The organism is Vreelandella andesensis (genome assembly GCF_003989795.1).
Taxonomy (GTDB): Bacteria; Pseudomonadota; Gammaproteobacteria; order Pseudomonadales; family Halomonadaceae; genus Vreelandella; species Vreelandella andesensis.
In genome coordinates, this window is sequence record NZ_RZHG01000002.1 from 1 (window position 1) to 57,037 (window position 57,037).

55 protein-coding genes and 1 rRNA gene (1 of these 56 cut by a window edge) are annotated in these 57,037 nt (G+C 48.8%); 44 read left to right on the plus strand and 12 right to left on the minus strand.

The window, feature by feature from the left end; translation table 11 throughout:
- Positions 1-30: 30 nt before the first annotated feature.
- Positions 31-146 (plus strand): 5S ribosomal RNA (rrf, locus tag ELY33_RS00630).
- 116 nt (positions 147-262) lie between these two features.
- Here the strand turns inward: rrf and guaD are convergent.
- Genes guaD through xdhA form a run of 4 tightly spaced genes read right to left on the minus strand, consistent with a single transcriptional unit; the run spans position 263 to position 6,314 of the window.
- The gene (gene guaD, locus ELY33_RS00635; RefSeq protein ID WP_126942416.1) at positions 263-1,579 is read right to left on the minus strand and encodes a guanine deaminase; all 1,317 of its coding nucleotides are present in this window, start codon (positions 1,577-1,579) and stop codon (positions 263-265) included.
- Position 1,580: 1 nt separating this feature from the next.
- The gene (gene xdhC / locus ELY33_RS00640) at positions 1,581-2,453 is read right to left on the minus strand and encodes a xanthine dehydrogenase accessory protein XdhC (RefSeq protein WP_126942419.1); all 873 of its coding nucleotides are present in this window, start codon (positions 2,451-2,453) and stop codon (positions 1,581-1,583) included.
- Positions 2,450-4,873 carry a xanthine dehydrogenase molybdopterin binding subunit gene (xdhB, locus tag ELY33_RS00645; protein WP_126942422.1) on the minus strand — a complete coding sequence of 808 codons (2,424 nt, stop codon included), beginning with the start codon at positions 4,871-4,873 and terminating at the stop codon, positions 2,450-2,452. The genes xdhC and xdhB overlap by 4 nt, the downstream gene beginning before the upstream one ends.
- Positions 4,857-6,314, minus strand: a complete 1,458-nt coding sequence (gene xdhA / locus ELY33_RS00650) for a xanthine dehydrogenase small subunit (RefSeq protein ID WP_126942425.1) — start codon at positions 6,312-6,314, stop codon at positions 4,857-4,859. Before xdhA ends, xdhB begins: the two co-directional genes overlap by 17 nt.
- Positions 6,315-6,529: 215 nt before the next feature.
- Here xdhA and ELY33_RS00655 point away from each other — a divergent pair, with 215 nt between their 5' ends.
- Together ELY33_RS00655 and hrpB are read left to right on the plus strand one after the other, a co-directional pair.
- Entirely contained in the window at positions 6,530-7,189 is a 660-nt protein-coding gene (locus ELY33_RS00655) for a TetR family transcriptional regulator C-terminal domain-containing protein (protein ID WP_126942428.1), read from the plus strand.
- A 5-nt stretch (positions 7,190-7,194) separates the two neighbouring features.
- Complete coding sequence (hrpB, locus tag ELY33_RS00660; RefSeq protein WP_126942431.1) at positions 7,195-9,645, plus strand: ATP-dependent helicase HrpB; 2,451 nt, start codon at positions 7,195-7,197, stop codon at positions 9,643-9,645.
- Positions 9,646-9,687: 42 nt separating this feature from the next.
- Here hrpB and ELY33_RS00665 read toward each other — a convergent pair whose 3' ends face one another.
- Both ELY33_RS00665 and ELY33_RS00670 read right to left on the minus strand, forming a co-directional pair.
- Positions 9,688-9,903, minus strand: coding sequence for a hypothetical protein (locus ELY33_RS00665; RefSeq protein WP_126942434.1), 216 nt, complete (start codon positions 9,901-9,903; stop codon positions 9,688-9,690).
- A gap of 92 nt (positions 9,904-9,995) precedes the next feature.
- Positions 9,996-10,355: a hypothetical protein gene (locus tag ELY33_RS00670; protein WP_126942437.1), complete on the minus strand. Its 360-nt coding sequence runs from the start codon at positions 10,353-10,355 to the stop codon at positions 9,996-9,998.
- A 132-nt stretch (positions 10,356-10,487) separates the two neighbouring features.
- Between ELY33_RS00670 and ELY33_RS00675 the strand changes: the two genes are divergently transcribed.
- From ELY33_RS00675 to ELY33_RS00695, 5 genes are all read left to right on the plus strand, one after another.
- Positions 10,488-10,661, plus strand: a complete 174-nt coding sequence (locus ELY33_RS00675; RefSeq protein WP_126942440.1) for a DUF2970 domain-containing protein — start codon at positions 10,488-10,490, stop codon at positions 10,659-10,661.
- A 116-nt stretch (positions 10,662-10,777) separates the two neighbouring features.
- Positions 10,778-11,893 carry a cytochrome c oxidase subunit II gene (gene coxB, locus ELY33_RS00680; RefSeq protein WP_126942443.1) on the plus strand — a complete coding sequence of 372 codons (1,116 nt, stop codon included), beginning with the start codon at positions 10,778-10,780 and terminating at the stop codon, positions 11,891-11,893.
- 53 nt (positions 11,894-11,946) lie between these two features.
- Positions 11,947-13,590, plus strand: a complete 1,644-nt coding sequence (gene ctaD / locus ELY33_RS00685; RefSeq protein WP_208644179.1) for a cytochrome c oxidase subunit I — start codon at positions 11,947-11,949, stop codon at positions 13,588-13,590.
- 35 nt (positions 13,591-13,625) lie between these two features.
- A complete protein-coding gene (locus tag ELY33_RS00690) occupies positions 13,626-14,216 on the plus strand; it encodes a cytochrome c oxidase assembly protein (protein WP_126942446.1) in 591 nt (196 codons plus the stop codon).
- Positions 14,213-15,070, plus strand: coding sequence for a cytochrome c oxidase subunit 3 (locus ELY33_RS00695; RefSeq protein WP_126942449.1), 858 nt, complete (start codon positions 14,213-14,215; stop codon positions 15,068-15,070). Before ELY33_RS00690 ends, ELY33_RS00695 begins: the two co-directional genes overlap by 4 nt.
- A 4-nt stretch (positions 15,071-15,074) precedes the next feature.
- Here ELY33_RS00695 and ELY33_RS00700 read toward each other — a convergent pair whose 3' ends face one another.
- Positions 15,075-15,266 (minus strand): DUF2909 domain-containing protein, encoded by a 192-nt coding sequence (locus ELY33_RS00700; protein WP_126942452.1) that lies wholly within the window; start codon positions 15,264-15,266, stop codon positions 15,075-15,077.
- Between ELY33_RS00700 and ELY33_RS00705 the strand changes: the two genes are divergently transcribed.
- The 12 genes from ELY33_RS00705 (at position 15,265) to ELY33_RS00760 (ending at position 26,831) form a co-directional block, all read left to right on the plus strand.
- Positions 15,265-15,960: an SURF1 family protein gene (locus ELY33_RS00705; RefSeq protein ID WP_126942455.1), complete on the plus strand. Its 696-nt coding sequence runs from the start codon at positions 15,265-15,267 to the stop codon at positions 15,958-15,960. The genes ELY33_RS00700 and ELY33_RS00705 overlap by 2 nt on opposite strands.
- A gap of 10 nt (positions 15,961-15,970) precedes the next feature.
- The gene (locus tag ELY33_RS00710) at positions 15,971-16,477 is read left to right on the plus strand and encodes a hypothetical protein (protein WP_126942458.1); all 507 of its coding nucleotides are present in this window, start codon (positions 15,971-15,973) and stop codon (positions 16,475-16,477) included.
- Between the two features lie 54 nt (positions 16,478-16,531).
- Complete coding sequence (locus ELY33_RS00715; protein ID WP_126942461.1) at positions 16,532-17,686, plus strand: COX15/CtaA family protein; 1,155 nt, start codon at positions 16,532-16,534, stop codon at positions 17,684-17,686.
- A 174-nt stretch (positions 17,687-17,860) separates the two neighbouring features.
- Entirely contained in the window at positions 17,861-18,328 is a 468-nt protein-coding gene (locus tag ELY33_RS00720) for a DUF2489 domain-containing protein (protein WP_126942464.1), read from the plus strand.
- A gap of 290 nt (positions 18,329-18,618) precedes the next feature.
- Complete coding sequence (locus ELY33_RS00725; RefSeq protein WP_126942467.1) at positions 18,619-19,488, plus strand: OmpA family protein; 870 nt, start codon at positions 18,619-18,621, stop codon at positions 19,486-19,488.
- 213 nt (positions 19,489-19,701) lie between these two features.
- A complete protein-coding gene (gene thrS / locus ELY33_RS00730; protein ID WP_126942470.1) occupies positions 19,702-21,624 on the plus strand; it encodes a threonine--tRNA ligase in 1,923 nt (640 codons plus the stop codon).
- A gap of 12 nt (positions 21,625-21,636) precedes the next feature.
- On the plus strand, positions 21,637-22,176 hold the full coding sequence (infC, locus tag ELY33_RS00735; RefSeq protein ID WP_083003855.1) for a translation initiation factor IF-3: 540 nt from the start codon (positions 21,637-21,639) through the stop codon (positions 22,174-22,176).
- A gap of 81 nt (positions 22,177-22,257) precedes the next feature.
- Positions 22,258-22,452 carry a 50S ribosomal protein L35 gene (rpmI, locus tag ELY33_RS00740; protein WP_009724291.1) on the plus strand — a complete coding sequence of 65 codons (195 nt, stop codon included), beginning with the start codon at positions 22,258-22,260 and terminating at the stop codon, positions 22,450-22,452.
- A gap of 57 nt (positions 22,453-22,509) precedes the next feature.
- Positions 22,510-22,863 carry a 50S ribosomal protein L20 gene (rplT, locus tag ELY33_RS00745; protein WP_009097607.1) on the plus strand — a complete coding sequence of 118 codons (354 nt, stop codon included), beginning with the start codon at positions 22,510-22,512 and terminating at the stop codon, positions 22,861-22,863.
- Between the two features lie 157 nt (positions 22,864-23,020).
- A complete protein-coding gene (gene pheS / locus ELY33_RS00750) occupies positions 23,021-24,040 on the plus strand; it encodes a phenylalanine--tRNA ligase subunit alpha (RefSeq protein ID WP_126942473.1) in 1,020 nt (339 codons plus the stop codon).
- Between the two features lie 26 nt (positions 24,041-24,066).
- The gene (gene pheT, locus ELY33_RS00755; protein ID WP_126942476.1) at positions 24,067-26,448 is read left to right on the plus strand and encodes a phenylalanine--tRNA ligase subunit beta; all 2,382 of its coding nucleotides are present in this window, start codon (positions 24,067-24,069) and stop codon (positions 26,446-26,448) included.
- A gap of 68 nt (positions 26,449-26,516) precedes the next feature.
- Positions 26,517-26,831, plus strand: coding sequence for an integration host factor subunit alpha (locus tag ELY33_RS00760; protein WP_126942479.1), 315 nt, complete (start codon positions 26,517-26,519; stop codon positions 26,829-26,831).
- 105 nt (positions 26,832-26,936) lie between these two features.
- Here the strand turns inward: ELY33_RS00760 and ELY33_RS00765 are convergent, their stop codons facing one another.
- A complete protein-coding gene (locus tag ELY33_RS00765; RefSeq protein WP_038483925.1) occupies positions 26,937-27,143 on the minus strand; it encodes a DUF2788 domain-containing protein in 207 nt (68 codons plus the stop codon).
- 144 nt (positions 27,144-27,287) lie between these two features.
- Here ELY33_RS00765 and ELY33_RS00770 point away from each other — a divergent pair, with 144 nt between their 5' ends.
- The 8 genes from ELY33_RS00770 (at position 27,288) to ELY33_RS00805 (ending at position 36,795) form a co-directional block, all read left to right on the plus strand.
- Entirely contained in the window at positions 27,288-27,749 is a 462-nt protein-coding gene (locus ELY33_RS00770; protein WP_126942482.1) for a flavodoxin domain-containing protein, read from the plus strand.
- A gap of 2 nt (positions 27,750-27,751) precedes the next feature.
- Positions 27,752-28,120 carry a hypothetical protein gene (locus tag ELY33_RS00775; protein WP_126942485.1) on the plus strand — a complete coding sequence of 123 codons (369 nt, stop codon included), beginning with the start codon at positions 27,752-27,754 and terminating at the stop codon, positions 28,118-28,120.
- Positions 28,121-28,369: 249 nt separating this feature from the next.
- Positions 28,370-29,722 (plus strand): trigger factor, encoded by a 1,353-nt coding sequence (tig, locus tag ELY33_RS00780; protein ID WP_126942488.1) that lies wholly within the window; start codon positions 28,370-28,372, stop codon positions 29,720-29,722.
- Between the two features lie 62 nt (positions 29,723-29,784).
- The gene (clpP, locus tag ELY33_RS00785) at positions 29,785-30,402 is read left to right on the plus strand and encodes an ATP-dependent Clp endopeptidase proteolytic subunit ClpP (RefSeq protein ID WP_126942491.1); all 618 of its coding nucleotides are present in this window, start codon (positions 29,785-29,787) and stop codon (positions 30,400-30,402) included.
- Between the two features lie 74 nt (positions 30,403-30,476).
- Positions 30,477-31,757, plus strand: a complete 1,281-nt coding sequence (clpX, locus tag ELY33_RS00790) for an ATP-dependent Clp protease ATP-binding subunit ClpX (protein ID WP_083003875.1) — start codon at positions 30,477-30,479, stop codon at positions 31,755-31,757.
- Between the two features lie 214 nt (positions 31,758-31,971).
- Positions 31,972-34,401, plus strand: a complete 2,430-nt coding sequence (gene lon / locus ELY33_RS00795; RefSeq protein WP_126942494.1) for an endopeptidase La — start codon at positions 31,972-31,974, stop codon at positions 34,399-34,401.
- A gap of 192 nt (positions 34,402-34,593) precedes the next feature.
- Entirely contained in the window at positions 34,594-34,866 is a 273-nt protein-coding gene (locus tag ELY33_RS00800) for an HU family DNA-binding protein (RefSeq protein ID WP_009724302.1), read from the plus strand.
- A gap of 111 nt (positions 34,867-34,977) precedes the next feature.
- Positions 34,978-36,795, plus strand: coding sequence for a SurA N-terminal domain-containing protein (locus ELY33_RS00805; protein ID WP_126942497.1), 1,818 nt, complete (start codon positions 34,978-34,980; stop codon positions 36,793-36,795).
- A 79-nt stretch (positions 36,796-36,874) separates the two neighbouring features.
- Here ELY33_RS00805 and ELY33_RS00810 read toward each other — a convergent pair whose 3' ends face one another.
- Both ELY33_RS00810 and ELY33_RS00815 read right to left on the minus strand, forming a co-directional pair.
- Positions 36,875-37,645 (minus strand): UDP-2,3-diacylglucosamine diphosphatase, encoded by a 771-nt coding sequence (locus ELY33_RS00810; protein ID WP_126942500.1) that lies wholly within the window; start codon positions 37,643-37,645, stop codon positions 36,875-36,877.
- Positions 37,646-37,658: 13 nt separating this feature from the next.
- Complete coding sequence (locus tag ELY33_RS00815) at positions 37,659-38,159, minus strand: peptidylprolyl isomerase (RefSeq protein ID WP_126942503.1); 501 nt, start codon at positions 38,157-38,159, stop codon at positions 37,659-37,661.
- A gap of 156 nt (positions 38,160-38,315) precedes the next feature.
- Here ELY33_RS00815 and ELY33_RS00820 point away from each other — a divergent pair, with 156 nt between their 5' ends.
- The 11 genes from ELY33_RS00820 (at position 38,316) to ELY33_RS00870 (ending at position 52,210) form a co-directional block, all read left to right on the plus strand.
- The gene (locus tag ELY33_RS00820; protein ID WP_126942506.1) at positions 38,316-39,995 is read left to right on the plus strand and encodes a glutamine--tRNA ligase/YqeY domain fusion protein; all 1,680 of its coding nucleotides are present in this window, start codon (positions 38,316-38,318) and stop codon (positions 39,993-39,995) included.
- Positions 39,996-40,006: 11 nt separating this feature from the next.
- On the plus strand, positions 40,007-41,422 hold the full coding sequence (cysS, locus tag ELY33_RS00825; protein ID WP_126942509.1) for a cysteine--tRNA ligase: 1,416 nt from the start codon (positions 40,007-40,009) through the stop codon (positions 41,420-41,422).
- Between the two features lie 154 nt (positions 41,423-41,576).
- Complete coding sequence (gene osmF / locus ELY33_RS00830) at positions 41,577-42,485, plus strand: glycine betaine ABC transporter substrate-binding protein OsmF (protein ID WP_126942512.1); 909 nt, start codon at positions 41,577-41,579, stop codon at positions 42,483-42,485.
- 3 nt (positions 42,486-42,488) lie between these two features.
- Positions 42,489-43,682, plus strand: a complete 1,194-nt coding sequence (locus ELY33_RS00835; protein ID WP_126942515.1) for an ABC transporter permease — start codon at positions 42,489-42,491, stop codon at positions 43,680-43,682.
- Positions 43,679-44,644 (plus strand): ABC transporter ATP-binding protein, encoded by a 966-nt coding sequence (locus ELY33_RS00840; RefSeq protein ID WP_126942517.1) that lies wholly within the window; start codon positions 43,679-43,681, stop codon positions 44,642-44,644. Before ELY33_RS00835 ends, ELY33_RS00840 begins: the two co-directional genes overlap by 4 nt.
- A gap of 22 nt (positions 44,645-44,666) precedes the next feature.
- Positions 44,667-45,410, plus strand: a complete 744-nt coding sequence (locus tag ELY33_RS00845; RefSeq protein WP_126942769.1) for an ABC transporter permease — start codon at positions 44,667-44,669, stop codon at positions 45,408-45,410.
- 163 nt (positions 45,411-45,573) lie between these two features.
- Positions 45,574-46,776 carry a thiamine pyrophosphate-dependent dehydrogenase E1 component subunit alpha gene (locus ELY33_RS00850; RefSeq protein ID WP_126942520.1) on the plus strand — a complete coding sequence of 401 codons (1,203 nt, stop codon included), beginning with the start codon at positions 45,574-45,576 and terminating at the stop codon, positions 46,774-46,776.
- Position 46,777: 1 nt separating this feature from the next.
- Entirely contained in the window at positions 46,778-47,755 is a 978-nt protein-coding gene (locus ELY33_RS00855; protein ID WP_126942523.1) for an alpha-ketoacid dehydrogenase subunit beta, read from the plus strand.
- 17 nt (positions 47,756-47,772) lie between these two features.
- Positions 47,773-49,011: a 2-oxo acid dehydrogenase subunit E2 gene (locus ELY33_RS00860; protein WP_126942526.1), complete on the plus strand. Its 1,239-nt coding sequence runs from the start codon at positions 47,773-47,775 to the stop codon at positions 49,009-49,011.
- Positions 49,012-49,044: 33 nt separating this feature from the next.
- Entirely contained in the window at positions 49,045-50,868 is a 1,824-nt protein-coding gene (locus ELY33_RS00865; protein WP_126942529.1) for a serine/threonine protein kinase, read from the plus strand.
- Positions 50,869-51,001: 133 nt separating this feature from the next.
- On the plus strand, positions 51,002-52,210 hold the full coding sequence (locus ELY33_RS00870; protein WP_126942532.1) for a tyrosine-type recombinase/integrase: 1,209 nt from the start codon (positions 51,002-51,004) through the stop codon (positions 52,208-52,210).
- Positions 52,211-52,295: 85 nt separating this feature from the next.
- Here ELY33_RS00870 and ELY33_RS00875 read toward each other — a convergent pair whose 3' ends face one another.
- Positions 52,296-52,562, minus strand: a complete 267-nt coding sequence (locus tag ELY33_RS00875) for a helix-turn-helix transcriptional regulator (protein WP_167470017.1) — start codon at positions 52,560-52,562, stop codon at positions 52,296-52,298.
- A gap of 121 nt (positions 52,563-52,683) precedes the next feature.
- On the opposite strand from ELY33_RS00875, the gene ELY33_RS00880 reads away from it, so the two are divergent.
- From ELY33_RS00880 to ELY33_RS00900, 5 genes are all read left to right on the plus strand, one after another.
- Positions 52,684-53,187, plus strand: a complete 504-nt coding sequence (locus tag ELY33_RS00880; protein WP_126942538.1) for a crossover junction endodeoxyribonuclease RuvC — start codon at positions 52,684-52,686, stop codon at positions 53,185-53,187.
- A 245-nt stretch (positions 53,188-53,432) separates the two neighbouring features.
- Positions 53,433-54,383 (plus strand): DarT ssDNA thymidine ADP-ribosyltransferase family protein, encoded by a 951-nt coding sequence (locus tag ELY33_RS00885; RefSeq protein WP_126942541.1) that lies wholly within the window; start codon positions 53,433-53,435, stop codon positions 54,381-54,383.
- Position 54,384: 1 nt separating this feature from the next.
- Complete coding sequence (locus ELY33_RS00890; protein WP_126942544.1) at positions 54,385-55,080, plus strand: DarT1-associated NADAR antitoxin family protein; 696 nt, start codon at positions 54,385-54,387, stop codon at positions 55,078-55,080.
- Positions 55,077-55,373, plus strand: a complete 297-nt coding sequence (locus tag ELY33_RS00895) for a hypothetical protein (protein WP_126942547.1) — start codon at positions 55,077-55,079, stop codon at positions 55,371-55,373. Before ELY33_RS00890 ends, ELY33_RS00895 begins: the two co-directional genes overlap by 4 nt.
- A gap of 130 nt (positions 55,374-55,503) precedes the next feature.
- Positions 55,504-55,884, plus strand: a complete 381-nt coding sequence (locus tag ELY33_RS00900) for a histone-like nucleoid-structuring protein, MvaT/MvaU family (protein ID WP_126942551.1) — start codon at positions 55,504-55,506, stop codon at positions 55,882-55,884.
- A 207-nt stretch (positions 55,885-56,091) separates the two neighbouring features.
- Here ELY33_RS00900 and ELY33_RS00905 read toward each other — a convergent pair whose 3' ends face one another.
- Positions 56,092-57,037: the 3' portion of a Y-family DNA polymerase gene (locus ELY33_RS00905; RefSeq protein ID WP_126942554.1), read on the minus strand. The gene runs 329 nt beyond the window's last position; the window shows 946 of its 1,275 coding nt (coding positions 330-1,275); the start codon falls outside the window, past its right edge; it ends in the stop codon at positions 56,092-56,094.

The window sequence follows — 57,037 nt, forward strand, 5'->3', positions numbered from 1 at the left end:
TACCCAGCATGATATACAGTACCTGTTACGCCTGACGACCATAGCAAGCGTGAACCACCTGATCCCATGCCGAACTCAGCAGTGAAACCGCTTCGCGCCGATGGTAGTGTGGGGTCTCCCCATGCGAGAGTAGGTCATCGTCAGGCACCTATTCGAAAAAACCCCCAGGGCTTACGCCTTGGGGGTTTTTTTTGGCTGAAAGAAAAAGTGAATGGAAAGTGAATGGTAAGCCACAAGGGAGAAGCCTGTTCCAACTCACACCTCATAGATCCCTCCGGTGTTGGCAAATACCACCAGCCCAGGTTTCATAAATGGCACGATCATCAGCAAGCATCATGAGTGCAAATAACCGCTCACCGAGTGTTGTGCAGTGTTTGGCGCGGCGTGTCAGCAACGCTGTCGAATTGGGGTCTATTACTACAAAATCTGCCTCGTAGGTAGGGGCAAGCTGCCCAATATGGCTATCTAGGGAAAGCGCTTTTGCATTGCCGTGGGTTAAACCATAAAAACCTTGCCATGCGGTAAGCGGTTGCCCGCCGAGTTGACCCACTTGATAGGCGGCTTTAAGCGTTCCAAACCCAGATAAATCGGTGCCTGCGCCAATATCGCTAGCATAAGTGAAGGCCATTCCGGTCTGTTTAGCTGCTTCCCGGTCGAATAATCCGCTACCTAGGAAAAGGTTGGAACTAGGACAGAAGGCAATATTGGCACCTCGATCCGCTAATCGCCTGCGCATACCGTTGTCCAGATAAATGCCGTGAGCGAAGGTGCTGCGAGGACCGACTAAGCCTGCCTCTTCATAAACGGCTAAGTAGTCTTGGCTACCGGGAAATAATTCGGCTACCCAGTCTAATTCTCCGCTATTTTCAGCCAGATGGGTTTGCAACCAGAGAGTTGAGTCATTGCGGAGCAGTGCGCCAGCGGCATCCATCTGTATTTTGGTAGACGTCGGGGCAAAGCGGGGTGTGACGCTGTAGCCCAGTCTGTCATTGCCGTGCCAGTCTTCAATAAGTCGCTCGCTGTCTGCAATCCCCGATATACCATCCATCAGAGCATCAGGCGCGTTACGATCCATCAATACCTTTCCAACCAGCATGCGTAGCTGACGTTTTTGGCAAGCGGTGAAAAATGCATCCACGGAGCCAGGATGGCTGGATCCAAACACTTGGGCTGTTGTCGTTCCAGAACGAAGCATTTCATCTAGAAAAGCGTTTGATAGCGCTTCTGCATGCGCATGATTGGCAAAACGGCACTCTTCAGGAAACGTATAATCATTCAGCCAATCAAGTAGCTGACGGCCGTAAGAAGCCATGATGTCTAGCTGAACATAGTGAACGTGGGTGTCGATAAAACCGGGCATAATCAACTTGCCACGATAATCAATGACATGAGAGTCACTAGGCAGTTGGTGAGAGAGATCGCTATAGTGGCCTACAGTATGAATACGACTGCCTTTAAGCCAAAGTAACCCGTCGCTATAGTGCGCCAGACTACCTGGCTGGGGTAGGTCAGCATCACCTGGATCGCGTGTAAAGCTAACAATTTCAGCGCGGATAAAGGTATCAATTGAAGAATTCATATCAGCTCTGGGTTGTTTTCGTATCGTCAATTAGAGCACGTAAAGCGTTAGGCTCTAGGCCGCGCGTTTCTAGTGAGGTTGGTTTGTCCGTTAGCAATAGCAGTTCAGTTACCACGGTCAAAGCAATGGCATAGGGTGTTTTGTTGCTAAGTTTAGCGTTATGAACACAGCCAATGGGGCTGCGTACACGCTCTATTTCTTTAGCTGGATAGCCCTCACGTTGGAGTCGTCCCTTGAAGCTTGCCCATTTACTCTCCGAGCCGATTAGCCCTATCGAGGCGACATCATAGCGTTGCAATAAGGCGGTGATAAGCGCGTAATCTTCATCATGATTATGGGTTAATACGAGCGCATGACATGCAGAGGGTAGTGCTAAGGTTCCTTCCTGTGCACTGTTAAGTGTGTAGCAGTTAAGTCGAGGTTGCTGCTGATCCTGTTCGCTAAATACACTCGCTCGGCTATCGAACCAGTGTATTTGCCAGGGAAGCGGTGCGCTAAGATTAACGATCTCTCGTCCTACATGCCCTGCACCAAATATGGCGATATTGACTTCAGCACCAAGGAACACCTCCAGCAGCACATTTACAAAACCGCCGCAGCACTGGCCGCTGCGTCCACCAAGCGTAAATGCTTCTAAGTGAAAGCCGTCGCGACCTTGCTGCAAAAACTCTCGGGCAGCGTGGATGGTTTGCCACTCGAAAGTGCCCCCGCCTAGCGTGTCATAAACAGTGCCTTGGGTGATCACCATACGCGCGCCAGGTTCACGCGGGGTTGAACCCGCGCTAGTTACTTGGGTGGCTAATACGTGGGGAACACCGCTACGCTGGCATTGATGAAGCGCCGCGTGCCAAGTTTCTGACGAAGGCTTTGTCATAGCGACTTATCTCTGATTGCATTTGCAGCCAGCATTACTCGCTCGGGGGTCGCTGGTGTATCCAGGTGCGGAGACACGCGATAATCAGTCAAACTTGATAAAGCATCCCGTAGCGCTGACCACACACAAATGCCGAGCATAAAAGGGGGTTCACCAACCGCTTTGGAGCGATAAAGGCTTGCCATTGAGTTAGGGTGGCCTTCCAGTAGCTCAACGTTAAAAATAGGCGGAAGATCCCCAAACGTAGGTATCTTGTAGGTTGCAGGGCTGTCGCTAACAAGGGCTCCTTTAGTATTCCATTTCAGCTCTTCACTAGTCAGCCAGCCCATGCCTTGAATAAAGCCGCCTTCAACCTGGCCAATATCGATGGCGGGGTTGAGCGAATTGCCTACGTCATGTAGCACGTCAACGCGGTCGACTAGGTATTCGCCGCTTAATGTATCCACACTGACTTCGGCAACGGCCGCGCCAAACGCATAGTAATAAAATGGACGGCCTTGGCCTGTTGCACGGTTGTAATGGATCAGTGGTGTGGCATAAAAGCCATTTTCTGATAGCGAGATACGGTTCAGATAGGCTGTTTGGACAAGTTCGCCCCAAGGAATACGGCGCTCACTCTCAGCGATACCTGCGATTAGCATGCCATTTTCTAAACGCATACCTTCACGGTCTAAGCCGCCTTCAAAATGCATCGCGGCAAAGTCGAAAAGGCGTTCGCGCAGTTTGCTGGCGGCATCTCGCGCGGCCATGCCGTTGAGGTCGGCACCGCTTGAAGCTGCCGTGGGAGACGTATTAGGTACTTTATCCGTTCGAGTTGCACTAATCCGAACGCTATCTAAATCCAAACCAAGCTCACGAGCGACCACTTGGCAGATCTTAGTATGTAGCCCTTGCCCCATTTCGGTGCCGCCATGATTAATCAAGATGCTGCCATCAGTGTACACATGCAGCAGAGCACCAGCTTGGTTGAGGTGCTGGGCGGTAAACGAGATGCCAAATTTCACCGGCGTCAGTGCAAGTCCTTTTTTAATAATTGGGCTGTTGGTATTAAATGATTTAATAGCTTCGCGGCGTGCCCAGTAGCCGCTGCTCTTTTCTAGTGTCTCCACCAGCGTATGCAGCAACTGTTTTTGATCCACTTGCTGACCGTAGTGGGTAACGTCACGTCCTTTACGATAGAAGTTCCGTTTTCGGATAGTGAGAGGGTCTTCGCCTATTTTGCGTGCGATATCGTCCATCGCGGCTTCAATAATCATCATGCCCTGAGGGCCACCGAAGCCCCGAAACGCCGTGTTGGAGGCGGTATGGGTTTTAGCGCGATGTCCGGTAACACGCGCACTGCCTAAAGAGTAAGCGTTGTCGGCATGAAACATTGCACGGTCTACAATGGCATCCGAAAGGTCAGGAGAGTAGCCACAGTCACCAATAACGGTAATATCACCCCCCTGGATGACGCCTTGAGTATCAACTGCCAGCTGATAACGATTATGAAAAGGGTGACGCTTGCCGGTAGCGCGCATATCGTCACTTCGCGGTAGGCGTAAACGCGTAGCTTTACCTGTTCTACGAGCAATAATGGCTGCCACGCATGCCCAGGGAGACGCTTGAGTCTCTTTGCCTCCAAACCCGCCGCCCATCCGGCGCACTTCAACAATGACGGCATGAAAGGGAATATCCAACACTTCGGCAACGAGTTTCTGGGTTTCGCTGGGGTGTTGGTTAGAAGTATGAACAATGACCCCTTCGTCTTCGGTGGGTAAAACCAAACATGCCTGGCCCTCCAAATAGAAATGTTCCTGCCCTCCGACGAAAAGCTCGCCTTCAATCGTTTGCTCGGCTTGGCTCAGTGCCGCATGCCAATCTCCCCGCTGCTGCACGTGAGTGGGACGGACCACTTCATTACGCTCGGCAGCAATGACAGGGTCTAGACTCGCGGGTTGCTCATCAAAACTTAGTTTGGCTAGCGTCACCGCTCGGCGAGCAGCCTGAAGCGAGGTGGCTGCAACAGCAAAGAGACACTGTCCTGCGTAGCTAATTTCTTGATCAACAAAAATAGGGTCGCCCGGGAATACTGGGCCAATATCCGTATGTCCGGGCACGTCGTGAAAGGTGATGACATCGACAACGCCAGACGCTTGTCTGACTGCTTCCAGATCCATCGCGGTCAAGGTGCCGTGTGCGACAGGAGATAGCCCTAGCGCTACGTGCAGTGCATCGGACGGGGCTTTAAGGTCATCAATGTAGGCTGCCTTGCCAGTAACATGTTTTTCGGCGCTTTCATGAAAGCTGGGAGCTCCTGCTTGGCGCTGACCATGACTGTCGACGGTGTGGCGTGAAAGTGGGCCGGATCCCTGAATGTGATCATGTAATTCACGACGGGCTCGGCTGCTGTCGCCATCAATTTTAGTGAGCGTACGCATGGAGCATCACCTCCTGGTTGGGCGACGAAAGCGATAGGTAAAGGCGTTCTAACAGGTTGAGTGCGGCTTGCTGTCGGTAATATTGGCTACCCCGTACATCGCTCATTGGTTGGAATTCTTCGGCAAGGGCTCGTTGCGCTGCTTGAAAGCTAGCTTTGGATACGGGTTGTCCTTCTAACGCTGTCTCTGTTCGGCTAGCTCGTTTGGGGGTTGCAGCCATGCCGCCAAACGCTATGCGAACATCCTGCAGAATTCCATTATTAATACGGTAGCAAAACGCACCTAGCACCGCCGTTATGTCGTCTTCACGCCGTTTAGAAAGCTTCCAAACCCTCAGCGTGGCTAGATCTGCCAATTGGGGAATGAAAATTCGGCTGATAACCTCATCAGCGGCCAATGCTGTTTTTTTATAATCGATAAAAAAATCACTCAGCAAAAGCTGGCGAGTATCGTCATGGCGGGTAAGTTCTACCCAAGCATTGAGCGCCAGCAGTACCGGGGGCGTATCACCGATTGGCGAGGCGTTAGCGATGTTTCCTCCAAGCGTTCCTCGGTTGCGAACTTGCTGGGAGCCGAGTCGGTGAAGTAGGTGTGAAAATGTAGGGAAGTGCATGTCTAACAAAGGCTTGAGCTGCGTATACGTTACCCCAGCACCTACCCACCATCCAGGTTGTGTCTGGAACGTGGCCTGTTCAATTTGGCCCAATTCTGCCACGCGAGTGACGTCAATAAGCTGGTTTAATGCGGTAAGGCGTTGAGTGTTTTCCAGCCATAAATCTGTTGCGCCAGCGACAAGACGTGCATCAGGGTAACGACGTCTTGCGTCGGTTAATTCAGCCAAGGTAGTTGGCTGGACAAAGAACGCGCCGTCGTTGGCGGTTGGCTTAGACCCTTGAATCGGTTCACGGGCAGGCTGGGAGGCATCAAACCACGGTGGTGCTTCCCAAGCATAGTCTTGCATGCTTAAGGCGGCGTCTCGAATAGGGCGATATCCTGTGCAACGACATAAATTTCCGCCTAACGTGGCTTCAAGCATTTCTGGTGTAAGAGGAGAGGGGGGATGTTGCTGGTTAGCGTGTAGTGTAAACAGCGACATAACAATCCCTGGCGTACAAAACCCGCACTGACTGCCGTGACACTCAATCATTGCTCGCTGAGCTGGGTGTAAGTTGCCGTCGGTTGCTAACCCTTCGACGGTAATTACGTGCTGTCCGTGTAGTTGGTGGGCAGGGGTAATACACGCGTTGACGCTTAAAAAACGGCTTTGCGAGTCGCTTTGATTGTTGATCGCCACTGTGCAAGCACCGCAATCGCCCGATGCGCAGCCCTCTTTCGTACCAGTGATGCCCAAATGATCACGCAACAGCGTTAGAATGCTGGTGTCGGGGGGTACATTACACTGAATGGGGGTGCCATTGAGCAGAAACTCAATCGTAGCCATGCCGAACTCCGTTATGATTGTTCTGACCGATCGGTCAATAATGTTGAGCTTGGGACAAAAAAGCGTACCTTGCAAGAGTTTGTTGATGGTGTGACCGCTCGCACTTTTTTAAAGCAGGCGACAATAAAGCTAATTAATATAACAATACCCATGGGCGACCTTTGGTGCTTAACAAAGGTTGCTTAATAAAGGTGCTTAACAAAGGAGCTTAATCAATGACGGCTGATATCGCTAACCATGAAAGTGCCAGCAGGGATCGTATTGAACAGGCCATACTGAGCGCTGCGGAGCAGGTGTTTTCTCAACATGGTTATCGTGGTGCCAGCCTTCAGGCAATCGCTGATCAAGCAGGGCTTCCCAAGGCAAATATTCTCTATTACATGGGCAGTAAGCAGTTGCTTTATGTTCGTCTGCTAAACCGAATGATGAGTCGCTGGAACGCGGTGCTTGAGGACATCACGCCAGAAAGCGACCCAGCGAGAGTTTTGAGTGATTTTATACGAACTAAAATGATGCTGGGGCAGCGTTATCCCGAAGGTTCAAAGCTGTTTGCCGCTGAAATTTTGGCCGGTGCGCCGTTCTTGAATAATTACCTCTCTGGTGAATTGAAAGAGTGGGTAGCTTCTCGTGCAGCCATTATTCGCCAGTGGTCTCGGCAAGGGAAAATGGATGATGTCGATCCACGCTGGCTTATATTCCTGATTTGGTCGGCTACTCAGCACTACACGGAATATAGTGCGCAGGTGACAGGGATTTTAGGTACTGAAGTGCTCAGCGAGACAGATTTCGAATCCATTTGCCGTTTTCTGGAACATGTCATTTTGAAAGGATGTGGTATTTCAGCAACGCATTTTTCCAGCGTTTCGTCAGTTTAACTGCTATGTCTCTACAAGTGATGTCTACGCTTCCCATTGAGCAGCATCTCAAACCAATCCAGGCCGCTCTCGTTGATAATAACCGCCTTATCTTAGTTGCCCAGCCAGGGGCGGGTAAGACAACCCGCGTTCCGTTGGCATTGCTTAACAGCCAGTGGGCGAAGGGGCAGCGGCTGTTGTTGCTGGAGCCGAGACGTGTGGCTGCGCGGTTGGCGGCAAGCTTTATGGCCGCCCAACTTGGAGAACCTGTTGGTAAGACGGTTGGCTATCGTATACGAGGGGATAGCAAGGTAGGCCCACATACACGCTTGGAAGTCGTTACTCAGGGTGTCCTGACGCGTATGTTGCAAGATGATCCGTTGCTAGAAGGGGTTGCTGGGATTATCTTCGATGAGTTTCATGAGCGCAGTATAGAAGCCGACTTAGGGCTGGCGCTATCGCTGGATATTCAACAAAGCATTCGCGATGACTTACGGTTGATGGTGATGTCAGCAACGTTAGATGTTGCCGCATTAATAATCGTGTTGGGCACTGAGACACCGGTGATTGAAAGCACGGGCCGTGAATTCCCCATTGAAACGCATTATCGACCTATTGGCAGCGATGAATCGTTAGATGTCGCCGCTTACCAAGTGGTAGCCGAGGCCTTAGCGAATGATAGTAGCCTTGATGTATTAGTGATTTTACCCGGCGTGGCAGAAATAACTCGCCTGGTGCAAATGCTCGAAAATAGCCACCCTGATATTGAGGTGCGTGCTTTACATGGCAGTATGCCCATCGAGGCGCAGCAAGCGGCATTGAAGCCTCATGAAACTCGCCAGCGGGTGATTGTTTCGACCGCCATCGCGGAATCTAGCGTGACAGTGGATGGTGTTAATGTGGTTATTGATGCTGGCTTGGAACGTGTACCGCTATTTCAGCCACGAACGGGTCTTACTCGGTTAACGACCCGGCGTGTCAATCGTGCCAGCGCTGATCAGCGTCGCGGTCGTGCAGGAAGGCAGCAGGCCGGTATATGTTATCGTTTGTGGTCTAAGGAGCAGCCACTAGTTGCTTACGGAGAACCTGAGATAGCGCAGGCTGATCTATCAAGATTGGCGCTTGAGATTGCCATGTGGGGAGCGCGTTCGCCAAATGAGTTAGCCTGGATGACGCCGCCGCCTAACGGCGCATGGCAAAGTAGCCAAGCGTTGCTTCGTCAGCTTGGCATACTTGACGCTACCGGCCTGTTAACGCCATTAGGCAAGCAAAGTGCCCGTTGGCCTCTTGAGCCACGTTTAGCGGTAATGCTGTCGAAAGCGGCGTCACTCGACGCGGCACCGCTTGCTTGTGCTTTAGCCGCTTTACTAGACGGTAGGGAACGTGTTGTTGGCTCGCTGAGAGATGCGTTGGCTGAGCGCTTTAGTCAACCCTCGCGATTTCCTCAATGGCAGCGAGAAACGAAGCGACTTATGGGCATGGCCGGCCTTCAAGTGACCCGTAAGATATCGCTTGACCCGCTTAGTTGTTTGCTAGCTATGGCTTACCCTGATCGTATTGGTCAATTTATCAGTTCAGGTCGTTTCAAACTCGCTAATGGTAAAACAGCCACGCTATCTAGTAGTCATCCGTTAGCAAATACTTCTTATCTTGTTGCGGTAAGCGTCGAAAGTGCCACCAGCGAGGCGACTATATATCAAGCAGAGCCAATCTCGTTGACAGCGCTCATTAATTTATATCCGGCTACTCAGCAATGGGAAGAGCGTATTACATGGTCTGATACTCAAGGTAAGCTTCTCGGAGAAGTTGTTCAGCGTCATGGTGAGCTTGTATTAGCAAGGCGACCTTTGGCGGAGCTAACTGAGGAGGCTATCCAACAGGCGTTGCTCACGGCGTTAAAGCAGCGTCCTTCAATTCTTTTTGATGAAAAGGTTAAGCAGTTACAGGGGCGAATGGCGCTGTTAGCGAGTGTTCATCCTGAGGTGTGGCCGGATTGGTCAGAGCGTGCACTGTTAGAAAATTCTGATATATGGCTGGCACCCTACATGGCGGGTATGACACGATTTAGCCAACTAGAAAAGATGCCGTTTCATGACTACTTAATAGCAACGCTAGACTGGAATGAGAAGACCCGCTTTGAGCGCTTGGCGCCAACAACAATAACGGTTCCTAGCGGTAATCAAGCATCAATTGATTATGCGCCTTGTTTAACAGAGAGACCGCCAGTGCTTGCCTTAAAGTTGCAGGAAGCGTTTGGCTGGCAGGATACCCCCGTCGTCGCAGACGGCCATATGCCGGTTGTCATTCACCTGCTTTCACCGGCAAAAAGACCGCTTCAGGTGACCCAAGATTTGCGCAGTTTTTGGTTGAATGGTTATCCAGAGGTGCGTAAAGAGATGCGTGGACGCTACCCGAAGCACCCCTGGCCAGAAAATCCTCTAACTGCTCAAGCAACAGCATTCACTAAGCGTCGATAAGGTCTAATGACATCGTTTAGAAAGTAACGATATCCGTGGGATTCATTCCGTCTGCTCTTCAGGTATTTTGCCTGGCACACGATAGCGTACACCGTCAGCACGTTGTTCCTCATAACGACGGTTTTCTTCTTCTGGTGGGACCCCAAGCACTGTTTCTTGAGATCCATCTGGCCAAGTATAAGTTGTGCAACCAGTCAATAATAGCAAGGCTATAGCCACTAACGGGAACAGCGTAAAAAATTCACGACACTTGGGCATAATAGTCTCCATCACTAGTCCAATGCTGCTTTTAGTAAAGCGTGCGTAGTGTGAATGGCACGACCGCAAGCCGCAAGCTTAATCCTAACGTCTTAAATTTCTTCCCAAAGGTTGCGTCGAAACTCATGGGAAAGCTGAGACACTTTAGTAAAACGCTCAATATTGGCATCAGTAAGCGTTTTGACCATTTCTTGGTATTGTTCAGTGAATTCCTTGGCATTGCAGTTTTTATTGTTGTCGGTAAGGCATAACGTTAATTTTTCGCTACTTTTAGCAATTGCTTGGAAAAGCTCGGCCTCCAACTGCATGGCTTGTGTCACGTTCTCAAGCCATGCAACCTGACAACGTACAATGGGCATAGTGCTTAACAAGCAGTAGTGTTGCCACCAAGCCGCGATATCTTGATTCGCGTCATCGGACGATGTGGGCTGTTTTTCGTTTGAATGTTTCATAATGTGCTCCTATCGAGATTTGCAATCTGTGAGGCGTTCTTCACAGGTTCACCTATCTTCAACTATAGCTAAGCTCTGCAGAAGAGCTTGCTTATTTGGGCAACAAAGTTTGTATTATTGAGGAGAGGCTAAATGTGGTCAGTCGTCAAATCAGTACTGTCAGCACTTTTAGGTGTACAAAATGACCTCAATCGGCAACAGGATTTTTCTAGCGGTAAACCTGCTGCTTTTATTGTGACGGGGGTTGTGATCACGCTCATATTTGTTTTGATCCTGATAGGGATTGCAGTAATCGCGTCACGTTGAAACACTCCACGATAGTTGTTCGTGACGAATGCCGCATGTTTTCTATACTGACGTTAATCAGTAAATCCTGACCTAACAAAAGGATTGGCGAGAACAACAATAATAAGGAGGCTTCTATGCATCGATCGTGGCAAAGGCTACTTTTCATCACCAGTACCTTCGGTATCACACAAGCTCATGCTAATGGCTGGAATATGCCGGTAGGGGTCACCGATATCAGCCAAGATATTTTTGGTCTGCATATGGCGATCTTTTGGGTATGCGTGGTCATCGGGGTGATTGTATTTGGGGTAATGTTTTACTCATTATTAAAATACAGGCACTCAAAAGGGGCAAAAGCAGCTAGTTTTCATGAGCATACCTCCGTCGAGGTTCTCTGGACCGCTATTCCTATCTTAATTTTGATCGGAATGGCGGTGCCCGCGACCGCGACATTGAAGAATATGTACGATTCTTCAGAAGCTGACCTTGATGTGATGATCACCGGCCAGCAGTGGCGCTGGCGCTACGAGTATCTTGGTGAAGATGTTGCGTTTACATCCAACATGAGTACTCCAAGAGAACAGATTCGTGGAGAGGAAACGAGAGACGAGCACTATTTGTTGGACGTAGATGAGCCTTTGGTACTACCGATCAATCGTAAAGTGCGTTTTTTAATGACGTCGGATGACGTTATTCACTCTTGGTGGGTGCCTGAGCTAGCCGTTAAGCAGGATACGATCCCCGGATTTATTAATGAAAATTGGGTAAAAATTAACGAACCGGGTATCTATCGTGGCCAATGTGCTGAACTTTGCGGTGTTAATCATGGGTTTATGCCAGTGGTCGTGCATGCCGTGGAAGAAGAAGAGTTTGAAGTATGGTTGGCGGAGCGTAAAGAAGCAGCAGAGCAAGAGGCTATGGGAATTGATCGAGAGTGGGCGATGGAAGACTTGATGGCCCGGGGGGAATCTGTTTATCAAGCCATCTGTTCATCGTGCCATCAACGCGATGGCCAGGGAGCTATGCCCGCGTTTCCTGCATTAGCTAACAACGATCAATTAATTAATAATTTAGATTGGCATATAGACCGAGTCGTTAACGGTGTTTCTGGTGCTGCGATGCCAGCGTTTCGTAGTACGTTAAATCCTGTCGAAATAGCTGCTGTTGTTACTTATACCCGTAATGCGTGGGGAAATGAGACAGGCGATGTGGTGCAACCAGCCGCTGTGGCTGAACGTATTGCACAATAATTTAAGGTGTAACATTTACGGTATTAACAACAATATTTCAGGCGGAGATGCTCATGGCGCCCAAACTACCTCCTCAACACTCACTGCAGCATAGTTCTACTGCAGTGGCTGGTGGCCATTCTCAGCACGGCCATGCGGCTCAGCCAAAAGGGATTATGCGATGGCTGCTGACTACCAACCATAAAGAAATTGGTTCTTTGTACCTGATTTTTTCTCTCGTTATGTTTTTTGTTGGGGGCATGTTTGCCTTGGTAGTGAGAGCCGAGCTGTTTCAGCCCGGTTTGCAGCTGGTAGAGCCAGAGTTCTTTAACCAGATGACCACCATGCATGGGTTAATCATGGTGTTTGCTGCGGTAATGCCCGCGTTTACAGGGTTAGCCAACTGGATGATTCCTCTTCAGATTGGTGCGCCGGACATGGCTTTGCCAAGGCTCAATAATTTTAGTTTCTGGCTGCTTCCTGTGGCGTTTACGCTACTGCTTTCCACGCTATTTATGCCGGGCGGCGGACCTAATTTCGGCTGGACATTTTATGCACCTTTATCGACGACTTACGCTCCTCCCTCTACGACATTCTTTATTTTAGCCCTACATATCGCAGGTATTAGCTCGATTCTTGGGGCCATCAATATTATTGCGACCATTTTGAACATGCGCGCGCCAGGTATGCGCATGATGGATATGCCGCTGTTTGTATGGACATGGTTGATTACGGCTTTTCTGTTGATTGCGGTAATGCCTGTACTAGCAGGCGTCATTACCATGATGCTGATGGATATTAACTTTGGGACCAGTTTTTTCGATGCTGCGGGTGGCGGTGACCCGGTGCTTTTTCAGCACTTATTTTGGTTCTTCGGGCACCCTGAAGTTTACATTATGATTTTGCCGGCTTTCGGTATTGTTTCGGCTATTATTCCAACTTTCGCGCGTAAGCCGTTGTTTGGATATGCATCTATGGTGTATGCCACTGCAGCTATTGCGCTGTTGTCATTTTTAGTGTGGGCACATCATATGTTTATTGTTGGCCTTCCGCTAACGGCAGAGCTGTTCTTCATGTACTCGACCATGCTGATCGCTGTACCAACAGGTGTGAAAGTATTTAACTGGGTGACCACACTGTTTCGTGGCTCGATTAGTTTTGAGTCGCCGATGCTGTTTGCTTTGGCTTTCGTTGTCCTTTTCACCATAGGTGGTTTTTCAGGGCTAATGTTGGCAATTGCGCCTGCGGATTTTCAGTATCACGACACTTACTTTGTCGTAGCGCATTTCCATTATGTGTTAGTACCCGGCGCTATTTTTGCCATCATGGCGGGCGTTTACTATTGGCTACCAAAATGGACCGGTCACTACCCTAACGAGCGGCTAGCGCAATGCCATTTCTGGTGCTCTATCATTGGCGTTAATCTAACGTTCTTCCCCATGCACTTCGCAGGATTAGCGGGCATGCCAAGGCGTATCCCTGATTATGCGTTGCAGTTTGCAGATTTCAATTTGCTTTCCAGCATTGGCGCCTTCTTTTTTGGCGCGTCGCAGCTGATTTTTGTATTGGTTGTGGTGATGTGTGTAAGAGGCGGAAAAAAAGCGCCCGCTAAAGCTTGGGAGGGTGCAGAGGACCTTGAGTGGAGTGTTCCCAGTCCGGCGCCGCTTCACACTTTTGAGACGCCGCCAGTATTTAACCGTACCCATCACCATGACTAACAAGCTGTTTGTCAGCGAGTGGTCCAGGGGGAAATATGGCAGACAATAATTCGGTGCAGTCGGTTGGGGTCAGACGAACGGTCATTCGCACGGTAGCAGCGCTAATTGGTATGTTTGCCTTTGCCTTCGCGCTCGTTCCTCTTTACGACGTGTTTTGCCGAGTGACGGGGCTTAATGGCAAAGTGGATACCACGGCTAAGGCCATTATTCATGAAGAAGTAGATCAGTCCCGCTATATTACCGTGCAGTTCATTACGCGTGGTAGTGCAGGATTGCCATGGCAAATGAGTGTCGAAAACCGCCAAATGCGCGTGCACCCCGGCCAAACAGCTGAAGTTGACTTTACTTTTACCAACAATAGTGGCGCCGAAAGTTGGGGCCGCGCTGTGCCCAGCGTTTCTCCTTCTAGTGCAACGACCCATTTAAGAAAAGTAAGCTGCTTTTGTTTTCAAGAGCAGCAACTTCAAGGAGACGAGCGCTTAACGATTCCATTAATTTTCCAGCTGGCGAGAGACCTCCCAAAGGACATTAATACGATTACGCTAGTGTATACCTTGTACCCAGTTCATCACTTAGCAAAAGACATCTCAAAAAATGATAACAATACGATAGGGGATTCAATATGAGTGGCGGCTACTATGTTCCAGCAACCAGCCGGTGGCCCATTCTAGCTTCGCTTGCGCTCGGGGCTATGATGGTGGGCACGGGAATCAAGCTTGTATACGACACGGGTACCCCGCTAATGCTAATCGGTGTAATTAGCGTGATGACGGTGATGGGGCTTTGGTTTAGAGATGTTATTCGCGAGTCAATGAGCGGTTTGTACGATGCTCAGATGGATCGGTCGTTCCGATGGGGCATGGGCTGGTTTATTTTCTCTGAAGTGATGTTTTTTGCCGCATTTTTTGGTGCCTTATTTTACGTTAGGACGTTCGCTATACCATGGCTGGGCGGTGAAGGAGCAAAAGGTGTTTCCGCATTGCTATGGCCGGAATTTGTCGCTCATTGGCCGCTGTTTAACCCACCCGATAGCGCAGTGCTTGGGCCAGAGCGCGTGTTTAGTCCCTGGCAGTTACCTTTGGTCAATACACTAATACTTGTTACCTCCAGTATCACATTAACCGTCGCCCACGAAGCGTTGAAATTAGGTGAGCGTAAGACATGCAAGCATTGGCTTACGGGTACAGTGCTGTTGGGCTGCTGCTTTATTGTCATCCAAGGGGTCGAGTACTACGAGGCCTATCATCATTACGGAATTACGCTGGAAGCGGGAATTTTTGGAGCAACCTTTTTTATTCTGACCGGTTTTCACGGGGTTCACGTTATTGTCGGCACGATTATCCTAGCGTCCATGTTAGCGCGGATATGGAAAGGGCATTTTGCTAACGATCAGCATTTCGGCTTTGAAGCATCTTGCTGGTATTGGCACTTTGTCGATGTTGTCTGGGTTGGGTTATTTATTTTTGTATATGTCTTCTAATCAATTAGCCTAAGTGTCCCGACCAGAAACCAAACACTAACAAGGCCATGAGTAGGCATGTTAATCCAATTCGCCACTTAAGGGATGCCAGTAGCCGACGTGAGCTGCTTTCATCCCTCAATAAAAAACCCGCGCCGGCAGCCAAGCTAGCGACGATCCCAATAAAAACCAGACCAATGAGCAACTTTAACCACATGGCGAAAACCTCCTCTCGGTCGCAACGTCTATACGTCTGGTGTGTGTTTTGGAGCGTATTAATCTCACTAGGTGTTCTATTAGGACTATGGCAGTGGGAGCGTGCTGCTGACAAGCGTGTTTTGATAGCCGCTAGGGAGGCTGCGCCTTTAGTCGAGTCTCCTACTGATACGCCTCAAGAGGGATCTGAGCTGCATTTGCAGGGAGTGTACCTCGCTCGCCATACACTTTATTTGGATAACCGCATTGTAGACGGCCGTTTGGGTGTGGCTGTGCTAACGCCTTTCCGCGACAGCTTTAGCCAGTTATGGCTTATTCAGCGGGGGTTTATTGAAACAGGGCCAAGTAGAGCAGCGCCTCACGTTGAGACTCCTGTGGGCAGCGTGACAGTTTCAGGGGAGTGGCAGGTAGCGCGCCCCGGTGGGCCTCTATATGGTGAAAATAAGGAGGGGATAAGACTGCAGCAGATCAGCCTAACCCCGTGGGAGTCAACGTTACCTGCCTTCACTTACACTGGTTGGTTACATGCTGACCAAGGAGAAGGGGTATTTACGCCTTGGTGGGAAGCTAGCGTGATGCCACCTAGCCGTCACCTTGGGTATGCTTTTCAGTGGTGGGGCCTAGCGCTTGTCGCAGCGGTGGTTATGGTGTTGGGTGGTTATCGGCTGCATAAAGATAGGCTTACTGGTGACTAAGGGGGAAAGCATGGAACAACGCCAGCCAGTTCGTTACCCGCGGATTAAGCTATTGCTTATTTTTGCCGCATTCGCTGCGCCTATTGTTACTGCGTGGACGATGTTGACATGGGAGATAGGCATACCCAGTGATGACACCGCTCATGGACAAGTGCATGTCAACATACCTTCGCTGAACGATTGGCCTTTAAGCGCTAAACCTGCAAAAAACGATGCATGGACGTTAGCATTCGACTGTACTTATCTTTGCGATGAGCGCATGGATGAATTGTGGCGGCTGCATCGGGCGTTAGGTCGAGAAGCCACTCGCTTAAAACGGCTAAGAATAGGTGGGAGTGCACAAGCGCTACCAGGAGAAACCGTCAATCGTTGGCTAGTAGAGCCTGAATGGCGTGAAGAAAATAGCGTATGGCTAATGGACCCTTTCGGCAGGCCCGCTATGTCATTTAATAATTCAGTTCCTGCCGCTGATATTCTCGACGATATACGTCATTTGTTTAAGGTCAATCCACTGTAGCGAAGGCTATATCATTACTCTGCACGCCCGACCCAAAGGTCGTAAGGAAGTAACGTGACACATTCCACTGAGCGGCGTTTACAATGGCTGAAGCGTTTAACGTTGGTGGGTACTGTACTGACAGTGCTAGTGATCCTAGTTGGCGCATGGACGCGCTTAGTCGACGCTGGTTTGGGGTGTCCTGACTGGCCAGGCTGTTATGGTCGTTTGTTAGTCCCCGATGCTGAACATGCCGCGCTGCGACATCCAGATGTACCTCTTGAACCCTTTAAAGCGTGGGTAGAGATGGCTCATCGCTACGTGGCAAGTTTTTTAGGGCTTATCGTTTTAAGCATTGTGGCGCTTGGTTGGCAGCTGCGAAAACAAATGGGGTTTCCGTGGAAAGTTAGTGTTGCCCTGCTTGTTGTCATCCTTTTTCAAGGCGCGTTTGGAGCGTTTACCGTCACGCTAAAACTCTGGCCACAAGTGGTGACGCTGCATTTGCTGGGTGGATTAAGCGTGCTAGTGCTGTTTTTTTGGGTCCATCTGCGAATTCGCGTTTACTTAATGAGCCTTACGTCTTCCCCTATTGACACTGTCACTTCCCCCACTAACCCTATTTTTTCTCCCACAAGTGCTTCTTACTTAAGTTCCTCTCCTACAGGCTATGTTTCTTCACTTAAAAAAATGAATGTGCTTTGGGTAATAGGCGTGTCGGTATTGGTTTTACAGCTTGCATTAGGTGGCTGGGTGACCAGTAACTACGCGGGAATTGCCTGCCAAGGTTTCCCGACCTGCAATACTCAGTGGTGGCCAGAAATGGACATAAGTGAAGGCTTTCACCTGACACAAACCGTCGGCCCTAACTATTTGCACGGGCAATTACACGCTGACGCACGCACTGCGATTCACATAATGCATCGCTTAGGAGCGCTTCTGCTAGGGGTTGTACTGTTAGTACTTTGGTGGCGTTATCGAAGAGATATTGCTGTCGGCCGAGCGCTCACGTTGGTGGTAATTACTTACGTTGCCCAAGTCGTGCTTGGCATTGCTAATGTGCTGTTGTGGCTGCCTCTATGGCTGGCTTTGCTGCATACCGCTGGGGCGGTTGCATTAACATTAAGCTTTGAATGGGCTTTCTGGTGCTGGAAGCGTCAGCTTAGCGGGCAACGTAAACCCCAAAATTATATTAAGCTATTCGAGAAGCCTTCTATTCATTATAGCGATTAGAGTTTTACTGTCGGTTAGTGAAAAAATCCGTGTCGCCGCGCCTAAGAATGACAGTTTGTTTATGAGAAGTGGCATCACTGAGAGTCGTGAGTAGAAGGGTAAAGTGGTTTCCCTTGGGTAATAGGGTGTACAATTATCGTCTAGCTTTTTACTTTCCGTCGTGAAAGGAGTGTTATGAGTTCCACAGGAGCATTGTTATTACTCATTGCTGCAATTATTTTAATCGCAGCCCTCGGTGCTTATGCCTATAAACTTCGTCAGGAGGTTAAGCGTCGAGAAGCATTTCGGCTAAACGAAGAGCGCCGCGCCCACCAGAACAGTTTAGAAAACCTTGACTTTGTTGTCAGCGCGCTTGTACAAGAGCAAGTCGACATCACTGAAGGATCTTGGCGGTGCAAGGTTTTGCTTGAGATTGTTGATCCCAGTTTAACTGAGCGTCCAGACTTTCAAGCGTTTGCGGAAGTGTACAACCGTACTCGTCATCTAAAAACACATTCTGCACGTAAGCAGTTGACACCAAGGGAGCGGATGCAAGAAGACAAGGAGCGTCTTACTGTCGAAAACGAAATGCGTCATGCAGTATTAGAAGCAGCGCAAAAGGTGATAGATTGGAGGATCAAGGGGTCTTCAGGTCTACATTAACCTTGTTTAACGAGCATAGGGGGCTGTAAACACGGTATTCTATGTTTTTTGACGCTTATTGCGTTAGTTTTGCTATGCTTGAAATGTCGGTATTGGCAAGAAGTTGATATCACGGCATTGTTGCCTTCTCGTGATTAAACGTTAATCATAGGCAAACGTTCAGCTACATGGTGAAGATGCAGCACGGCCATTATGTTGAACAGCGGAAAATGGATGCTCTCGCAATAAGAAGCATTGGGATAGATTTGGTCGCATGACCACATCAGCATTGGATCAAGAAGGAGTCTTGCATGAAAAAATCAACGACTGGCTTGCTAATCGGTTCTGCACTGGTAGTAGGCTTATCAGGCTGTGCCAGCTCAGCATCACAATCATCTGGCCAAACCAGCGCAAGCAGTGATCGGGATTGGTACCAACATCCCTTCGTATGCGGCCTGGCAGGCAGTGTCATCGGTGGCAGTATTGCTTATGCTACCAGTGGAAATTCTGACGAAGACGAAAATACTGCTATCGGCGCAACTGCTGGTGCAGCGATCGGCGGTTTACTGTGTGCAGACCGCACACCTGAACCCGTAGCACCGCAGTGCCCAGGCTATGGTGAAGTTCCTGCTGGTGTTGCAGTTGATGCGGAAGGCTGCCCGCTGGACTCCGATGGTGACGGCGTGCCTGATTACCGTGACCAGTGCCCCGGAACTCCCGCTGGAGTAGCTGTTGATGCAAACGGCTGCCCACTGGATTCTGATAATGATGGCGTTCCGGACTACCGTGATCAGTGTCCTAACACACCTGCCGGTGTTGCAGTTAACGCTTTAGGCTGCCCAGCCAGCGTTGTGTTGCAGGATGTAAACTTTGAGTTTGACTCAGCGCAGCTAACCGCTCAAGCACGCGGTGTTCTGGACGGTGTTGCTCAGCGCTTAGTGAACAGCCCTGATGTGCGCGTAAGCATTGAAGGACACACGGACTCTCGTGGTTCTGCTCAGTACAACAAAACCCTGTCGCAGAGTCGTGCAGAGTCTGTTGCTGCTTACCTTTCCCAGCGCGGCGTAAGCACCAACCGTATGCGTGCTGTTGGCTACGGTGAAGAGCGTCCGGTTGCTAATAATGCTACCGATGCAGGCCGTGCACAGAACCGTCGTGTTGAATTAGATGAGTGGAACTAAGCCACGCATCGAATTTCATTAAAGGGGAAGCCTTAGTGCTTTGATTAATGCCCTTTAAACACGGAACGGGAGGCTTATGCCTCCCGTTTTATTTTACGGTTTGCCAAATTCTGGTAGGCTAAGCAACCTCCAAATATCACTCCACGATTTCGACCATTGATAGCGAAATGTGATCCTTGGTATGGATCACCACTGCGCTCAAGGAATATCTGAATGCCCATAGTAACATTGCCTGATGGCAGCCAAAGAACGTTTGAGGCACCACTTTCTATCATGCAGCTCGCAGAATCGATTGGCCCTGGTTTGGCCAAGGCCTGTGTGGCTGGCAAGATTGATGGCGAGCTGGTCGATGCTGCTGATTTGATTGAGCAAGATGCTGAAATAGCGATAATTACCGCCCGTGATCCAGAAGGTCTAGAAATTATTCGCCATTCGTGTGCTCACCTGATTGGGCATGCGGTTAAGCAGCTATATCCTGATGCTAAAATGGCAATAGGACCAGTGATTGACGATGGCTTTTATTACGATATTGATTTCGGTAAGTCAGTAACGCCTGACGATTTGGAAGCCATTGAAAAACGCATGAAATCGCTCATTGAGCGTGATTATGATGTGGTACGTGAGTACGTCGATCGCGATAAAGCAATGAGTACATTTGTAGAACGTGGCGAAACGTTCAAGCAGGAAATTGTTCGCGATATACCTGAGGATGCAACGATACGGTTGTATCATCACGAAGAATACACAGATATGTGCCGGGGGCCGCACGTACCGAATACGCGCCACTTGAAAGCTTTTAAATTGACAAAGCTGGCAGGTGCGTATTGGCGTGGAGATGCTTCAAACCCAATGCTGACGCGTATTTACGGTACTGCATGGGGTGACAAAAAGCAGCTCAAGGCGTACCTGAAACGTCTTGAAGAGGCCGAAAAACGAGATCATCGAAAGTTGGCTCGTAAAATGGACCTTTTCCATTTGCAAGAAGAAGCGCCAGGCATGGTTTTTTGGCACCCCAATGGCTGGACGATGTACCAAGCATTGGAAGATTACATGCGGAAAATTCAGCGTACGCATGGCTACCAAGAGATCAAAACGCCGCAAGTGGTAGATCTTTCGTTGTGGAAGAAATCGGGGCACTGGGGTCACTACAGTGAGCTCATGTTTACAACCGAGTCAGAAAAACGTGAGTATGCTGTTAAGCCCATGAATTGCCCCTGTCATGTTCAGGTGTTTAATCAGGGGTTGAAAAGTTACCGTGATCTACCTTTGCGTCTTGCGGAATTCGGTAGCTGCCACCGAAATGAGCCATCGGGTTCTTTGCATGGCCTGATGCGTGTTCGTGGCTTTACTCAAGATGACGCGCATATTTTTTGTACTGAAGGCCAAATTCAGGCGGAGGCAGAAGCATTTATTGCGCTTACTCTTCAGGTCTATAAAGCTTTGGGCTTTGAAGATGTTGAACTCAAGCTTTCGACTCGACCTGAGGACTTTCTTGGCGAAGCAGACGTGTGGGATCGAGCAGAGCAGGGGCTTGAAGCGGCACTTAATGCGACGGGGCTTGATTGGGAGCTTCAGCCGGGAGAGGGTGCATTTTATGGCCCGAAAATTGAATTTGCTCTGCGTGATTGCCTGAATCGTGTTTGGCAATGTGGTACCCTGCAACTAGATTTTAACTTGCCAGGGCGTTTGGGCGCACAATACGTTGATGAAGATGGGACGCGAAAGACCCCAGTAATGCTTCATCGTGCTATCTTAGGTTCTTTTGAGCGGTTCCTGGGAATTCTAATTGAGCACTATGCAGGGGCAATGCCACTATGGTTAGCGCCCCAGCAAGTCGTATTGATGACCATTACCGATGCACAGCGTAATTATGCGCTTGAGTTGGAACAACGGCTGCAAAAAAATGGCTTGCGAGTTAAAGCGGACTTGAGGAACGAGAAAATCGGCTTTAAAATCCGTGAGCACACGTTACAGAAAGTTCCCTATCTCCTTGTGGTGGGAGATAAGGAAGTCGAAGCTGACTCAGTGGCCGTAAGAACTCGTAGCGGCGAAAACCTCGGTACTATGACAGTCGATGAATTCATCGAACGTTGCAGTGCAGAGCGAGCAGCCCTGGCGACATCGTCAATTGCCTAAGGAGACGGAGCAATCAAGCGAAGCAATCAGCGCGGGCGTCCACAAGACAAACGCCCACCAATGAACGAGAGAATTACCGAAGAAGAAGTTCGCTTAATCGATGCTGAAGGTGAGCAGTTGGGTGTTGTGCCCACCACCGAAGCGCTTGAGCGTGCGGAAGCTGCTGGTTTAGATCTCGTGCAAATCTCGAATGCCGATCCAATCGTTTGTAAGATTATGGATTATGGCAAATTTGTTTTTGAGACGAAGAAGCAAAAAGCGGCTCAAAAGAAAAAGCAGAAGCAAATCCAGGTTAAGGAAGTTAAATTCCGTCCTGGCACTGACGAAGGCGATTATCAGGTTAAGCTAAAAAACCTGACGCGTTTTTTAGAAGGTGGTGACAAGGGCAAAGTCACATTGCGCTTCCGTGGTCGTGAAATGGCGCACCAAGACATTGGCCGCAAGCTAATGGAAAGGATTGCGGCAGACCTGGAAGAGATCGGAGCGGTAGAGTCCTTCCCTAAAATGGAAGGCCGCCAGATGATCATGATTATTGCCCCGAAAAAGAAGTGATCCAACGGCGAAGTTAACGGGTCAGTGTGAAAATGCTGATTGGCCCTGGGTTTTCTAAAAAATATCGAGCGGAGTTTTCTCATGCCGAAAATCAAAAGTAACAGCGGCGCTGCTAAGCGCTTTAAAAAGACTGCTAATGGCTTCAAGCACAAGCAATCTTTTCGTAGCCACATCTTGACCAAGAAGTCGACCAAGCGAAAGCGTCAGCTGCGTGGTATGAAGCAAATCCATGCTTCTGATAAAGCGCTGATTCAGCGCATGCTGCCGAATCTGTAAGGTCGAATTTTCTTATCTGAGTGCATTTAGCCTCAGTCATAAAGTCAGGAGTGTGTTATGACCCGTGTTAAGCGTGGCGTAGTTGCCCGTCGTCGTCATAAAAAAGTATTGAAGCAGGCTAAAGGTTATTACGGTGCCCGTTCGCGTGTTTTCCGCGTAGCCAAACAGGCTGTTATCAAAGCCGGTCAGTACGCTTACCGTGACCGTCGCAACCGCAAGCGCCAATTTCGCGCTCTGTGGATTCAGCGTATTAACGCCGGTGCGCGCATCAATGGCATGTCTTACAGCCGCTTCGTTGGCGGTCTGAAGAAAGCCGGTATTGAAATTGACCGTAAAGTGTTGGCCGATTTGGCAGTACACGAAAAAGCTGCATTCGCGGCTATCGTGGAAAAAGCCAAGGCTGCCCAATAAAGCACATAGCACTGAGTTAAATCGGTGTGACGTGTCTGAGGTCATTTCAGAGTGACCCATGCAGGGGAAGAGCAGCCGCTCTTCCCCTGTTTTTTTGTCACCTTTAACATGCCAGCCATCTTTAGAGATGGAAATCGCTTAATTCGGAGTGAATCGGATGGACCATCTTCCTACTCTGGTGTCAGAGGCTCGCGATGCTATTCATGCAGCGCAGAGTGTTTCTGCCCTAGATGAGTTGCGCGTACGTTACTTAGGTAAAAAAGGCGAAGTGACGGCCTTGTTGAAAGGTTTAGGAAAGCTGTCAGCAGAAGAGCGTCCTGTCGCCGGTGAACAAATTAATCAGGCGAAACAGACCCTGGCAACTGAAATTGATACAAAGCGTCAGCAGCTTGAAAACGAAGCACTCAACGCTCGTTTGGCGGCCGAAAAAATCGATGTAACGCTGCCTGGCCGCGGTCAAGAGAGCGGTGGCTTGCACCCCGTCACCCGGACGCTTGAACGCATTGAAGGCTTGTTTACTAGAATTGGCTACGATGTCGCAGTAGGGCCAGAAATTGAAGATGACTATCACAATTTTGAGGCACTCAATATTCCTGCACATCACCCAGCGCGTGGTATGGCTGACACCTTCTACTTTGATGCTACCCGTCTGTTACGTACTCATACCTCGCCGGTTCAAGTTCGCACCATGAAAAGTAGCGAGCCACCGATCCGAATTGTCTGTCCTGGACGCGTCTACCGTAGCGACTCAGATCTCACTCACACCCCTATGTTTCACCAGGTGGAAGGTCTATTGGTCGATGAAGGTGTGAGTTTTGCAGACCTTAAGGGCACGATTGAAGATTTTCTCCAAGCATTTTTTGAACGAGATGATCTTTCAGTACGCTTTCGTCCTTCTTACTTTCCATTCACTGAGCCCTCTGCTGAGGTCGATATTCAGTGTGTGATGTGTAGCGGTAATGGTTGTCGTGTCTGCTCGCATAGCGGCTGGTTGGAGGTTATGGGATGTGGCATGGTGCATCCTGAGGTGTTCCGCCACTCAGGTATTGATGCTGAGCGCTACACAGGGTTTGCGTTTGGTATGGGTGCCGAGCGACTTGCGATGTTGCGCTACGGTGTTAACGACCTGCGTTTGTTCTTTGAGAACGATCTGCGTTTTCTTCGCCAATTTAACTAAGACCGCTGCCAGCGACAGGAATCACTATGAAATTTTCAGAACAATGGCTGCGTGACTGGGTGGCTCCGCAGCTTGATACACAGGCAATCGCCGATCAAATTACCATGGCGGGCCTCGAGGTCGATGCCATTGAGGCAGTTGCGTCCTCATTTAGTGGAGTAGTGGTTGCAGAGGTACTGACCAAAGAGAAGCACCCCGATGCTGACAAGCTCAACGTGTGCACTGTTAATGATGGTACAGGTGAGCCAGTGCAGGTTGTTTGCGGTGCTCCCAACGTCGACGTGGGCCAAAAAATTCCGTTTGCTCAGGTGGGTGGTGTTCTGCCTGGTGACTTTAAAATCAAAAAAGCTAAGCTGCGTGGCGTTGAGTCTCGCGGGATGATTTGCTCGGCTTCTGAGCTAGGCCTGGAAGAAGAGACGTCACCGGGTATTTTTGTGCTGCCCACTTCTGCACCAGTAGGTGAAAGTTTTCGGGAGTACATGCAGCTCGACGACATGACCATTGAGGTTGATCTCACGCCGAACCGTGGTGATTGTCTCAGCATTAAAGGGCTGGCACGAGAAGTGGGTGTGCTCAATCGCCTTCCGGTGAATGGGCCCGATATTGCTGCTGTTGATGCCAGTATCGACGATATTTTTTCAGTGTGTATTGAGGCACCAGAGCAATGTCCGCGTTACTTGGGCCGTATCATCAAAGGCGTTGATGTTAGCGTCGACACTCCACTGTGGATGGTAGAGCGCCTGCGGCGTAGTGGTGTTCGTTCTATCGACCCCGTCGTTGATGTCACCAACTATGTGATGCTTGAGCTGGGTCAGCCACTGCATGCCTTTGACCGCGATAATCTTCACGGCGGTATCACTGTTCGTTTGGCGCGTAACGAAGAGCGGTTGACCTTACTGGACGGGCAAGAAGTGGCGCTCAGGCCAGAAACGCTGGTTATTGCAGATGATAAAGGTCCCCTTGCAATGGCTGGTGTCATGGGAGGCGAAAATTCAGGGGTAAATGAGAAGACTGATACGATTTTCCTGGAGTCTGCTTATTTCACGCCGCTAGCCATCGCAGGGCAGGCGCGTTCATATGGTCTCCATACGGATGCCTCTCATCGTTTTGAGCGCGGCGTTGATCCCGCACTTGCCAGTGTGGCAATTGAGCGAGCCACTCATCTCCTGTTGGAAATATGTGGCGGTCAAGCAGGGCCTGTTAATGAATTGTCCAGTAGCGAACACCTGCCAGCACCATGCAACATCGTGCTGCGCGAAGCGCGTCTAGAAAGTGCGCTTTCGAAGCGACTGCCAACAGAAGACGTGACCGATATTCTTCAGCGTTTAGGACTTGCGGTTGATAAACAAGTAGATGGCTGGTCAGTTACAGCACCGAGCTGGCGTTTTGATGTGGCGATCGAAGAAGATCTCATCGAAGAAATTGCGCGTGTCCATGGTTACAACAACTTACCTGTCCGACGTCCTTCGGCACGTTTGGCGCTGCGCTCGGCTAACGAGGCGGGATTAACGCAAGCTCAGCTACGTAATCAAATGGTAGCTCGTGGTTTTCAAGAAGCGATAACTTACAGCTTTGTTGCACCTGACCTGCAAGCGACGATGTTGCCTGACGCTGCTTCACCTGTGCTGGCGAACCCGATTTCGTCAGATCTGTCGGTGATGCGGGCTAGCCTGTTCCCCGGCTTAGTGCGCGCTCTCGAGCACAACCTTAATCGCCAGCAAACCCGTGTTAGGTTATTTGAAACGGGATTGGTATTTAACGGCCATTTAGACAACCTTTCGCAGATCCCGATGATGGGGGCGTTGGTATGCGGAAGCCGTGAGGCTGAAGGCTGGAGTGGCGCTAAAGCCCAGGTCGATTTTTATGATCTCAAAGGGGATTTGGAAAGTCTGCTAGCGCTTGGTGGCGCGATTGATGCATGGCGCTTTGAGCCAGGTGAGCATCCTTCATTACACCCTGGGCAAACGGCGAAACTATTGCATTATGATAAACCCGCCGGTTGGATTGGCACATTACATCCTCAGGTGCGAGCTAAGCTAGGTTTGAAAGTTGATGCTGTCATGTTTGAAGTTCGCTTGGATGCACTCAGCGAAGGTGTCATTCCAGCCTTTGAGCCGTTGTCTCGTTATCCAGAAGTTCGCCGTGACTTGGCCTTTACTGTTAAGGCGGAAACGCCGGTGCAGGCGCTGCTTGACTGTGCAAAAGCGCAAGCAGGTGATTGCTTAAAAGACATCAAGCTATTTGATGTCTATGCTGGTAAGGGCGTCGCCGATGGATGCAAGAGTATCGCGTTGGGCTTGACGTGGCAGCACGCATCGCGCACGCTAAATGACGATGAAATCAACTTGTTGGTTGATACCATCGTCTTAGAATTGCGAGCTGAACTATGCGCTGAGCTACGTGGATAATTAAATAACGCCATGACACGATGCTTATCACGTTCTTGGCAATGCGTTTGCTACATGGAGGGGGCTTTATGGGTGCGTTGACCAAAGCAGAGCTAGCAGAACATTTACACAATGAGCTTGCGCTGTCGAAGCGAGAAGCGAAAGCCATGGTTGAGGCTTTTTTTGAAGAGATTCGTGCCTGCTTAAGGGAGAATGAGCAGGTCAAACTATCTGGCTTCGGAAATTTCGATTTGCGTGACAAGCGTGAAAGACCGGGGCGTAACCCCAAAACAGGGGAAGAGATACCCATTTCTGCTCGCCGCGTGGTTACTTTTCGACCCGGTCAAAAATTAAAGCAACAGGTCGAGCGCTATACAAATAGCTTACCTTCCGTCAAAAGCTAAGCGCGCTGTTGTAGTTGTTTAGAGGGGCTGTTCTAGGCAGCTATATTTAGTCAGTCGCAAATGAAAAGGAGCGCCGTGCGGTGCTCCTTTTTTTCAATTGTCTGACTAAAGCCCGCGTCCTTCAATGAGCCAGGTGATCACTACCTTAATGACATAACCCAGCATGCCTGCCCCCAAAACGACAAAAAGCATGATTGTGCCAAACTTCCCTGCGTTCGATTTCTTCGCTAAGTCCCAAATAATAAAGCACATAAACACAATTAAACCACCGACCATGATCGGTGTTATCCATGCCTCGAAGAGCTGCTGCATAAGGTTTCCTGCTGGATGTTTGATAGTCGTCTCATGAGAAGGCGTGTGCCGTTTTTATGAGTCGTGTTAATATTTGACCAAATTCATCGGGTATTTGTCGACTGAACAAAGCACAGTGCGACACTATTGCAGAGGAGTATGGGCATGCCAACGTTAACAATTCTAGTCGGTACAATGTACGGTGGAGCGCTAGATGTTGCAGAGCAACTAAGACCTTTGTTTGAACAGGCTGGCTATAATGTTGACATTTCTGAGCAGCCGACGATTGATGATTTAACCCATAATCAAAATCTTACGCTATTTTGTGTCTCGACTACGGGAAGTGGCGACTACCCCGGTAATTTCGTTTCCTTTGTGAGAGGGCTTCAGGAAAAAAGCCCTTCGCTAACATCGTTACGCTATGGGTTGATTGCATTAGGCGATAGCTCTTACGGAGATACGTTCTGTGGGGCGGGAAGGGCACTTGATGCACTACTAGGGGAGTATGGCGCGACGCGTTTGGGCGATAGGCTGGAAGTAGATGCCATGGAAACCTTTATGGCAGATGACGCCGCTATTCCATGGGCAGAAGAGTGGATTGAATCTCAGCAGCTAAAGGTCGCTTAACAATGCAGCGAGTCTCTTTCTCCCCAGAGCGCATAAGCGTTGCCCTCGGGCTGTGTATTGTAATGGTAGCTGCGATACCCCGCTATATGGCAGAAGGGCATGAAACACGCCAAACATTATTGCTCATTGCGCTAGCCATTGTGGCGGTTGCTGCTGCTGTACAATGGAAAATGTTGTCAGATAGTGCGCGAAAAGCATTACCAAAATTATGTCAGCGTTTGTTAATTATGCTGATAATGGGAGCTTTGGTAATGGGGGCTTGGCATGGTCTGTTCACTGACTGGATTAGTTGGCAAGTGTTTATTTCCCACGCTGCAACGTGTGGGCTGCTATTCCACGCTATTTCTTTATGGTGGAAGCAACGCGATTAAAGACCGTTGCTTGAGGTAGGGTAATTAAGCTACAAAGCTTCAATTAACGTTTAGAAATGCTTTTGGCCGTGCTAGCGTCAAAAAAATAGACTAAATCGGTTGTTTTGTTAGTGAGTATCCTTGTATTTGTGGGTTATGCCCCCATCTTGCGAGCATGGCGCTTGCCACGATGCGCTAGGGTTCTTAAAATTGCCCCCTTGAACTTATTTTACGCAATCAACATAACGCCCAGCCGCTAGAGGACAATTCATGCAAGTTTCCGTCGAGACGACCTCCCAGATCGAACGCCGTATCACTATTCAGGTGCCGGGCGCCGAAATCGATGAGGCCGTCAGCGCTCGCTTGAAAGACACTGCGAAAAACGTTCGCCTGAATGGTTTTCGCCAAGGCCGAGTGCCGATGGCTGTAGTTCGTCAGCGCTATGGCGACAGCGTGCGCAATGAAGTGGTAGGTGAAGTGATGCGCGAGCGCTACGTGCGTGCCATCACAGAAGAAGGTCTTAACCCTGCCGGTTTCCCCCAGATTGAGCCAAAAGTAAACCAAGCTGGCAAAGATCTTGAGTTTGTGGCGGTTATGGAAATTTACCCGCAAGTCGAGCTTGCTTCTATCGAAGGCACCGAAGTAGAACGCCCGGTAGTGACAGTCAACGATGCCGATGTCGAAGAAATGATCGATACGCTGCGTAAGCAAAACGCTGCGTGGGAAGAAGTCGATGCCGCTGCGGCTGATGGTGACCAAGTGACCATCGATTTCCAGGGCTTTCTAGGAGATGAACCGTTTGAGGGTGGAAGTGCTGAAGGCCATGCCCTGGTTATTGGTTCTAACAGTTTCATCCCAGGCTTTGAAGAGCAGCTGATCGGCGCGAAAGCAGGTGATGAGAAAACAATCACTGTTACGTTCCCGGAAGATTACCAAGCCGAACACTTGGCTGGTAACGAAGCTACGTTCAAAGTCACTGTTCACATTGTGAGCAGCCAAGCGTTGCCCGACGTTGACGCTGAGTTCATTGAGCGTTTCGGTGTTGAAGATGGTGATGAAGCCAAATTCCGCGCCGAGATCAAAAAGAATATGACGCGCGAAGCCGCTCAAGCGGTTGATAACCGTGTTAAGCAACAGGTGTTAGACGCGCTGAAAAAAGCCAATGACATTCCTGTGCCAAGTGCGCTTGTTCAGCAAGAAACCGATGGTATGAAACGTCAAGCAGCTCAGCAGTTTGGCTTGGGCGAAGACTTTGATGTTAGCCAACTGCCAAATGAGCTGTTTGAAGCGCAAGCTAAAGGCCGCGTTCAAGTAGGCTTGTTGTTGGCTGAAGTTATTAAAGCGAATGAGCTTGACGCTGACGATGACGCTATTAAAGCCAAGGTTGAAGAGCTGGCAGAGCAGTATCAAGATCCCACTGAAGTAGTTGAATACTACATGGGTAATGAGCAGCTCAAGACTCAGGTGAAGTCTGCCATTCTGGAAGAAAAAGCTGTTGATAAGCTGCTAGAACAGACGAACGTTAAAGACGTTGAAATGTCATACCAGCAGGCATTGGCAGCTGCTCAGCAACAGGCCGAGCAAGACGAAGGTGTTGAAGAAAGTGAGCAAACTAGCGCTTAACTTCATCGCGTGGCGCACCCCACATGGGTGCGCTTTCCCTTACAGGACGCAAGGAATCACGAATGAGTGAGTTTGATATTCAAAACGCCGGCGGTTTAGTGCCTATGGTGGTTGAGCAGAGCGCCAAAGGGGAAAGAGCCTATGACATCTACTCGCGTCTACTAAAAGAGCGTGTCATTTTCTTAGTTGGACCCGTTGAAGATTACATGGCGAATTTGGTAGTAGCGCAGCTGCTATTTCTTGAGTCAGAGAATCCTGATAAAGATATTCATCTTTACATTAACTCGCCCGGTGGGTCTGTCACTGCAGGTATGTCCATTTACGACACCATGCAGTTTGTAAAGCCTGACATATCGACTGTGTGTATTGGTCAAGCGGCCAGCATGGGAGCACTGCTGCTTACAGCAGGTGCAGAAGGTAAGCGTTATTGTTTGCCAAATTCCCGTGTCATGATTCATCAGCCGTTAGGCGGCTATCAGGGGCAGGCGTCTGATATCGAGATTCACACTCGTGAAATTTTAGGTATTCGTGAAAAGCTGAATCAAATTTTAGCTCATCACACTGGCCAAGACCTCGATACCGTTGCCAGAGACACTGACCGTGACAACTTTATGAGCGCCACTAAAGCCCAAGAATATGGCTTGATTGACGCAGTGCTGGATAAGCGGCCTACATCCTGATAGCGTGATAGTATTCTGCTTTTCTAACGAGCTTTTCCGGTGGCGCAAGCCGCCGCAGTGATAGAGGTACGCGAATGGCCGACGGCAAAGGCAAGGACGAAGGTGGCAAGCTTTTATACTGCTCGTTTTGCGGTAAAAATCAAAACGAAGTACGCAAGCTAATTGCAGGCCCGTCCGTGTATATCTGCGATGAGTGTGTCGACTTATGTAATGACATCATTCGCGAAGAAGTTCTCGAAGCCGATGCCGAGAGCGACGAAGAGCGTTTACCTACGCCTCGTGAAATACGTCATACATTAGACGACTATGTCATCGGACAAGATCGCGCCAAAATGGTGCTTTCTGTGGCGGTTTATAACCACTATAAGCGCCTCAAGACGGAAGTGCGTGAAGGCGATGTAGAACTAGGTAAATCAAACATTCTGCTTATTGGCCCTACGGGTAGTGGTAAAACGCTCCTGGCGGAAACCATGGCGCGGTTGTTAAATGTACCTTTTACCATTGCCGATGCCACAACGCTGACAGAAGCGGGCTACGTGGGTGAAGATGTTGAGAACATCATCCAAAAGCTTCTGCAAAAATGTGATTACGATGTCGAGAAGGCTGAGCGGGGTATCGTCTATATCGATGAAATCGATAAGATTTCGCGTAAGTCTGATAATCCATCTATTACCCGTGATGTGTCGGGTGAGGGCGTCCAGCAGGCGCTACTCAAGTTAATTGAAGGCACAACAGCCTCCGTGCCACCGCAAGGGGGGCGTAAACACCCTCAGCAGGAGTTTGTTCAGGTCAACACGGCCAACATCCTGTTTATTGTGGGTGGTGCTTTCGCGGGACTTGATAAGGTTATCCGTGATCGTGCTGAAAAAGGAGGCATTGGCTTCAATGCGAGCGTGAAGAGCAAAGAGTCTTCACGTGGCGTTGGTGAGTTGCTGGCCGACGTAGAGCCAGACGATTTAGTGAAATTTGGTTTAATTCCCGAATTCGTTGGACGTCTGCCCGTTATCGCGACGCTTACTGAACTTAATGAAGATGCGCTGGTGCAAATCTTAACTGAGCCTAAGAACTCTCTGGTTAAGCAATATGCCAAGCTCTTTGAGATGGAAGATGTGACCCTCGAGTTCAGAGATGAGGCGTTGCGTGCTGTCGCGACGAAAGCAATGGAGCGCAAGACGGGTGCGCGAGGTTTGCGTTCTATTCTTGAGTCTGTACTGTTAGATACCATGTATGAGATTCCTTCACTTGAAGGGGTTAGTAAGGTGGTGATCGATAGTTCAGTGATCGCTGGCGAGAGTGAGCCTCTACTGATCTATTCGCAGCAAGAAGATGCGCGTGTTGATGGCACCGACGGCTAGTACCAGTGATGGCTAGTATCCAAGTGCACGCCACGGCCTAGCTTTTACCGCTTGCGCCAAACCAAGGGGTCGCCTAGGCGGCCCCTAGTTATTTAAAGGTTATTCATGAAATGTTTGCCTAGCTGCTCAGCGCCTAGTGTCATGCTTTTCATACTGTGAGGTACTTGGCTAAGTACCCTTTCAAGTACTCATCCGATTTTGAGGAACGTCTGCGATGCAGCAGAACGCCGATCAGACACAATGTCTACCCCTGTTGCCTTTGCGGGATGTGGTCGTTTACCCGCAAATGGTTATTCCACTTTTTGTTGGTCGTGAAAAGTCCATCCAAGCATTGGAAGCGGCGATGGAGGCCGATAAACGTGTCCTGCTGGTGGCTCAGCGCGAGGCCTCCCAGGATGACCCCGATAACGCTGATCTTTATGCCATGGGCACCGTGGCCGATATTATGCAGCTACTAAAATTGCCTGATGGCACTGTCAAAGTGTTGATTGAAGGTAATTTTCGCGCTGACGTTATTGATATTAAAGAGCATGAGACGGGCTACACCCAAGCTTATTTGGTTCCTCGCGAAAGCGAGCCACTAACCAGTCGTGAGCAAGAGGCGCTGGTACGTGTGCTGCTCAACCAATTTGAGCAGTACGTCAAGTTGTCAAAAAAAGTACCTAATGAGGTGCTCAATTCGCTTTCTGGTATTGAAGACCCAAGTCGATTGGTCGATACCATTTGCGCGCATTTGTCGTTAAAGATAGGTGACAAACAAGAGTTGCTCGAAATGGATCGCGTACGCGATCGCATTGAGCACTTAATGGCGCTTATTGAGTCAGAGATAGATTTGCTGCAGGTTGAGAAACGTATCCGCTCGCGTGTGAAAGAGCAGATGGAGAAGACCCAGCGCGAGTATTACCTCAACGAACAGATGAAGGCCATCCAGAAAGAAATGGGTGAGCTGGATAATGTGCCGAATGAGGCTGAAAAATACGAGCAAGCTATCGCCTCATCGGGGATGCCCAAAGAAGCCGCTGAAAAAGCTACTCAGGAGCTTAATAAGCTAAAGATGATGGCTGCTAACTCAGCCGAGGCGACAGTGGTTCGCTCTTATCTAGACTGGCTCATTGCCGTTCCCTGGAAAAAGCGTACCCGCGTGAAGCACGACTTAGTGAAAGCTCAGGAAGTGCTGGATCAAGACCACTACGGCTTAGAAGAAGTCAAAGCGCGTATTCTTGAATACCTTGCTGTACAAAAACGCGTACGCAAGATGAAGGGGCCCGTATTATGCTTGGTAGGCCCGCCAGGTGTGGGTAAAACCTCCCTTGGTCAATCTATCGCGCGGGCCACCAATCGAAAGTATGTTCGTTTGGCGTTAGGGGGCGTGCGTGATGAGTCGGAAATTCGTGGCCATCGTCGTACCTATATTGGTTCATTGCCAGGTAAGTTAATGCAGCGCATGAGTCGTGCTGGTGTTAAAAATCCGCTGTTTTTATTGGATGAAGTCGATAAACTCGGTATGGATCACCGCGGAGACCCTGCGTCAGCACTGCTAGAGGTGCTTGATCCTGAACAAAACAATAGCTTTAGTGATCATTATCTCGAACTGGATTACGACCTGTCTGAAACGCTATTTATCTGCACCGCTAACTCGATGAATATTCCCGGTCCATTGTTGGATCGTATGGAAATAATCCGTTTGCCGGGTTACACAGAAGATGAAAAGCTAGCAATCGCAAGACGCTATTTGTTGCCCAAGCAGCAGGAAGCAAATGGCCTCAAAACAGAAGAACTGGCTCTCAACGATGATGCTCTGTTGGAGATAGTGCGTTACTACACCCGTGAAGCTGGGGTGCGTGAGCTGGAGCGTCAGATCGCTAAAGTTTGCCGCAAGGTGCTACGTGAGCGTTTAGAAGCAGAGCAGGCGGCTAGTGGCAAGCAAGGCAGTAAGCTGCAGGCTCAGCAGGTGCTAGCAGCTGACGATATCGAAGCTTATGCAGGTGTTCGCCGTTACAGCTATGGGTTAGCCGAGCAAGAAGATCAGGTTGGCCGTGTGACAGGGCTGGCATGGACATCGGTTGGCGGCGAATTGCTCAGTATCGAATCAGTTGTTACGCCTGGCAAGGGGCGCATTAACAAAACTGGCTCCCTTGGCGATGTTATGAAAGAGTCAGTGAGTGCAGCTCAAACCGTCGTTAAAGCACGTGCGAAAGAGTATGGTATTGATCCGCAGCGGTTTGAGAATGAAGACTTACATATTCACGTTCCAGAAGGTGCTACACCCAAAGATGGCCCTAGTGCAGGCATTGCCATGGTAACTGCCATCGTCTCTGCCTATACGCAACGTCCTGTGCGTTGTGATGTGGCCATGACGGGAGAAGTGAACCTACGGGGTGAAGTGATGCCCATCGGAGGGCTAAAGGAGAAATTGCTGGCAGCCCGCCGCGGTGGTATAAAGACCGTCTTAATTCCTGAGGAAAATCGTCGTGACCTCAAGGAAGTGCCAGAAAATATTAAAGGGGCGCTTGATATCCGCCCGGTACAGTGGATAGATGAAGTACTGGCCGTAGCGCTACATAACGATCCAATTGACGAGAGCGTCTCGTTAAAAGGATCCGACCCGGCCTTTAGTTCAACCGCCGTAACGAGTACTCATTAAGCGTTAATGCTCTTTCGAGTTTTAACATTACTTAATAGTTTTGCCCAAGACCTTGAGTTACGGGCATTTCTCGGCACTGTGCTTGACAGGGGTTTCAAGGCATTGCTATAAAACATAGCTGCGCTTTGAAGTTGTATGTAATGGTAGCAGTGCCGTTCAGAGCCATTTTTTGAAACAGTTAAGGGGTGAAGTGTGAATAAGTCCGAGCTGATTGAAGCTATTGCCGCATCTGCTGATATTCCGAAAGCAGCGGCAACCCGCGCATTGGATGCCATGGTGGAATCTGTCACCGATAGCCTCAAAAAAGGCGAAAGTGTTTCACTGGTAGGTTTTGGTACTTTCGCAATTAAAGAACGTGCTGCACGTACTGGCCGTAACCCGCAGACGGGTCAGCCGATTGAAATTAGCGCTGCAAAAGTTCCCAGCTTCAAAGCCGGTAAAGCGCTGAAAGACGCCGTCAACTAATTGGCTCGCGTTTGCTGTAAGCTAATGGGCGCATCGCATCCGCGATGCGCCCATGTTTTTTTCTGGCCCGATAGTTAGGGCGATAGATAGCTGTGATGATCTGAGGCTAGCATGCTGCAAAGTATTCGAGATGGCTCCAGAAGCTGGGGTGCCAAAATAATTATCGGTGTTATGGTTGCTGCCATGGCGCTTTTTGGCGTGGAGTCACTGTTTAGTGTCTTTGGCGATGACCCTAATCAAGTGGCAAGCGTTAACGGCGAACCAATTATGCGTCAGCAGGTTGAGCTTGAGGTACAGCGTGCGCTTCGTTCTGGGCAAGTGCCACCAGAGCAAGAGCGGGCGCTTCGTAACGACGTGCTTGATCAACTGATCACTCAGCAGCTGCTGACGCAGTATGCTGAAGACGGCGGTGTGTTTGTCTCTGATGCTCAATTAGATCAAATGATTGTTGGCTTGCCAGAGTTTCATGACCAAGATGGCCGGTTTTCGGCTGAAATTTTCCGCAATCGTCTTGCTGGAGCGGGATACACCCCAGTGGCGTTTCGCGAGGAGCTGCGGGCTGATATCAAGCGCCAGAATTTGCAGCAAGGGCTCGCTTTTAGCGACTTCAGTCTGGAAAGCGAGCAGGAACGTTTAGCTGAGCTGCAGCGTCAGCAGCGCAGTTTTCGCTATGTGTTATTAGATGCTAACGATGTAAGCGTTGATGTGGATGTTACTGAAACGCATTTGCAGGATTACTTCGACGAAAACCAAGCACGTTTCGTGCGCCCTGAGCAGGTGCGCGTTGAATACGTGCTAGTTGACCGTCAAACCATGGCGGAAAACGTTGAGGTTGACGAGCAAGAATTGCGCGATGCGTGGCGCGAACAGAATCGCAATGCTGATCGACGCGTTTCCCATATCATGGTGACATTTGGCGACGAGCGTAGCCGAGAAGAAGCGCAAGCACACGCCAACGAGGCTCTAGAGGCCTTAAACAGTGGTGATTCGTTTGCCGACACAGCACTGCGTTACTCAGATGATACGGCGAGTGCTGAAGAAGGTGGCGACCTAGGGGTTATTAGCCGTGGTTTCTTTGGTGAGGCCTTTGATGAAGCAGCCTTCGCTCTTGGTGAGGGTGAAACATCGCAACTAGTAGAAATGGATGGTGCATTTCATATCCTTAAGGTAACTGAGCTTGCAGCACCCGCCTTTGAGGAACAGCGCGAGGCACTTCAACGAGATGTTGCTCTACGTGACGTCAATGATGAGTTCAACCAGCAAGTGCAGCGTTTAATTGATGAGAGTTTCGCCGCCGATGATCTACAAAGCGTGGCGGATGACCTCGGTCTAACGCTTAACCAGACTGACTGGTTAGCACGTGGTGAAGGAGAGGGCGTACTTTCTGAGCCAGGTGTACTTGATGAAGCCTTTAGTGCTGACGTGTTAGAAGAAGGCTATAACAGCGAAGTGATCGAACTTGATGATGATCGCCGACTTGTGCTGCGTGTCGCAGAGCATCGTGAAACGACTCAACTGGCATTAGACGATGTACGTGATGAAGTCGCGAGCGCGGTTGCTGCTCAACAACGCCAAGAGGCGCTTAAGCAAGAGGCATCGCGTATGATTGCCGCGCTGGAAGCGGGCGAGGCCAACGACATTAATTGGCTTGAGGCAACCAATATTTCACGCCAGTCTGAAAGTGTGCTTCCCCAATCGGTAGTGCAGGAGGTGTTTCGTATGCCGCGCCCGCAAGAGGACGATAGCATTTACCGTGCTGTATCGCTGCCGGACAGCGTGGCTGTCATAGCGCTGGATCGCGTGTCAGTAGGTGAAGTTGACGAGCAGCTAACGTCATTCGTTGCACAAATGGCTGAGCAACTCCGCGCACAGTCTGTCATTCAAGGCTTGGTAGACGATCTGCGTAGTGATGCTGAAATTGAGCGTTAATTAACCCGTTTCATCATTCACAAAAAAGCCGGCCAAATTAATTTGGTCGGCTTTTTTGATGATTCAAACACGTTAGCAGCTAGGGTGGATTAGCGAGAGTAAATTGGCGCAGAATAGGCATGGCACTTTGTTCTGTTGTGCTATCAACCACGATGTCCCAGCCATGCCGGTCATCCCAGTCACCAAGAACAAAGCGTTTTGCGGGCACATCCTCGACCGTCAAATCATGTACCTTTGGCCGATGGGTGTGACCATGAATCATGGTGGTGACACCAGAGCGCGCCATCAGCGTCACTACTTCTTCGGGTGTCACATCCATGATTGCTTCCGCTTTACTTGCGTTAGCATCGCCTGACTGCATGCGCAGACTTTTAGCAAGCTCCAGTCGCTGATCAAGGGGTAAGGATAATATCTGCGTTTGCCACTGAGGATCTCTAGACTGTTGGCGGAACGCCATGTAAGCATCATCTCGAGTGCAAAGGCTGTCGCCGTGCAGAATGACGGCTGGCACGCCCTGGAGTTCTACTGTTTGGTTTTCGGGTATCAGAGAGGCTTGGCACTCATGGATGAAGCGCTCGCCAATCAAAAAGTCACGGTTGCCGTGCTGGAAGTAAATGGCGGTTCCGTTGCTGCTTAATTTACGTAACCGTTTGATTACTTCCCAGGCAACGCCGCTAAGAGGGTGGGGTGTATCAAGAAGATCATCCCCAATCCAGGCGTCAAACAGGTCGCCTAGAAGATAAAGGGCATCAGCCCCCGCAGCGGTGCGTTCTAAGTAACGATAAAACCCCTGATTAATCTCAGGGGTATCGCTGCTTAGATGCGTATCAGCTATCAGCAGAGTGCGCATAAAGCTCCCATAATCAGTCGGCTTCTTTTACGTAGGCGCGCTCAATGATGACATCGTCTGCGGGCACGTCAGCATGCATGCCTCGGCGTGTGGTGCTTACCCCACGGATAGCGTCTACCACGTCCATGCCTTCAACAACCTCTCCAAAGACTGCATAGCCCCAGCCTTGAAGACTTTTGCCGCTATGATTCAAGAAGCTATTGTTACCAACATTGATAAAGAACTGCGCTGTGGCAGAGTTGGGGTCTTGAGTGCGTGCCATGGCAAGTGTGCCGACCGTATTTTGTAATCCATTGTCGGCTTCGTTTTCAATTGGGTCGCGTGTCGGCTTTTGGTTGAATTCTTGATCGAAGCCACCGCCCTGAACCATGAAGCCATCGATAACACGATGGAATAAAGTGCCATCGTAGAAGCCGTCGCGAACATATTGCTCAAAATTGGCGGCAGTTTTGGGGGCTTTTTCATGATTAAGCGCAATAGTGATGTCACCGTGGTTGGTCTGTAATACGATCATAGATAAATTCCTGTTCAATAAAGGCGTTCGCCTTGGCGCTGTGCACCGGCGTCACGTTATAATAACGGTTTTGCTTGGCACCGCGAAGCGCAAACCCTAATAGCGTAGGCATTGGCTGCCTAGCCCGCCATCCACCATGAGGTTATCAACACCACCATGACCAACGAGACCACCCCAGCGCCGAACTTCATTCGCAACCAAGTACGCGACGAAATAGAGGGCGGCCAGGTCACCAAAATTGTGACGCGCTTTCCTCCCGAGCCCAATGGCTTTTTACATATCGGTCATGCAAAGTCGATCTGTTTGAACTTCGGGTTGGCAGAGCAGCTAGGTGGTGAGTGTCATCTGCGCTTTGACGACACCAACCCGGCGAAGGAAGAGCAGGCGTATATTGACGCTATCAAAGAGGATGTCAGCTGGTTAGGCTTTCACTGGGCAGGGCCCGTTCGCTTTGCTTCTGATTATTTCGACCAGCTTTATGCATGGGCACAGCATTTAATTCGTGAAGACAAAGCCTACGTTGATGACCTTTCTCCGGATGAAATTCGTGAATATCGTGGCACACTGACGGCACCAGGCAAGTCAAGCCCCTACCGCGAGCGTAGCGTTGACGAGAACCTCGGCCTACTTGAACGCATGCGAAATGGCGAGTTTGGTGAAGGCGAAAAAGTACTTAGGGCTAAAATTGATATGGCGTCGCCTAATATCAACCTTCGTGACCCGATCCTTTATCGTATTCGTCATGCCAGCCACCATCAAACAGGCGATAAGTGGAAAATCTACCCGTCGTACGATTTTACCCATGGACAGTCCGATGCCATTGAAGGCATTACGCATTCAATTTGTACGCTGGAGTTCGAAGATCACCGCCCACTTTACGAGTGGTTTTTGAATAACTTGCCGGTTCCCTCCAAGCCGCGCCAAATCGAGTTTGCCCGTCTTAACCTTGATTACACCCTGACCTCGAAGCGCAAGCTAAAACTGCTGGTTGACGAGCAGATTGTCGATGGTTGGGATGACCCACGTATGCCAACCATCTCAGGGATGCGTCGTCGTGGCTACACGCCAGCTTCTATCCGCAAGTTCTGCGAGATGATAGGTGTGACTCGCGCTGATGGCGGCTTGGTAGATATTGCCATGCTAACGCATGCGATTCGCTCTGATCTTGAAGACAATGCACCCCGTGCAATGTGCGTGTTGAAACCACTTAAGGTGGTGCTGACGAACGTTTCTGAAGATCATGAAGAAGTGTATGACGTGCCTGGGCACCCTGCGCGAGACGACATGGCGGTACGCAAGGTGCCATTTAGTCGTGAACTCTACATAGACCAAGACGACTTCATGGAAGACGCGCCCAAAAAGTTTTTCCGGTTAGCGCCTGGTAAAGAAGTTCGTCTGCGTAATAGCTACGTGATTCGTTGTGAAGACGTACTTAAGAACGAAGCCGGTGACGTGACGGAACTGCACTGTTCGGTAGATTTCGATACCCTGGGCAAAAATCCTGAAGGCCGCAAGGTAAAAGGTGTGATTCATTGGGTGAGTGCTGCCCATGGTGTGCCGATGGAAGTGCGTTTGTATGACAATTTGTTCACGGTTGAGCAGCCAGATCGTGATAAAGATGTCGATTTCCTCGATCACCTGAATCCGGACTCCTTGGCGGTGTGCCATGCTATTGGCGAGCCCAGCTTAGCGGATGCTGTTTCAGAAGATCGCTTCCAGTTTGAGCGAGTGGGCTACTTCTGCGCTGACCGTCATACGTCTAAGCCAGGACAACTGGTGTTTAATCGTACCGTTGGGTTGAAAGATAGCTGGGCGAAAATCAAACAGAAGGGCTAAGGAATCGTCATATGCACATTTATAATACGCTGACACGTCGCAAAGAACCGTTTACCCCGCTTGAGGCGGGTAAAGTCAGCATGTATGTCTGCGGCATGACGGTGTATGACTACTGTCACCTTGGCCACGCGCGGGTCATGGTGGCCTTCGATGTGATAACCCGCTATCTACGTTATCGCGGCTATGACGTTACTTATGTGCGTAATATCACTGACGTAGACGATAAAATTATCAAGCGTGCAGAAGAGAATGGTGAATCGATTAGCGCACTTACCGAGCGCATGATACAGGCGATGCATGAAGACGAAGCTCGTTTAAGTGTGTTGCCGCCAAGCCAGGAGCCAAAGGCGACAGGGCATATTGGTGATATCGTTGTCATGATTGAGACGCTAATTAAGAAAGGCTTTGCCTACGCCGCTCCCAATGGTGACGTGTATTACCGCGTTCGCAAGTTTGCTGATTACGGTAAGCTAAATAATCGTCAGCTTGATGATATGCGCTCTGGTGCGCGGGTTGAGATTGATGTTCATAAAGAAGATCCGCTCGATTTTGTGCTTTGGAAAGCCGTCAAGCCAGGTGAGGAGCATTGGCACTCTCCTTGGGGTAATGGTCGTCCAGGATGGCACATTGAGTGTTCAGCAATGTCGACGTGCTGTTTAGGCGATACCTTCGATATTCATGGTGGCGGGCCTGATCTTACGTTCCCTCATCATGAAAACGAAATTGCCCAATCAGAGGCAGCGACGGGTAAAACCTACGTCAATACCTGGATGCATGCCGGGGCAGTGCGGGTTAATCAGGAAAAGATGTCAAAATCGTTAGGTAACTTTTTCACCATCCGCGATGTGCTGGAAGAGCATGATCCAGAAGTGGTGCGTTACTTGTTGGTGGCTAGCCACTATCGCAGCCCCATTAACTACTCGGTGGATTCTCTGCATGAGGCGCGTAAATCGCTGACGCGTTTCTATACAGCATTGGAAGGTGTGGAAGGTGCAGCGTTAGAACGTGTGGAAGTGTCTCCTAGCGGTGACGGTGATAAGGCAAGCTATGCTGAGCGTTTCACCATGGCGATGGATGATGACTTTAATTCGCCTGAGGCGTTAGCGGTGTTATTTGATCTGGCGCGGGAGCTTAATCGCGCTAAAAGTGAGTCACCAGAAAAGGCGCAGCGTTTAGCGTTTGAATTAACGCGCTTAGCAGCAGTGTTAGGGCTTTTGCAGCAAGATCCTCAGACCTTTTTGAAAGGTAACCAACGGCAGGTCGCGCTGAGTGAGGCTGACATTGAAACTAAAATAGCGCAGCGCAAGGAAGCAAAAGCGAATAAAGATTTTGCTCAGGCGGATGCTATTCGAGACGAACTAGCGAGCATGGGAATTATCCTTAAGGATTCCCGTGAGGGGACAACGTGGGTGATTGAAGCGCCTTAAGCGTTATCAATGTTAAGCGTGTGTTTTCAAAGAAGGAGCCATCGAATAAAAGCGTTGTGCATGTCAGGCGTCGTTGATACGGCGCCTGACGTCAATGTAGTTGGCTCTTATACTGAGATGATGCCTTCAATACGCTAACTAATAGGATGACTATATGCGCTTTCTTTTAAAACCAATCGTCGTTGCTTGTATCTCAGCCACCGCTTTTTCAAATGCTTACGCCAGCGACCCTGTTGTGGTGTCATCTAAGATTGACACCGAAGGCGCCGTGCTAGGTGAACTGATTATTCAAACGCTGGAGCGTGGTGGCGTGCCAACGGTAGATCGCCTTCAGTTGGGCGGCACCAGCGTTGTGCGCAGTGCGCTTGAAACGGGAGAAATCGACCTTTATCCCGAATATACAGGTAACGGGGCTTTTTTCTTTGATATGACCGATAGCCCCGTCTGGAATAGCGCAGAGGATGCTTACCAGACTGTCAAAGAGCGCGACGCAGCGCAGGGGCTGGTATGGCTTGAGCCTGCTAGCGCCAATAACACCTGGGCAATGAGTATTCGGGAAGATGTGGCAACGGCCAACGGCTTAACGTCGCTTGATGATCTTGCTGATTATTTAAACGACGGTGGCGAGTTTAAATTCGCCGCTAGTGCCGAATTTGTTGAATCCGCTCAGGCATTACCTGCGTTTCAGGACGCCTATGGTTTCGAGCTCAACGAGAACCAGTTGTTAGTGCTGTCTGGCGGTAACACAGCGGCTACCATGCGCGCTGCTGCTCAGCAAACAAGCGGTGTTAATGGTGCCATGACGTACGGAACTGATGGTGGCTTAAGTGCATTGGGTCTTGTTGTTTTAGAAGACGTTAAGGGCGTTCAGCCGGTATACCAGCCATCGCCGGTGATACGTGCCGAGGTACTAAAGACTTACCCCGAGATTGAGACACTCCTCAACAATGTATTTACCACGCTGGATCTTGTTACGTTGCAAACACTGAATGCTGACGTGGCTGTCAATGGTTTTTCTCCTGACCAAGTAGCGAGCGACTATCTTGATAGCCTGGATGACTAATGAATGTCACTGATAGACGCCTTTTCATCGCCAAACCGTCAATATGGGCATATTAATGCGGTATTGATATGTTTAAGTGTCGGGATGTTAAGCGCTGCTTGGCTGCTTGGCGTAGTTAGCGTTGCGCCCAACCGCATTGTAGCGGGCACATCTTATGGCTTAGTAACGGCGATAGGCTGGCCTGGGGCGCTGCTTGTTTCCTTGCTATTCGTCGCCGTGGGCGGTTTGGCTATCAAGCCAAGCCGCCTTCATTATTGCGCTCAGCTATGCATCGTCACACTAACACTATTATTGATGCCATTCGGGCTTATGGTGGCAGGCCACTGGCTGATTGACCCGACGCTGCCGCAAGCGCGCTTAGGGATTGGTGCTGGCTATTGGGTGGCGCTTTTTTTGCTTTTGTTGTGCTTAGTAGAACTGCGTTTACGCTTGGAATTGTCGCGACTCTGGACCACGTTATTGCTCAGCAGTGTGGGGGCAGCGTGGTTGGTTTGTGCGGCGTTATGGCTTGATAACTTAGCCCTTGTGCAAGAGTTTCAGGCGCGAGATAAGCAGTTTTATCGTGCCATGCTGCAGCATGTGGTGCTGGTTAGCATAGCGGTAAGCGTTAGTGTGGTGGTCGGTTTGATTCTCGCTATGCTGATGCGACGTTACCAACGCCTGCAACGCGTTGCCTTTGCATTGCTGAATTTCCTGCAAACAATTCCGAGTTTAGCTCTGTTTGGGTTATTACTAGCCCCGCTTGCCTGGTTAGCTGCTAACGTTCCATTTTTAGCGCAGTTAGGTGTCAGCGGTATTGGCACTACCCCCGCACTGATTGCGCTCATTGCCTATAGCCTGCTGCCGATGGTGCGCAATACCTACATAGCGCTCGATGAAGTCGACTCAAATACCTTAGAAGCGGCTAAGGCGATGGGCATGCGCCCGCGTCAGCGTTTTTGGCAGGTAAGGTTTCCTTTGGCGCTGCCGATACTGTTAGAAGGCGTGCGAATTACGGCTGTACAAGCCATTGGATTAACCGCCGTTGCCGCGTTGATCGGGGCAGGTGGGCTAGGTACGTTTATTTTTCAGGGATTGGGCCAAGCGGCCATGGATATGGTGCTGCTTGGCGCGCTGCCTATTTTGGTTTTGGCACTTATTGTAGATGCTGGATTGGGGGCATTAGCTGACGCGCTTCGCCCCGGAGGACACGAATGATAGAGCTTTCCCATGTGTCGAAGCACTTTGGAGAAGACACAGCGGTTGACGATATCTCCTTACACGTCGCGAAAGGAAAGTTCTGTGCGCTGGTAGGGTCATCAGGCTGCGGAAAATCGACGATGCTACGTATGATTAATCGTTTGATTGAGCATAGTAGTGGCGACATTGTCATCGACGGACAGGCAATAGAGCACTATGACCTGGTTAAGCTGCGGCGTCGTATTGGCTATGCGATTCAAAGTACCGGCCTGTTTCCCCATTGGACCGTCGCGCGCAACATTGGCTTGGTGCCGCGTTTATTAAAATGGTCTTCCGCTGATGTTAAAGCACGTGTTGAAGAATTAATGTGCTTGTTGGGCCTTCCCATGGATGAGTTTGCCCATAAGTATCCGCACCAGCTCTCTGGTGGACAGGCCCAGCGGGTTGGCGTTGCTCGCGCATTAGCGGCAGATCCTGATATTTTGCTGATGGACGAGCCTTTTGGAGCGCTAGACCCTATAACCCGAGAAAAGCTTCAAGACGAACTGGCAAAGCTTCAAGCGCAGCTGCATAAAACGGTGGTGTTTGTGACCCATGATATGGATGAAGCGCTTAAACTAGCGGATCATTTAGTTGTTATGCGTGAAGGCCGTGTTGTTCAGCAGGGCACACCGCTAGCGTTGCTTCAAAATCCTGTCGATCCGTTTGTTGAGTCGCTACTGGGTGGGTTGGAGCGTGGTTTAAAACAGGCAGCATTAACCCGCGTGAAAGACCATATGTCATCGCTTGGACAGTCATTGCCTGCTCAATCGCGTATTCCGGGTGATTTTTCACTGCGCCAAGCGCTTTCGATGATGCTGCGTGATCACTGCGATAGGCTTACGGTTGTCGACCAACAAGACATGCCCATTGGTGAGTTATCGTTGCGCAAAGTGGTGAAAGAGGCTCAGCTAGACAAGGTGAGTCATCGTGAAGCGTGATGGTGACCGAGAGAATCTACTAATGACCGCCGGCCCACGATGGTTATGGCCTGTCGGCTGGGCACTAATGCTGTTGGTAGGCGTATGGGCTATGCCGGTGTTAGAGCCTGGATTTCGTTGGTTAGAGCCTGACGCCCGTCAGGTAATTTACTCCCGCGCTGATTTCGTCTCACTGTTGGCCAGGCATGTATTTGTTGTTGGAATAGCCGCTGTCGTCACGATAAGCGTGGGCGTATTGGCTGGAATAGCGGTAACTCGGCAGTGGGGACGAGACTTCTTACCCCTTATTGGCCAGTTAGCCTCGCTTGGCCAGACATTTCCCCCTGTGGCAGTGCTTGCGCTAGCGGTTCCTGTGCTGGGTTTTGGAACGTTGCCCATTATCGTGGCGTTAATGCTCTATGGCTTATTGCCCGTTGTAAGAAATACGCTAGCCGGACTGCATGATGTCGATGCCAGTCTTAAACAAGCGGCGCTTGCCATGGGAATGACTTCATGGCAAGTGTTGACTCGCGTTGAACTTCCACTAGCCACGCCGGTGATTCTGGCCGGTATCCGCACATCGGTTACCATTAATATTGCGACAGCGGCCTTAGGCGCGACCGTCGGTGCCAGTAATTTAGGTGATCCGATCATCGCGGGTATTGTGAATGGCAATATGGCTTATGTCTTGCAGGGCGCGTTACTAATCGCGTTTCTCGCGTTGACCGTCGATAGTCTGTTTAACGCGTTGCAACAGCAGCTGCAAATTCGTCTCTCTGCACCTTAAGTTGTATCCCTAAAAGTAGCAGACTGCGTTACTGTCCTTACGTTGCGTTGATCGAGGTGACACTAACCTCGACGAGCTTGACCTATGCTAGATAAATCCACTGGCAAAAACGGTCAACACCAACAACACTGCCCTCAAAAGGGGTAATACAAGGATAATAAACATGACAACGTACGCGCATCAGCCGCTCTTTATGACCGGCGACGAATTTTCAATGGCTACCTTCAGTCTGCTCGACCCAGAGGGCGAGCTCTATGAAGGTGCCAAAGAACCAGACCTACCTCGTGATCATGCCCGGCGGCTTTATCAAGCCATGCTGGCTACCCGTATCCTAGATGAGCGCATGATGGCTGCCCAGCGACAGGGGCGGCTAAGTTTTTATATGCAAAGTACGGGAGAAGAAGCCGCCGTTGTTGGTGCAACGGCGGCGCTAGATGATACCGACATGATAATGGCGCAATACCGCGAGCAAGGTGCATTAATGTATCGCGGTTTCTCCATTGATGAGTTTATGAATCAACTGTTCGGCAACGAGCTCGATTACGGCAAAGGCCGCCAAATGCCGATTCATTATGGGTCGCGCAAGCTGCACTATATGACCATCTCTTCTCCGCTTGCCACGCAGATTCCTCAGGCGACGGGCTACGCCTATGGCCAGAAGTTAGCAGGTCATGGACACTGCACCTTAACGTTTTTCGGTGAGGGTGCCGCTTCCGAAGGTGACTTCCACGCCGCGTTGAACATGGCATCCGTTCATCAAGTGCCGGTGATTTTTTTCTGCCGAAACAATGGTTATGCCATTTCAACGCCTTCAAGCGAGCAATTTGCCGCCGACGGGATTGCCCCACGAGCGTTTGGCTATCACATGCATGTGATACGCGTAGACGGTAACGATGCTTTGGCCGTTTATGAAGCAACGCGCCAAGCCCGTCAGATTGCTGTTGAACACAATAAGCCTGTGCTTATTGAAGCAATGTCTTATCGCCTTGCGGCGCATTCCTCTTCAGACGACCCATCCGGCTATCGCGCTAAAAGTGAAGAAGAAGCATGGCGCTTAAAAGACCCCATACTGCGCATGCAGAAATGGCTGTTAAAAAAAGGCTGGTGGAGCGAGGAAGAGGAAACTAGCCAGCAGGAAACGCTGCGTCGCGAAGTGCTCGATACGATGAAGCGGGCAGAAAAGCGTTCACCCCCTCCCTTCGATTCGCTGATTACCGATGTCTATGCCGATATAACCCCCGAGTTACAGCGTCAATTTGATCAGCTGAAACGCCATATTCGCCGTTATCCAGAGGCCTACCCACGCGGTGCGCGCTCGCTAGACCTTGAGGTGAATACGACCACAGATTCCGAGGGGGACGCATAACATGCCCACAATGAACATGCTCCAGGCGATCAACAATGCGCTTGATATCGCCATGGCTGAAGATGAAAAAGTGATCTGCTTTGGTGAAGATGTCGGTGTTTTTGGTGGTGTATTCCGTGCTACCAGCCATTTACAGGAAAAATATGGTAAAGCGCGCTGCTTTAACACGCCGTTGGTAGAGCAAGGCATTATAGGTTTTGCCAATGGGCTGGCTGCCCAGGGTTCGGTGCCGGTCGCTGAAATACAGTTTGCCGACTACATCTTTCCCGCCTTTGATCAAATTGTTAATGAGACTGCAAAATTCCGCTACCGCTCTGGGGATTTATTCAATGTGGGCGGATTAACCATTCGTACGCCCTATGGTGGCGGCATTGCTGGCGGTCTCTACCATTCACAATCGCCAGAGGCTTACTTTACCCACACGCCCGGCTTAAAAGTCGTTGTGCCGCGCAACCCCTACCAAGCGAAAGGGTTGCTGCTTGCCTCCATTCGCGACCCCGATCCAGTGCTTTTCCTAGAACCTAAACGGCTTTATCGAGCTTCGGTAGGTGACGTACCTCAAGAAGATTATCAGCTCCCTATTGGTGAAGCCGAGGTCATCAAAGAGGGGACGGATATCACGTTGGTGGGATGGGGCGCGCAAATGGAAGTCATCGGCAAAGCCGTTGAACTTGCTGAAGAGCAGGGCATTGCCTGTGAAGTGATTGATCTGCGTTCACTACTGCCATGGGATGCCGATACTGTCGTTGAGTCTGTACTAAAAACAGGACGCTTGATCGTCAGTCATGAAGCGCCTTTAACAGGCGGCTTCGCAGGTGAGATCGCTGCAACGGTCCAAGAGCGCTGTTTTCTCTATTTGGAATCGCCGATTGCTCGGGTAACGGGGCTGGATACACCCTTCCCGTTAGTGCTGGAAAAAGAGTATATGCCCGATCATCTGAAAATTTTTGAAGCGATTCGCGAAAGCGTTAACTTTTAGCGCCAGGGAGAAAAATAATGAGCGATTTCATGTTGCCGGATATCGGCGAAGGCATTGTCGAGTGCGAAGTAGTGGAGTGGCGCGTTGCGGAAGGTGATCGTATTGAGGAAGATCAGCCAATCGTCGAGGTGATGACTGACAAAGCGCTTGTGGAAATTACCGCTCCCGAAGCGGGCGTCGTTACCAAGCTTTATGTTGATCAAGGCAAAATTGCCAAGGTACATGCACCGCTTTATGCCTATCAAGCAGAGAACGACACGCCAGAAACAGGCGTAGAACAAACTAACGAGTCTCAGCAACCTGTTGCTGAAGCTGCTAAGGCGCCTGTGCAGCAAGCCTCAGTTGCGGCCAGTAGCACCAGTACAGGCAGCGATAAAGTACCTGCCAGCCCAGCCGTTCGACGCCTTGTTCGTGAACATCAGCTTGAGTTAAGTGCCGTTGCTGGCAGTGGTAAAGATGGCCGAGTACTAAAAGAAGACGTGCTGACGCACCTGAATCAGCCCACTACAGCCGCTGCTCAAGCAACATCGCCAGTGTCGCAAGAAGCCCAGTCGCCGAGAGTTGAGGCGCTGCGCGGCGTGCGCGCGGTGATGGCGAAACGAATGGTTGAGTCAGCCAGCACCATCCCGCACTTTCAGTATGGCGAAGAGATCGATGTGACCGATCTGCTTGCACTGCGTGAGCGCCTAAAACCACGGGTAGAGGCGCTAGGTGAGCGGCTAACATTAATGCCCTTCTTCATGAAGGCCATGGCGCTAGCGGTTAACGAGGCACCGATCATCAATGCCCAGCTAAACGCGGAAGGCAATGAGCTGCACTACTACGAACAGTGCAATATCGGCATGGCAGTAGATAGCAAAGCGGGTTTGCTGGTGCCCAATGTGAAAAGTGTTGAGCGTCTAACGCTGCTAGGCATCGCCCGGGAAGTGGGGCGCTTAACCATTGCGGCCCGAGAGGGACGTGTCGATCAGGCGGATCTTAAAGGTGGCACCATTAGTATTTCTAACATTGGTGCGCTGGGCGGAACCTATGCGGCACCTATCATCAATGCGCCGGAAGCGGCGATAGTAGCCATCGGCAAAACCCAATGGTTGCCGCGCTTTGACGAGCAAGGTGAGATTCAGCGCCGGGCAATTATGACCATCACATGGGCAGGCGATCACCGCTTTATTGATGGCGGTACCATTGCCCGGTTCTGCAATGCCTGGAAAGGTTACCTGGAAGCGCCAGAAACCATGCTGCTGCACTTGGGCTAAGGTTGCCAGAGGTTGGTAAGAAAGGAATGTGAAATGTCTCAGGCACCGCTCCAGCAGTTTTATATACCGGAAGAGCAGTCGGTATATCTACTAAGCCATCATGATGCTCGTAAGCTTAAAGACTGGGTAGCACTGTGTCAGGCACAGCTCGCTCAGTTGGGCTACACGGGGATTGAGTTGGTTGGAAAAGGTGCCTACGGCTTTGTATTTGCGGGCAGCGCACAACACCAAGGGGTGCCTGCCCACTACGTATTCAAATTCTCACGTATTACGTTGCCCACTCATTTACAAGAACGCCTTGAAGAAGAGGCGTTCATGCTGGATCAGGTTGCCCACCCACGCATACCGAAGCTCGTGGCTTATCAACGCTCCCGTGGCCAATCAATCTTAGTAATGGAGCGTGCGCCTGGTTGGAACCTTGAGCAAGTATCATTGAAAGAAGGTCGGCTTTCCCCACGATTAGTCATCCACATTGCCAATCAGCTGGCCGATATTCTTTCGGCATTGCGCCGAGAAACGGGGCCTAATGCACGCCCCGTTGTGCATGGTGACATCAAGCCTTCAAACCTAGTGTTTGACCCCGTTACAGAGTCCATTGCATTGATTGACTGGGGCTCGTCTGTGTTTGCTCAGTTAGACGAAAAGCTACAGTTTGTTGGCGCAAACGTGATGGAGTTAATGTCCGACAATCTGCAGCAAACCAATGCTCGGTTAGGCGATGTCTACTTTATTGGCGAAGAGCAACTGAACGGAGCGCTTTCATCGCCCCGTTTCGACGAACAAGGAGCGGCAGGAACACTATATGCATTAGCATCTGCACAATCTTGCCGTTTTGGTCATCGTGCTATTCCCGCTAGTTCGCTGGGTCTACCCATGGAGTTTGCCCGAACCTTAGACGGCATGCTGGATCCTGATCCCCGCGTGCGCCATAAAGCAGGGGATCATTATTTACAAACGATGTCCCGCATGGCCAAGGTAGTGATGTTAGATTTGCCCATCCCACCACAAATGCCGCTAGTGCCTGTTTGGGGGCGTCCGGCACACCAAGAGACTGATACGGTGGTGTACAGTTCTCGGAAGGCGTTCTTGCGCGAAGCGAACGCGGAAGAAACCCTTAATGATGTTAATGATGTGCAGCTAGACCGTTACTACAAGCAATTTATGCAAGGGATGGGAGAAACGGAAAAGGCATTTTTGGCGTCGGTAAGTCGTTTGGGAAAATACCCAGTGGTTGGTGGCTTAGCTGTTCGCTGGGAACGAGAGGGCGTGTATATTGACTCGTCGCTTAACTTACATGATCCTGCGCTTAAGCCAGCGTTTATCCAAGCTGTCAATAACATGGTGCACTTGGCGCGAGCCATTCACCGCCAGGGAGTGTTTAAAAGCTGCTTATTTAATGCACGCCAAACACTGCATTTAGAGCGCGTAAATGTAGAAGAGCCTTTTTATTGTGATCCTGGCACCGCGATTGACTATGAGCTGAGTGCGGTTCCGGAAATGGAAGACCGCACACGCCAGCATAGCTACTTTGAAGACGGCCCCGATCCAGAAGAGTTGCTCGTCCTGCCAGACACCATTATGCAAATACTTCAACGGCTTAATGAGATTCATCACACCGGCATGATTATATTTGAGGCGCTACCGATGCATCTTAAAATCCATAGCTATTATCGGCTTCTGGATCCTAGTCGGGAGTCAGAGTTCCATGCTTTGCTGGCGCATATGCTGGCGTCTGTCAGCCAGATAGAAGGCTTAGGCGTGTCCGGTTTTATGAAAATGCCCTATAAAGACACCCGCTATTTTACACATCTCGAAAAGCAGCCAGAGCGCTATTATCCTAAAAATCCACGCATATAAGTACTTGTATATACTATCATTTATATAAGTTTGTGTTGCTGTGTGTATTTTGTGTCGTTGTACATCTCATTATATTTGGGGTATAAATTGGGGTACAGAACCCCATTTTGGGGTACGTAATGGGGTATTGAAAATGGCACAGCTAACAGCTACAGCTATAAAGAACGCAAAACCCGATGAGAAAGATTATCGAATCCATGATGGGAATGGATTGTATTTACTGGTGAGAAAAACGGGTAAGAAAACGTTCATGCATCGCGTGAGAAAGCCCAAAGATACCTTCACAAAAATCGGGAATTTTCCGACCGTTTCCCTCGCTGAAGCGCGAGCGTATGTAGCGAATTTTACGAAGAAGAAAGAGCAAGAAGATTCATCAATTGCACATATTGATGCTACATTTTACGAATTATCAGAACGCTTATTTGAAGAACACTATAAAACGTTATCACCCACATATATTAAGCAAGTAAGAAACATGTTAGATGACGATATATACCCGCATTTGAAAAATAAAAGAGTTGATCGAATTACATCAAAAGATGTGTTCTTAGTGATGAAGTCAATAAAAGATCGCGGTGCTATTACACCTGCTAATATAGCTAAGAATATTATGCATACTGTTTTTAAATATGCGATTAGTAATTTGCACTGTGATAATGATCCTACGTTAGCTGTTGATGCAATCAAAAGAAATAAAGTAAAACATGCTGTAGCATTGAATCATCAACAGTTACAGCGTTTATTTGATGAGTATGAAGCTTCTATTACCAAAATTACGACTAAACTTGCAAACCGATTTTTAGCAATGACTATGCTAAGAACAGTTGAAATGTGTCAAACGAAATGGACTGATATTGATTATCACAATAAAATTTTAATCATTAGTGCTGATAGAATGAAAAGATCAAATTCGCACATTGTCCCACTATCGAAAGCAGCAATGTTAGTGCTTGAAGAAATGAAAGAATATACATCTAATCGCGAGTATATTTTTAGCACAATTTATAGTAAAGATAAGAATAAACACATGAATAGACGTACTATCTATAATTCTTTAGTAGTGCCTAGGCAATGGCTTTGTGACTTGAAATTTGGCCCCCACGGCTTTAGAGCTACAGCAAGTACAATGTTAAATCAGCGGGGTTATCGCTCTGATGTGATTGAAAAGCAATTAGCGCATCAGTCGACAAATAAAGTAAGAGCAACGTACAACCATGCCGATTACTTAGAAGAGCGTAGAGAAATGATGCAATACTGGGGTAACTACATCGATCATATTATTGTTAATGCAATACAGAAAAATTACTTTCCACCGATTCGAAGGTGTTTTGTAAGTAGCTAAAACAGAAAATGCCCCATAATTGGGGTATTTTCATTTGTAGGTATCCACTATTATAACCATTCACTAAATTTGCACTGATACTAACTTACGCAGATTTACGACTATTTATGTACTCTAAAACATCATCTTTATTGAAGCGCTTACCGAACTTGAATTCGTAAATTTCGGGAAAATCGGGATCAAGTTGTATCAGTCGATAAACTGTTGTTCTATGCACTGATAGTAAGTTTGCTGTGGCTGACACTGTTATCAGTTCAATATCTGTATTCATAATGATACTTGTCTCCTGTTCTAAAGTGTAGATCATTTCTAAGCCGCCAATAAGGCGGGTAACATCAATAGCAAAACTCACTATCGCTATCGATGTACGATACTTTAACTTCATAAAAAAAGAAGTCAATAGCTCTGAATTTAGAATAAATAGCGTGCGCAATAAGTTCTTTAAATAGCCCTATAAAAAGAGGCTTACAACAATGAATAAAAATAAATTAAAAACTCAAAAAACTGCTGGAATAGATCAGTCACTAACAAAAACAGGAGTTGTTATATTCGATAATGATTCTCAAACGATGATTCATCACGAGATTATAGAGACAAATTTAGACAGAACAGATGTGCTAGACAGCTTCAAATGTGTTGCGGAGATCGCTAGCAGAATTGAATTTCTGTGTAACCTTTACAGCGTCGAGACTGTGCGTATAGAGGGGCTTAGTTATGGCAGTGTGGGACAAGCCACGCGCACGCTAGCAGGCCTTCATTATGTCATCGTTGATCGTCTGATGCGTGCGTCTATAGATGTCACTGCGATAGTTCCTACAGCACTTAAGAAAGCCGCTACCGGCAGCGGAAGGGCAGACAAACAGCAGATGCTTGAGGCATGTCCCGATGATGTGTGTGAACAATTGCCAAAATACGGGAAAATCAAGGGGCGATACGATCTTGCAGACGCGTATCATCTTGCGTCATTGTCATTTTAATATCAAAATGGCAGAGCGATAGTGGCTCCACATAAGTTTTCGAGCATCATGGGCATTATAATTCAATGGATTAAATCTCATTAGTGCTCGTTTATTTTTGCACAACCACTTAATTAATAAAAGAAAGGGAACGGGGTTATGTACGAAAAAGCAGCATTTGTGTTTTGGATAATGATAGGGCCTAGGCTTAAATAGGCTAAATGTCTTATTTTTATTGGAAAAAATAATAACCTTAAGGGGGTCGCATGTTTTGGTTTATTCTTATATTGATTGTTTTATTTGTTGGCTGGATTTATGAGACAACTCATAAAAGTGAAGCTGAGAAAAGAAATGAACAGCCTGGTTTAGGGAAAAATCCGGTATCCTCACTGCCTTCTCCAGAAGAAAGTCTGAAGATTAATGAATCTCGTAGAAAGTTATTGGAAGAGATTGATAAAATAGAAGAAGAAGCTAAAATAGAAGAAGAAGCTAAAAGTGATGAGGCTTCTACTGCTATAATCCATGAAAGTAAAAAAGTAGTGCCAGAATCAGAAAAAGTGGATTTAGTCGATGAGTCTATTAATAATTTGGCACTTGAATTAAAGAAAAAAGTTGAGTCTAGAGCTGTTCCATATTTGGTTCATTTTACCCAGGCGTATAATATACCGAATATAATTTCTCAAGGGTTGTTAACTAGAAGTATGCTTGAGGAATCTGGCTCTGCCTTCGTCTACAATGATGCCCTTCGGTTAGATGGTATTAAAAAATCTATCTCATTATCAGTTGGATTCCCAAATTATAAGATGTTTTATAAATATCGATGTAATAACCCTGGCGTAACTTGGGTAATTTTAGTTATAGATAAGTCTATACTGTGGGAAAAAAACTGTTTGTTCTGTAAGCATAATGCGGCAGACAAACGTATGATTAGTCAAAATAAGATAACCTTAGCCACTTCTGCTGCTTTTGAAAGCATGTATGGTGATTTGGATGGTGTAAATCGTGATGTAGATTCAATGTTTACTTACGATCCCACTGATCCCCAAGCAGAAATTTTATGCTTAGATAATATCCCTTATGATAAAATCAACGCTTATATTTTTGATAGTTACGGTGCGAAGAAGGAATTTGATCACTATTATCCTGGCAAGAATTCTTATGTCGATAGTGGTTTCTTCTCTTCTAGAGAATATTCAAGGAAAAGAAGGATAGCATGATATGGCAACACGGCCTCTTTTTGTACCTATTAAAAGTGGTGATTCACCAGGTGTGGAAGTCATAGAGATTGATTTCCAATGGTTTCCTGGTATGTCTAAATCACAGAAGCAAAAGTCAGTAGTGTCGTTTCACAAAGCTAGTGAAGAATACGGTTTCTCACCGGTGTTAGAAGTGTCAAGTAAATCATTAGACGAGATAGGGGTGGCATTAAGTGCATTCAATTTGATGATCGAAACAAATAACAAGAGGCGTCTTTTTTCCGTAGAATCCGCATTTCAGTCCAGCAAGGTCTTTGAAAAAGGTGGGCCGTATAGAGATTTGCTAGAAAAAAATTCGAGAGAAGCAAAAAAAGATGTGAGGTTAAAAGAGTCTGGAGAAGTGATTGGTTTTAATTTTTTTGGAAAAATTTTTCCTATTGAGCCGAAGACATTTTTTTATGATTGGCTGTATATAAATGCCCTGCAGCAAAACAAGAATTTATCCGAAAATGCTATAGGTTTTTCAGCATTTACTGATATTGAGTTTAATCCAAACAAGTCAATTAATTGCCAAGCTTATTCGTTGGCATTCTATGTTTCCATGGTTCATTTTGGTTTGTTGGAAAAAGCGCTATCTTCATCTGAAAGTTTCTATAGCTTTGCCTCTGCTAATCTTTATAGAGCTAAAAAATCGCCATTACAGGATAACCTTTTATGAAGCTTAGTGTAATTCTAGGTTTGCTGTTTTTGGTTGTTTCTTCGGCATCCTTTTCGCACAGCAGTTGGCAGGCTAGCCATAGCTGCTTTAAGCCTGTCAAGCCTTATGAATTTCAGTCTCAATGGGAGGCAAACATGTTCAATAACGAAGTAGATGTGTATCGAAACTGTATAGAGCAGTTTGTTAGTGAGCAGGAGAATGCGATACAAACTCATTCAGGGGCTCTCGACGAAGCAATCGATGAATGGAATGATTTTGTGAATTTTGAGCTAAATATTAGTTTACTAAATTGAGTGAGTGTTTAAATAATTGTGCAAAAATAAGAGCACTGATGAGCTTTTGCCCATTGAATTATTATGCCTCATCATGCACGAAAACTTATGTGGATATACTTGGTTTTAATTTAAAATAAGGGTTAAATGAATGTCAATAATTAGCAACTACATCGAAAAAAAACAGCAACTAAAAAAGTTGCAAGCAGAATTGCAAGCATTACAAAATAATAAAGAGCTACAGCAAGAATTAGAATTCAAGGATCAGCTAGCACGGTTGATGACGGAATACGGGAAAATATCGCGTGAAGTGTGTGAAATACTTGATCCCAACTATAGCGCAGCTGCAAGCGGCAAGAAAGCTGTAAGTCTCACAGATGGACGTAAGAAACGTACACTTAAAGTTTATAAAAACCCGCACACGGGAGAAACTGTAGAGACACGTGGTGGTAACCAAAAGAAAATCCAAGAATGGAAAGCAGAACATGGCAATGAAGAAGTTGTAAGCTGGGTTATTGAAGAGAGAGAATAATTATTAAAAGAGAATTCTCCTTAATTGAGCATTTTTTATAGGGAATTACTTACAAATATTGAGGTCGATCACTTACATTCACACAGTTTTGAACAAGGTAAGGTTTAGGTGTGATGCCAAGGATCGCCGCTTAAAGCATGTCGAATGCATCACATTCTGGATGGATTTTGGACGTGAAGGTGTTCAGGATTGCCAGGGACGGCATCTCTACGTTTTAGCTAGTGCCAATTCATCCCATCGCGATGTATATCGTGGCGTACGGTGTTCACAACGTAGCTCCCATGCGTTTTCTTTTCTTGGTATCCCAAGCCTTACGGTGTTTTTACCGTGCTCACGGTTTAATTTATCAAGAATTGCCATCAAGCGTTCGTTACGTGCGCGCTTTTCATCACTGAGCGGTTCGGCTAGTAACCTTAGCTGTTCGTGATCATGATCACATAAATCCATTAACATCACACCGCACTTTCGATACCAAATATTTTCTTTGAAGATGCGCTCCATCCCAGCCCTAGCTGCCCTTGCTAGCTCACGACTGTCATCAGTGGGATGCTGCAGTGGTACTATCAGGCTCTTGTTATAACTGGGCAGATCACTGCGGAAACGATTGGTACGCACAAATACCATTATCGCTCGGGCCAAGCCTTGCTGTTTGCGTAGTTTCTCACCCGCACGAGAAACGTGAGCACGGATCGCTTCATAGAGGTCTGTTTTATTATTGGTAAGGCGTCCAAAGCTTCTGCTGACCATGATCTGTTGTTTGGGCTGGGTCATGTCGTCTAAATGGATACAGTCGACGCCACGCAGCTCGTAGATGATACGTTCCATCACGACTGAGAAATGCTGACGTAAGCGCTTTGGCTCAGCTTCTCTTAACTGCCAAGCAGTCTCAATCCCTAGCGTTTGCAATCGGGCGGCAATACGACCCGCAACACCCCAGATTTCCGTTACGGGTAGTCGCTTTAGAAATACTCGGGTATCGTCGCTATTGGGGTGCATGATAGCCACTCCCGCAAAACTCTCTTCTTTCTTGGCTCTATGATTAGCGATTTTCGCAAGTGTTTTACTAGTGCTCAGGCCGACACTGACAGGTATCCCGGTATCGCGTCGAACCTGTTTCCGCATTACCTGACACCGTTCTTCGAGTGATTCAGGT

What these genes read in the sequence shown, in the direction of transcription:
- guaD (WP_126942416.1), bottom strand. Translation starts at nt 1,579, where the DNA reads ATGAATTCTTCAATTGATACCTTTATCCGCGCTGAAATTGTTAGCTTT.
- xdhC (WP_126942419.1), bottom strand. Translation starts at nt 2,453, where the DNA reads ATGACAAAGCCTTCGTCAGAAACTTGGCACGCGGCGCTTCATCAATGC.
- xdhB (WP_126942422.1), bottom strand. Translation starts at nt 4,873, where the DNA reads ATGCGTACGCTCACTAAAATTGATGGCGACAGCAGCCGAGCCCGTCGT.
- xdhA (WP_126942425.1), bottom strand. Translation starts at nt 6,314, where the DNA reads ATGGCTACGATTGAGTTTCTGCTCAATGGCACCCCCATTCAGTGTAAT.
- ELY33_RS00655 (WP_126942428.1), top strand. Translation starts at nt 6,530, where the DNA reads ATGACGGCTGATATCGCTAACCATGAAAGTGCCAGCAGGGATCGTATT.
- hrpB (WP_126942431.1), top strand. Translation starts at nt 7,195, where the DNA reads ATGTCTCTACAAGTGATGTCTACGCTTCCCATTGAGCAGCATCTCAAA.
- ELY33_RS00665 (WP_126942434.1), bottom strand. Translation starts at nt 9,903, where the DNA reads ATGCCCAAGTGTCGTGAATTTTTTACGCTGTTCCCGTTAGTGGCTATA.
- ELY33_RS00670 (WP_126942437.1), bottom strand. Translation starts at nt 10,355, where the DNA reads ATGAAACATTCAAACGAAAAACAGCCCACATCGTCCGATGACGCGAAT.
- ELY33_RS00675 (WP_126942440.1), top strand. Translation starts at nt 10,488, where the DNA reads ATGTGGTCAGTCGTCAAATCAGTACTGTCAGCACTTTTAGGTGTACAA.
- coxB (WP_126942443.1), top strand. Translation starts at nt 10,778, where the DNA reads ATGCATCGATCGTGGCAAAGGCTACTTTTCATCACCAGTACCTTCGGT.
- ctaD (WP_208644179.1), top strand. Translation starts at nt 11,947, where the DNA reads ATGGCGCCCAAACTACCTCCTCAACACTCACTGCAGCATAGTTCTACT.
- ELY33_RS00690 (WP_126942446.1), top strand. Translation starts at nt 13,626, where the DNA reads ATGGCAGACAATAATTCGGTGCAGTCGGTTGGGGTCAGACGAACGGTC.
- ELY33_RS00695 (WP_126942449.1), top strand. Translation starts at nt 14,213, where the DNA reads ATGAGTGGCGGCTACTATGTTCCAGCAACCAGCCGGTGGCCCATTCTA.
- ELY33_RS00705 (WP_126942455.1), top strand. Translation starts at nt 15,265, where the DNA reads ATGGCGAAAACCTCCTCTCGGTCGCAACGTCTATACGTCTGGTGTGTG.
- ELY33_RS00700 (WP_126942452.1), bottom strand. Translation starts at nt 15,266, where the DNA reads ATGTGGTTAAAGTTGCTCATTGGTCTGGTTTTTATTGGGATCGTCGCT.
- ELY33_RS00710 (WP_126942458.1), top strand. Translation starts at nt 15,971, where the DNA reads ATGGAACAACGCCAGCCAGTTCGTTACCCGCGGATTAAGCTATTGCTT.
- ELY33_RS00720 (WP_126942464.1), top strand. Translation starts at nt 17,861, where the DNA reads ATGAGTTCCACAGGAGCATTGTTATTACTCATTGCTGCAATTATTTTA.
- ELY33_RS00725 (WP_126942467.1), top strand. Translation starts at nt 18,619, where the DNA reads ATGAAAAAATCAACGACTGGCTTGCTAATCGGTTCTGCACTGGTAGTA.
- thrS (WP_126942470.1), top strand. Translation starts at nt 19,702, where the DNA reads ATGCCCATAGTAACATTGCCTGATGGCAGCCAAAGAACGTTTGAGGCA.
- rpmI (WP_009724291.1), top strand. Translation starts at nt 22,258, where the DNA reads ATGCCGAAAATCAAAAGTAACAGCGGCGCTGCTAAGCGCTTTAAAAAG.
- rplT (WP_009097607.1), top strand. Translation starts at nt 22,510, where the DNA reads ATGACCCGTGTTAAGCGTGGCGTAGTTGCCCGTCGTCGTCATAAAAAA.
- pheS (WP_126942473.1), top strand. Translation starts at nt 23,021, where the DNA reads ATGGACCATCTTCCTACTCTGGTGTCAGAGGCTCGCGATGCTATTCAT.
- pheT (WP_126942476.1), top strand. Translation starts at nt 24,067, where the DNA reads ATGAAATTTTCAGAACAATGGCTGCGTGACTGGGTGGCTCCGCAGCTT.
- ELY33_RS00760 (WP_126942479.1), top strand. Translation starts at nt 26,517, where the DNA reads ATGGGTGCGTTGACCAAAGCAGAGCTAGCAGAACATTTACACAATGAG.
- ELY33_RS00765 (WP_038483925.1), bottom strand. Translation starts at nt 27,143, where the DNA reads ATGCAGCAGCTCTTCGAGGCATGGATAACACCGATCATGGTCGGTGGT.
- ELY33_RS00770 (WP_126942482.1), top strand. Translation starts at nt 27,288, where the DNA reads ATGCCAACGTTAACAATTCTAGTCGGTACAATGTACGGTGGAGCGCTA.
- ELY33_RS00775 (WP_126942485.1), top strand. Translation starts at nt 27,752, where the DNA reads ATGCAGCGAGTCTCTTTCTCCCCAGAGCGCATAAGCGTTGCCCTCGGG.
- tig (WP_126942488.1), top strand. Translation starts at nt 28,370, where the DNA reads ATGCAAGTTTCCGTCGAGACGACCTCCCAGATCGAACGCCGTATCACT.
- clpP (WP_126942491.1), top strand. Translation starts at nt 29,785, where the DNA reads ATGAGTGAGTTTGATATTCAAAACGCCGGCGGTTTAGTGCCTATGGTG.
- clpX (WP_083003875.1), top strand. Translation starts at nt 30,477, where the DNA reads ATGGCCGACGGCAAAGGCAAGGACGAAGGTGGCAAGCTTTTATACTGC.
- lon (WP_126942494.1), top strand. Translation starts at nt 31,972, where the DNA reads ATGCAGCAGAACGCCGATCAGACACAATGTCTACCCCTGTTGCCTTTG.
- ELY33_RS00805 (WP_126942497.1), top strand. Translation starts at nt 34,978, where the DNA reads ATGCTGCAAAGTATTCGAGATGGCTCCAGAAGCTGGGGTGCCAAAATA.
- ELY33_RS00810 (WP_126942500.1), bottom strand. Translation starts at nt 37,645, where the DNA reads ATGCGCACTCTGCTGATAGCTGATACGCATCTAAGCAGCGATACCCCT.
- ELY33_RS00815 (WP_126942503.1), bottom strand. Translation starts at nt 38,159, where the DNA reads ATGATCGTATTACAGACCAACCACGGTGACATCACTATTGCGCTTAAT.
- ELY33_RS00820 (WP_126942506.1), top strand. Translation starts at nt 38,316, where the DNA reads ATGACCAACGAGACCACCCCAGCGCCGAACTTCATTCGCAACCAAGTA.
- cysS (WP_126942509.1), top strand. Translation starts at nt 40,007, where the DNA reads ATGCACATTTATAATACGCTGACACGTCGCAAAGAACCGTTTACCCCG.
- osmF (WP_126942512.1), top strand. Translation starts at nt 41,577, where the DNA reads ATGCGCTTTCTTTTAAAACCAATCGTCGTTGCTTGTATCTCAGCCACC.
- ELY33_RS00835 (WP_126942515.1), top strand. Translation starts at nt 42,489, where the DNA reads ATGTCACTGATAGACGCCTTTTCATCGCCAAACCGTCAATATGGGCAT.
- ELY33_RS00840 (WP_126942517.1), top strand. Translation starts at nt 43,679, where the DNA reads ATGATAGAGCTTTCCCATGTGTCGAAGCACTTTGGAGAAGACACAGCG.
- ELY33_RS00845 (WP_126942769.1), top strand. Translation starts at nt 44,667, where the DNA reads ATGACCGCCGGCCCACGATGGTTATGGCCTGTCGGCTGGGCACTAATG.
- ELY33_RS00850 (WP_126942520.1), top strand. Translation starts at nt 45,574, where the DNA reads ATGACAACGTACGCGCATCAGCCGCTCTTTATGACCGGCGACGAATTT.
- ELY33_RS00855 (WP_126942523.1), top strand. Translation starts at nt 46,778, where the DNA reads ATGCCCACAATGAACATGCTCCAGGCGATCAACAATGCGCTTGATATC.
- ELY33_RS00860 (WP_126942526.1), top strand. Translation starts at nt 47,773, where the DNA reads ATGAGCGATTTCATGTTGCCGGATATCGGCGAAGGCATTGTCGAGTGC.
- ELY33_RS00865 (WP_126942529.1), top strand. Translation starts at nt 49,045, where the DNA reads ATGTCTCAGGCACCGCTCCAGCAGTTTTATATACCGGAAGAGCAGTCG.
- ELY33_RS00870 (WP_126942532.1), top strand. Translation starts at nt 51,002, where the DNA reads ATGGCACAGCTAACAGCTACAGCTATAAAGAACGCAAAACCCGATGAG.
- ELY33_RS00880 (WP_126942538.1), top strand. Translation starts at nt 52,684, where the DNA reads ATGAATAAAAATAAATTAAAAACTCAAAAAACTGCTGGAATAGATCAG.
- ELY33_RS00885 (WP_126942541.1), top strand. Translation starts at nt 53,433, where the DNA reads ATGTTTTGGTTTATTCTTATATTGATTGTTTTATTTGTTGGCTGGATT.
- ELY33_RS00890 (WP_126942544.1), top strand. Translation starts at nt 54,385, where the DNA reads ATGGCAACACGGCCTCTTTTTGTACCTATTAAAAGTGGTGATTCACCA.
- ELY33_RS00895 (WP_126942547.1), top strand. Translation starts at nt 55,077, where the DNA reads ATGAAGCTTAGTGTAATTCTAGGTTTGCTGTTTTTGGTTGTTTCTTCG.
- ELY33_RS00900 (WP_126942551.1), top strand. Translation starts at nt 55,504, where the DNA reads ATGTCAATAATTAGCAACTACATCGAAAAAAAACAGCAACTAAAAAAG.